Below are 53,260 nucleotides of genomic sequence, written 5' to 3' on the forward strand. Positions count from 1 at the left end.
CCCTCCCCTTGCCTGCGGCAAAGGGAGGGAGCAACCGCTTAGCCTCCCCAGCCCTCCGCTCCGCCTGCGGCGTAAGGACTGCAAAGGCAGGGAGCAAAGCAGCGTCGCTGCCGCTCGGTCAGCCGCGCAGCAGGAAGAACGGCAGCAATACCAATGCCGCGGCCGCCACCATGCCCAGCAGTACCGCGACCACAAAGCCTGGCCGCTGCCGCAGCATCGAAGCAAAGGTCTCGGCACTGCCATCACGCAATGCCGCCTGACGTTCATCGCGAACCCGCTGCCCGCGTTCAGCCTGATAGGTCGCCATCAAGGCCTTCGCGCGGGGTTGGTCGTCGTTGTCGCGCAGCCAGATGCCGCCACTGGAAATACCCCAGGGGCTGGCTTCGGTGCGGTACCAGGCGATGCCATTGCGGTCGAGCAGCTGCCCGACCTCGAAGCTTTCGTCGTCGCCGACATTACGTAGATTGAGCAGCAGTTTGGCCATGCCGCCATGATACCCGGCGACGATGCGCTACCCTGCACGCCCATTTCAACGGAGCGCGCCATGCGTCGCCTGTTCATTCCGCTGCTGCTGTCCCTGCTGGCCGCCGGCTGCACCCCGCCTGGCCCGCCGCCGGGCGGCACGATTGCCAAATTCGAACACATCGATACCCAGCCCGGCACCGGCGCCGAAGCCGTGCCAGGCAGCAAGGTCACAGTGCATTACAGCGGCTGGATCTACGACGAGCGCAGCGCCGACAAGCACGGCGAGAAGTTCGACAGCTCGGTGGATCGCGGCGAACCGTTCAGCTTCAACCTTGGCGACAAGCAGGTCATCCGCGGCTGGGACGAAGGTGTGGCTGGCATGAAGGTTGGCGGCAAGCGCACGCTGATGATTCCCGCCGAATACGGCTATGGCAATCGCGGCGTCGGCCCGATCCCGGCCGGCTCCTCGTTGGTCTTCGATGTAGAACTGCTCGATGTCAAAGCTCGCTGATAAAACCGTTGCCGTCATCGGCGGCGGCCCGGCCGGCCTGTTTGCCGCCGAGCGCCTGCGCGCAAGCGGGCTGAAGGTCAACCTGTACGAGGCCAAGGGCTCGCCCGGGCGCAAGTTCCTGATCGCCGGCAAAGGTGGGCTCAACCTCACCCATTCCGATCCGCGGCCGCTGTTCGACAGCCGCTACCGGGAGCGCCAGAGCGAGATCGCCAGCTGGCTGGACGGCTTTGATGCCGACGCCCTGCGTCGCTGGGCGGCCGGTCTGGGCGTGGAAACCTATGTCGGCAGTTCCGGCCGGGTATTCCCGGTGGACCGCAAGGCCGCACCGCTGCTGCGCGGCTGGGTACGCCGTTTGAAAGAACAAGGTGTGCGCTTCCACGTGCAGCATCGCTGGCTTGGCTGGAGCGAAGACGGCAGCCTGCGCATGGCCACCGCCGATGGCGAAATCAGCGTGCACGCCGATGCCACGGTGCTGGCCGTGGGCGGCGGCAGCTGGCCGGAACTGGGCTCCGATGGCAGCTGGATGCCGGTACTGCAGCAACGCGGCGTTGATACCGCGCCACTGCAGCCAGCCAACTGCGGCTTCGATATCGATTGGAGCGCGCACTTCCGCGACCGCCATGCCGGCGCGCCGCTGAAGCCGGTGATTGCGCATTGGACCAACCTGCAGGGACAAGCACAGTCGCTGCAAGGCGAATGCGTGGTCAGCCAGTACGGCATTGAAGGCAGCCTGATCTATGCGCTGGCCGCCGACCTGCGCGAGACCCTGAATCGCGACGGTGCGGTGACACTGGAGCTGGATCTGGTGCCCGGCCGCGATGAAGCGCGCCTGCTTGCCGACCTGGGCCGCGCCCGCAAGGGCCGCAGCTTCGGCGAGCACCTGCGCCGCGCCGCCGGTCTGGACGCAGCCAAGGCCGGTCTGCTGTTTGAAGTACTGGGCAAGGATGCCGGCAACGACCTTGCAGCGGTGGCACGTACGCTCAAGCGCCTGCCGCTGTCGCTGTTGCGCCCGCGCCCCATGGCCGAAACCATCAGCACCGCTGGCGGTGTTCGCTTGGAAGCGCTGGACGATGGCCTGATGCTCAAGGCGCAGCCGGGCGTGTTCTGCGCCGGCGAAATGCTGGACTGGGAAGCCCCCACCGGTGGCTACCTGCTGACCGCCTGCTATGCCAGCGGCCAGCGCGCCGCCGAAGGCGTGGAGCGCTGGATCCTGTAGTGCCGACCCATGGTCGTACGCCGCTCCATGTAGGAGCGGCGTAAGCCGCGACACTGGCAATCAATCAGATTGCGGACAAGCCGGCACTTCGTTGCTCCCGGCTTCGCGGCTTACGCCGCTCCTACAAAAACCTGATCAGCACATCTTGCTGGTGCGCAGCGCCGCGATACGCGCCGGCGGCGTGAACGAATCACTGCGTGCTTCGGCCCAGTATTCGCGGAACACGGTGTGCTCAGGCACCTTCTTCAACAGCTCGCCCGGTGCCAGGTAACGATACAGGCTGGCCAGCGAGCGGATCTCCACCGGCGATACACGACGCAGGATGTGCTCCGGCCCCAGTTCGGACGTATCGTGCAGGCCGGCTGCGCCAAGCAGGTCGCGCAGCGCGCGCATGGTGTTCTGGTGGTAATTGAACACGCGCTGGCCCTTGTCGACCGGCTCGAGATGGCGCCAGCGGCTCGGGTCCTGGGTGGCGATGCCGGTCGGGCATTTGTCGTTGTGGCAGCTCAGCGACTGGATGCAGCCCAGCGCGAACATATAGCCGCGCCCGGCATTGCACCAGTCAGCGCCCAGGGCGATGGTGCGGGCGATATCAAACGCCGTGGTCACCTTGCCGGCCGCGCCCAGGCGGATGCGGTCACGCAACCCAAGCCCAACCAGCGTGTTATGCACCAGGATCAGCGCTTCATTCATCGGCACGCCAACGTGATCGATGAACTCGGCGGGCGCGGCACCGGTGCCGCCTTCGGCGCCGTCGACCACGATGTAGTCCGGCATCATCCCGGTTTCCAGCATCGCCTTGGCGATGCCGAACCATTCCCACGGATGGCCGATGGCCAGCTTGAAGCCGACCGGCTTGCCGCCGGACAGCTCACGCAGGCGTGCAACGAACTGCAGCAGTTCAATCGGCGTGGAGAAGGCCGAATGCTTGGACGGCGAGACGCAATCCACGCCCATCGGCACGCCACGGGTTGCGGAGATTTCGGCGCTGACCTTGGCCGCCGGCAATACACCGCCGTGGCCGGGCTTGGCACCCTGCGAGAGCTTGATCTCGATCATCTTGACCTGATCGGAACTGGCGTTCTCGACGAAGCGCTCTTCACTGAAACGGCCGTTGTCATCGCGGCAACCGAAATAACCCGAGCCGATTTCCCAGACCAGATCGCCGCCGTTTTCGCGGTGATAAGGCGAAATCGAGCCTTCACCGGTGTCGTGGCAGAAACCACCCAGCTTTGCTCCCTTGTTCAGCGCGCGGATCGCATTGGCCGACAAGGAACCAAAGCTCATCGCCGAAATATTGAACACGCTGGCCGAATAGGGCTTTGCGCATTCGGCACCAATCACCACGCGGAAATCGTGGTGCGCAATGGTGGTGGGTGCCAGCGAATGATTGATCCATTCGTAGTCCACCGCGTAGGCACTGCGCAGCGTGCCGAACGGCACCACGTCCATCTCGTTGCGCGAACGCTGGTAGATCAGCTGGCGCTGCTGGCGCGAGAACGGCACGTCTTCCAGATCGCTCTGCACGAAATACTGGCGGATCTCCGGGCCGATCGATTCGAAGCCGTAACGGAAGTGCGCCAGTACCGGGTAGTTGCGCCGCAGCACGCTGCGCCGCTGCAGCACGTCCCAGGTGCCGAGCAAGGCCATCAGTCCAAACAGGCCCACCCCCCAATACCAAGCAGGCCAATGGGTAGCCAGCGCCAGCGATACTGGCAACAGGATCAGCGCCAGCACATAAACCAGATAACGATGCATTACCGTCCTCGACCTACACGGATGGCGGATTCTACAACCGGTCGTCCACTACTTGCCTCGGCCAGGCCGATTTCACGTCGTAGACCACCATGTCCGGCACACCCAAGGCACGGATCTGCGCGGCGTCGAAGGCACGGAACTGCTGATGCGCCACCGCCAGCACCACCGCATCGTAGATCCCCTGCTGCGGTGCCTTCACAAGTTCCACACCACCCATGTCATGCGCATTGCGCGGGTCGGCCCAGGGGTCATAGGCATCTACATGCGCGCCGGCGGCGGCCAGCATCTGCACCAGGTCCAGGCCACGGCTGTTGCGCAGGTCCGGGCAGTCCTCCTTGAAGGTCACGCCCAGCACCAGCACGTGCGCGTTCTGCAGTGGTTTGTTTTTATCCTCAAGCAGGCCACGCACGCGGGTGACCACATGCGCCACCACCCGGTTGTTGACCTGCCGTGCGGTGTGGATCAGATCCGGGTGGTAACCCACGCTTTCGGATTTGTGCAGCAGGTAGTACGGATCCACGCCAATGCAGTGGCCGCCCACCATGCCGGGCCGGAACGGCAGGAAATTCCACTTGGTACCCGCAGCTTCCAGCACATCCAAGGTATCGATGCCGAGTTTGTCGAAGATCAGCGCCAGCTCGTTGACCAAGGCGATGTTCACGTCGCGCTGGATGTTCTCCACCACCTTGGCAGCCTCGGCCACACGCAGCGATGACGCCGGCCAGGTACCGGCGGTAATGATGCGCCGATACAGGCCATCCACCAGCGCCGCCGCCTCGGGGGTGGAGCCGGAGGTGATCTTCTTGATATCCGGAAGGCGCCGCTGGCGGTCGCCCGGATTGATCCGCTCCGGGCTGTAGCCGCAGTAGAAATCCTGGTTGAAACGCAGCCCCGAACCCTGCTCCAGCAACGGCACGCAGACCTCTTCGGTAGTGCCCGGATAGACGGTGGATTCGTAGATCACCAGGTCACCGCGCTTGAGCACGCTGGCAATCAACGCCGTCGCGCTGCGCAGCGGTGCCAGATCCGGTTGCTCATAGGCATCGATCGGGGTCGGCACGGTCACGATGAAAACATTGCGCGCGGCCAGTTCGGCCGCAGCCGAGGTATAGCGCGCATGCACTGCCGCGCTCAGCTCGGCATCATCCAGTTCCAGCGTATGGTCGTGCCCGACCTGGAGTTCGGCGACGCGGGCGGTATCGATGTCATAACCCAGGGTATCGAGCGTCTTGCCGAACTCAACGGCCAATGGCAGGCCAACATAGCCCAGCCCGATGATGGCGATCTGCGGCGCAGCCGCGGCGGTGATCTCGGCGCTCATGCCATCCCTTGAGGTTGCAAACTGGTGCCCGGAGCCGGAATCGAACCGGCAAGGCCTTGCGGCCGGCGGATTTTAAGTCACACAGGCTACCCTAACTGATTGATTCAATTGGGACGCAAGTCGACTAAACAGGGTCATTTTCCCACATCGACTGCACAAAAGCTGCACAGGAAAATTACCGCGGCACCCTCGCCTCGCGGGCCGGCCGAGTGCCGCGGATCAGTGCCTGCAGAGTCGCGACGTCAACCCTATGGAACCCCTCTTCGGGAGCCAACCAAGAGTAGCCCGGAAGCTTTGATGAAGAGGGACTTCCCCAAGAGTCAGGACGACAAACCCACCTACGGGGGGGGGTCTTTGTCTCAGGTAGCTTTGGCAAACAGTGAATCCAGGAGCTCACCCGGTGAACGAATCACACAACTCGCCGAGAAAGAGCCTATGGTGATGGGATAGAAGCGCACCTAGTGCTTCGGGCCACCCCGATGAGCTATGAAGACGTAAAAACAGATCTCGATGATCTCGCTATTGAGATGGCCACCTCAAATCACGCTTGGACCAAAAGTAGACGGCTAGAAAAACTGAGAGCCTTAGCCATTCTAACGAGGCGCGCTCTGAAGGAAGCCACAGGCACATCCAACGAGCAGGAGCGCCGAAATAGCATTGAGGCAGTACTGGATAGAATCAAGAGTATGTTGGCCGCCACAGAGCAGCTTGAAGCCTTGCAGGAAAGCTACCGGAACTGAGCCTCGGATTGTCCGTAGCTCAGCTCAATTGGCAAAATTTTTCCCATAGAACGGGTACCGCTCTTGCCCAGCACCTGAAGGATCTGGGATGCAGCGAAGCTAACGCCGTGCGCCCACTTCGTCGCGCCACTTCGGGACACTCAACTCAGCCGGCGATTCAGCCATGCGCGCGCGAATCGCAACTCGCGATCGACGGTGGGACTTGAAACTCCGAGCACCGATGCAATCTCGTCCCGGCTCATCCCTCCAAAGTAAGTCAATTCAATAACACTGGCGGCGCGCGGTTCAATCTCCACCAATTGGTTTAGCGCTTGATGCAGCGCAAGCACGTCGTAACCTATCGCGCTTTCATCTACCACATTGTCCGCATGCGAAATTGTTACATTCTCTGCATAACCGCCGCGCTTTATGGCTGAGTTAAAGCGCAAACGATCCACCAAAACCGAGCGCATCTTCAGAGCTGCGACAGATATGAAGTGCACTCGATCGCTATAGCTGATTTCACTCCCCATTAGTCGCATCAACGACTCGTTCACCAGCGCAGAAGGCTCGAGTGTGCCGCCACTGTGGTTGGACAAGCGGTTACGCGCAATCAGCATGAGGTCCGAATAAATGGCCTCGAACAAAAGGTCGCGCGCATCTATGTCACCTTGCTGCCAACGATGCAAAAAATGCGTGATCGGGTTCAAACTAATCCCATGCTTTGTGCGCGGGCGCAGATATTACATGTGTTAGCCGCACCTTAGTAATACCTAGGGTGCCCACCCTCCGCTTGATCGCCCCACTTCTAGATGCAGAGCCGGGTGTCATCGACCTCGTGGCCACGTGGCTAGTGCACTTGGAGTACACCCCGAGGGCAGCTTTCATGGGTTCGTTTAGAGGCCAGCGGCGGGCCCACGAGGCAAAGGCCCAAAAGGCCCAAGCGGCCCGTGATTGGTCCGCCGCCATTGGGCGAACCATGAAGGGATAGTCGGGCCTTAGGCCGCAATCTTGTGCTCGTAGAACAAATGCTGGGTGTTGCCGAACGTTGCGGGCACCAACTTATTATCGTCCGCCTAAGCGCCCAGTCTAAGCCCCCATTGCGAAAGTGCTAACCACGCGTTTCAATGATGCCGCTCCACAGGCTCGCACCAACACCCCATATCGCACATCCATTAGGATAACGCCCGAATGCGAACCCTCAAGCTCACAATTTACCTTGGCATCGCCTTGACCAGCACTTCAGTCTTTGCAGAGACACCGCCTGACGTATCAGACCTCGTCGATGCCCGAGGTGCGGGAGGTGAGACGCAGCTTCTCTCCCGTGGTTACGAAGTGCGCGATTCAAACACGGTGGGCGATCAACGCTTCACCTTCTGGTGGAAAGCCAAGACGTTACAGTGCATCTCCGTTTCCACAGTGGATGGGCGATACGCTTCGATTCAGTCGGTCCCAGCGGCTAACTGTGGTGGGCAGTCGGAAAGCGATTCCCAATCGTCAGGGACGGCTACCCGTGATGGCCAATCGCTAGTACTTGTTTGTTACGGCGCAGGAACTCGGCCAACAGTTAAGAGCGATCCGACCTACTCGTGGGACAAGGATGATCACAAGTGGAAGTCTAGTGAGACCGTCCACAGCAGTACGGAAGGCTTCAACGGAGACGTACAGATCGAGCTGTACGGTGACCATGGCCGGATTCACTTGAGCCAGGGCTTGGTTCCCCCGATCAATTCGGGCGGTGACCATGGCTGGTGGGAGCTGGATAACCTCGTGGTCGGACCAGGCGTGATCACTGCCGGGTATCGCCTCAACGGCATGAATAAGCCAAGGATTCATGTGGACCGTCGCACCGGCCAGATCACCATCCAAGGCGCATCAAACTTTGCCGGTCAATGCGACATTGGGAATTTTGCGGGCGGCCAACGCCGATTCTGATGCCTGACTGCTTTTCGCAGCAACGAACTTAGGGGCCCCTCTTTTGGAGGGGCTTTTACATTGGCGAGTGTTGCGACGACTATCCCCGCCGTATGCGCTACGCGGCCGGTTCGCTGCAATTTCCCCGCATCTTCTTAATTTTTACTGGTATCCAATGACCGTTCAGGCAGCAATCTTGTGCTCGTAGAACGGATGCCGCTTGTCGTCGAAGATCGCGTTCAGCGCCTGCTGGATGCGGGACCCGGGTTGCGCCGACCTCACCTGGGCGCCCTGACCTCAGCCGCCGGCCGCTTGCTGATCAGGGCCTGCAGCACTGCCTTCTCCCGCGATCGACGGCGAGGCTTCACCGGCCGGCTGGGCAGGTCCTTGCCGCGAGCCACGATCCAGCGCTCAACCCACATCTTGCCCTGGCGGTAGGAGCCGGCCTTGAACCAGAAGGACCGGCCTTGCCAGTTGAGCGTACCAGCCACCCTCCCCGTCTCCAGCTTCAAGACCGCCACAGTCCCGTAGTTGAAGCACAGGTAGCAGGTGTCGGGGTTGTCGATCCAGTGGTATGGGGTTGGGAGCATGGCCCAGCATGGGGCCGGCCTGTCTCAGCGGCGGGGACGAGGAGTCCGCTAGGCAAGAGCTAAACAGTGCAGTCGACTTGTCACACTTTGAATGAGCTTCCGGCTCCAAATTCCGACTTGAACAGGTACCCATAGTAGTGCGCAACGAAACTACCAATAAGCAGGTGAACCCCTCCGCCAAGGATCGTGCATGCGATCAGGAGAGCCCCCACAGTAGTCAGCGCAGATCCTATTTCAGCTAAGGCTAATCGTCCAAAATATTTCCCGTCGCTATTGCTCGCGCCGCCTCCAAGAAGCCGGCCGAGCAGGCGGACAAGCGCCCACGTCATCAGGCAGCTGACAATAAATATCGCAACCTGGGCGGCACTGAGGAAGGTCAGGATAGCTTCGACGGGAGAGGCCGAACTCCCCCGCCAAAAGAACCGGGTAAAAAAGGCAACAAACGCCCAAACTAAGACGACAATTACGCTTCCCCACAGCACATCATCCGCAGGGGAATGGGCTGTTTTTTGATCGGTTTCCCTCGGCATGACCAAGCTTCCTTTCGGCTAACTACCTGCTAACTGGACCAAGTGCTTCTATTTCAGGCCGCGATCTTGTGCTCGTAGAACGGATGCCGCTTGTCGTCGAAGACGTCGTACAGCGCCTGTAGGTTGCCAGGGTCCGGGTTTAGCCAAGCATCGAGGTGCTCGGGCTTGATGTTGATGATCGTCCGGTCGTGGCCGGCGGCGGCCACCTCCGGCTCGGGTTCGTCAGTGATCGCCGCAAAGCTGAGCAAGTCGGGTTCCTTCCCCTTCGGGTCGGTCCAGTGCGACCACAAGCACGCCACCAGCATCAGCTCGCCGTTGCGCGGGGTGAACTGGACCACACGGTTCTTCCCGTCCTCGCCCTCCACGTTCTCGTAGAAGGTGTCAACCAATAGCAGTCCGTGGGTGTGCCCAAACTCGCCCTTCCAGAAGCCCTCCAGGTTGTCCCGGCGGGCGTTGTAGGTGCCCGGGTACCTCTCATCGTAGGTGGCAGGCTTGCCAGCCGGCCGGCACTGGTAGCGCATTGGCTTCACCACCAATTTGCCGCCCTCACTGACCAGCACCGGACAGTAGTAGCCCGGGAACATGCGGGAATCTCGGGCCTCTAGGTTCGCCCGCTTCAGATCGGCAATCCTTCGCTTGATCTGCTCGATCTTGTTGCCGGCGATCCGCTGCTCGTTCGCCGCGGTCTTCGTGGGCTTGGTGGCCAGCTTCTGCTCGGCGGTGGCCAGGCGCTCGCTCTGCTTGGTCAGCTTCGTCTCAAGCTGTGCGACTTCCTCGTTGTCCCATTCCCGAATCTCGGCGGCAATGGCGGCCACGCTCGAGTCCCCGGGCCGGAGGAACGATAGGTCCAGCGCCCTGGGCGTCTTCGGCCGGCGGGTCTTGTTGTTGTCACGCAGCCACAGCTGGGTGAAGACCTCCAGATCCACGACGGCCCCGAACTCACGGACGAACTTCTTGTAGTCGGCTTCGATCTGAGCTGAATAGCACATGCATCACCTCCGTTTGACCAGAGCATAACGCCCACCGGGCATAGGATTTGTCCATGAACGCCATCACCCGAGAAGAGCTGGACGACCAACTCCACGGCCTACGCGTCAGGGCGGCTCGAATCGCCCGGGACTACGCGCCCAAGGACCAAGTCGATGCCGTCGCCGGCGAGGCCGAGGTCATCGAACAGCTGGTCGACCCTAAGGACCTGACCTACTTCCACAACCGGGTCGAGGAGATCATCTGGGAGTGCGGCATGCTGGAACGAGGGCCGGAGCATGAGTGAGCAGCTATCGGACTACGAACTGGCGTTCAATGAGATCCGGCACGCCCTCCAGGAGCATGGCGAGTCCGAGAGCTTTTGGGAGGCCTGCGACGAAGTCGAAGAACGGCTGATCGACCAGTACCCGGAAGACGAGACGGCGATCATTGAGCTGGTGGCCACATGGCTCGTGAAGCTTGGCGTGCATTCAGAGGGCAGCCTGCAGGGGATGGTTTAGCCCTACAGGACCGCCCCAGCATCCACTGGGCCGCTGATGGGCGCCGCAGCCAGCGAAACCCGAATGCTGACACTGGACAGCAGAACGTCTGCCCAAGGTCGGGTAACCGGCTCACCCAGCACAGCCAACAGGCAGTCCCGCGAGATCACCTCCGGCGTCTCCGCATCCACCACGGACACCGGCGCGACATGGGACAACTGGGTAACGACCGGCCTGCCTTCGGCATCCAACACGGGCGCGCCCACCGCATCGATCGCGCGAGCCTTGGCCCGGAAGGCAACACCAGTGGCCACTCGCTCACAGCTGCAACTGGTGGCGACCAGAGCGCCGGTGTCCAGCTCAACTACAAGTTCGCCGGTCAACGCCGGCACGTCCGTTCTCTTGATGTAGGTCATACCGGCTGCTGCTCCGCTACTGGGCTCTTAGTTCCACCGCCACCACCGCCACCGCCGATGCCGCCACCACCCGTGTTCGGCGGCGCGCCAACGGCCGGAAAATTGATATCCATCGAGGTGATGGCAATGCGACCGTCGCCAGCGAGGGAGGTGATGTAATCATCCGTGACCCCTAGATCCACTGACCCACCGCGCAGCTGCGGGTCGTCATAGAACAGATAGACGGTCTTCTTCGTCGAGGGTGTACCTGCAACAGAGGCGCTGCTTGCACCATAGTTGACCGACGCCCCGCCCATCACCAAGGTGCCTGCACTGACACTCACAGTGGCGATGCTATCCGTAGCGCTGTAGGTCACCGAGGTGTCCACATTCCACACGCTTGCCCGGTTGGCCACCGCGTTCACGGGGAGCGCAAGGGCACCTTCGCGCAAGGTTGTCCCGACTGTGTGTTGGAACGTGGCCGGCCCAGACATGCGACCGGTGTGGTCGATATTGCGAATTTCCACGTCATAGGTAATGCCGCGGCGAACAGAACGCAGTTCGATGTTTCGGCCCGCAGGGATACGCTCAACAGCCCAGTCGGTTCCTTCCGCGCCCGCAATCCTGTAACGCAGTTCTTGCGCGATGATGGTCATACGGCCCTCAACTCCCTGTGCACCTCGGAGTAGCGGCCCATACCGATGCGCACAACGGGCGCCACGATTCCCGCATCGTCAGGGTCGTCAACGGTGGAATCACTGAGAACACCCAGCACTACCGGAACCGGCACTTCGGCATATGTCGTCCCAGTAATCTCGCTGATTATCCCCGTCGGCGGATCTGCCCAGAACGGAGCAACACGGGCGTCGTACCGCACGGCGCTGAACTCAGTGACTTGTCCACCGTCGGTGTAGCGCACACCAGTGACCAGCAGCTTCTCCGTGACGCTCTCTGCCTCGCCGATTACGCAGCCGTCACCAGGCAGGATGCCAGCCGGCAGCGCTTCCAGCCAGAAGGTATCCGCCTCTCCGCCCGAACCAACGATGCTGGCAATAACCGCGCTGCCATCCTGGCGCCGCAGCTGGGCGCTATAGCGTTTGCCGGCCTGTGTGGCCACCATCTGATCGAGCACTAACGTGGGGCGCCCTGAAGCCGCACCAATGCTAACCACCCTGCCCCAGCCCGCCCCCCATTCCACCAGGTCGTGGGCGACGTCGATCACATCGCCCCGAGTTGTGCCCAGGCCGGCCACGTCGCTGGTGAAGCCGTAGCTCTCAGAACGAAACTTGCCCTGCGCAAGGTGAAAGCGGCCAACGCGCCAGGCATGGATAGCGTCCTGCGCAAACCGAAGCTGCATGGTCTCGAACTCGGTTGGTTCGGGCAGGGCTGATGGATTGCCCCGCGCATCTACCCCGCGATAGCTGTAGCCATCATCGAGCACGATGATCTCATCGTCCTGGTAGTCGGCAGCCGGATTCTTGAACTGGACCCGCAGAGCCTGTGGCAAGCGTACAAAGGGGCGCGACATGGTGAAGCTGTCGATCTCCAGTGGCGTGAACGTCATGCTGGGTAATGTTTCACCCGAATCGAAGACGATGCTGTACTTGCCGTCCCGCCGGCCAAGCGAACCCAAGGAGCACGACAATAGATCTTCGATCAGCTCAGCTGCCGTGGTTGCCGCATCGACCACGCCGCGCGCCTCGAAGCTATTGATCGTGCAGAACTCAGCATAGTCGGCAAACGTGTCCAGATGGATTCGGGTTCCCGGTACGTGCTTGCTCAATGCCGGACATGCGGTCAGCAGCCAGTACCCCACCCAAGCAGGATTGAGGTTCACTGCTGGAGCTGCCCATGTATCGCTGGCACGGTCATACACGCGTACCTTCTGCCGAACAACCAGTGACAGGCTCTGCAGGGTGCCATTGAGCTGATCGGTCGCCTTGATGCGCATTGCCAGTTTGTTGGTGCCGGTTGTGCTGGGCAGGCCTGGCTTGATGGAACGCAGGGTGGACCAGGTAAAGTCAGTGATGTAAGTGTTTTTGGAACTTCCCTTCGGGGTTTCGACCCGCGACACCATCACCTCATACTGACCTGCAGGCACATCCCAGGCGATACCGCAGGCGAAGGCTTCAGCCTTCTCCATGCGAACCTCGAACCGCCCGTCGCCCATGGGGGTCAAGTACGAAAGCCGAGGACTAGCAGGCGTGATCCACGCTCCGGTGCTGCCGGCCAACCGGTACTGAAAGCGCCAACGCACTCTCATGTCGAACTTTCCACCCTTTGTGCTTACACCGTACAGTCCAGCCGGGGCGACAAGGTCCAGTGCCACGCGCGTGATGCCGGGCGCCGTGGTACGCGTCACAGCGTCGCCATCTGCCATTGAGGCACCGACAACAACTTCTGCCACATCGTTGGTATAGAGCGTCGGGGTGCGCGTGATCTCGTACTGCACTTCCTGGTACTGGCTGATCGGGTTGTCACCGATGCGGATATCGGCAACCTCGATGTCGCCATGACCCAGATCGAACAGACAGTACTGATAGCTGCTCTCGCCGACAGCCTCGCTGTAGGGGTATGCAGCATGGGGAGGAAAGAACCTGGACTCACCAATGACGAACGGGATGACGCCGCCGGGATTGATCTGGTTCGACGTGCCGGTGAGGGCGTTCCATCTCGCAGTGGTCGCATTATCGCCAGCAGGGGATGGCGGCTTCGTCAGGGCGGCAATGGCAAGTGAGCCAAGCATCATGACTCCCACGCCAAGCAACTGACTTCCAAAGTAGAGACCCACTTGAGGGGCAAAAAAGGTCAGCGCAACCATGGCCACGATCGCAACCAACTGTCGTGCGCTACCCCCATGCAGGCCACGGCGAGTGACATGAATCGCAGTGCCAGCCTTCGGACGGAGCCTGTGCCAGTACGCAGCGGGAACCTCATGCCCCCCCACTCGGACCAGCAACTCGCTGTCGGCAACCTCCCCGCCGCTACACGCCTGCACAAGCATTGCACGCAACGACTGTCCACCATCCACGTGGACCACGCCCACATCCTGCGAGAACTCATGGGGCCGCAGCATCAGGCTATGGGTCATTTCTCACCTTTGAAGCGATAGAAGCCCTCGATCCGGCTGGACCATAGGGGCGATGAAAGGAACTCGATACGACTGCGGGAACCTTCCTCGACATGGAGGAAGCGGCCGCGGCCGATGCAGACGCCCACGTGGTCGGGTGCCCCGCCGGTTTGAAAGACAACGACTGCCAGCGCCCCGGGCCTCGCCACCCTTTCCCAGTCCGATGCCCGCTCGGGTTTGACCACCGCCGGTAGCGGCACACCGTGCGCCGCCAGGACGCGTGCGGCGAACACACGGCAGAAGTGCCGGCCCTCATAGGGGACGCCAACGAATGGTTCAAGGTTCACTGGTACAGCCCCTGCGAGTTGGTCGGGCCATAGCTCTGTGCTGGCACACGCTGGTTAAGGAAGTCTTCCTCATGGCCGAGCTGCAGGGTTACCTGCATCACGTCGGCCTCGGCACTGAGTACCGAGAACTCACACGGCCCCAGGATCGGCTTGTCCGGCTCGCTGGCCGTGACCAGTTCAAGCGTCGCAACGGGAACGCCAGTGGCGTCTCGAAGAAGGCGCGTCACATCCCGCTCCACGTTGTCGATGCGCACCGAAACGTTCCCGCCCCGCTCGTCACTGTCATCCGGAAAGGCTGGCTCGAACGGATAGGGCTGGTACACACCATCTGCCTTTGCCAGCGGCTCGGTGTTGTTGACGATCCGAAAGGTGTCACCGGCAATGATTTTCAAGCAAGGCAAGAACACCTCTGCCGTGTCCTGGGCAAGGATGGCCCTCGCCTGCGCTGGCGTCAGCTCCCTGGCCATCAGCTCGCCACCGTGTCGACCAGGTTGCTGCTGACGCTGGTATTGGTGTTTCCGGAGTTGGTCAGCCCGCCCGCCGTCGTCACATTGTTCCCGCGTACCAGAAAGCGATCTGCATTGGTGAGCCGCAGGGTGTCAGTCAGGTTGTTCGAAATCACGCCCCGGACCGTGCCGCCTGCTGCCGCGGCGGTAACGTTGACGCCCGCATTGTTGGCCCCTGCGGAGGCGTTGACGCCGCGCAAGGTGTTTGCATCGATCGTCACCCACGATGAACCGTAGGTATAGATTCCAGAACCACGAACGTTTTGGACCACGTTGCCGATGAACTTGACGTGCTGGCAGTAGTCGGCGGTAAGAGCATGCGTGGCAGTGCGAGTGCCGGTTGCAGTGAGGTCCCTGACCGTGTTGTTCGCAACCAAGATCCGCTGAAAGTATGCCGAGCCGTCCGCCTGTCCAAGGAACCGCACAGCCCGGCAGTCGTTGTACGCGTAGCCACTGTTGCCGTGGTTGCTGAACAGGTTGCCCTCGATGATGTAGTCGCTCATCACCATCGCATCAAAGGCCCAGGCGATGATGCCCAGCGCGCCGCCAGTGAACCGGCAGCCACGCACCGTCACGTTGCTCCAGTTCTCCAGGCGGATGCCTGCATAGAACGGGGAGAACATCTGGCAGCCCTCCACAAGAATTGCCGTGTGGACCACACCGGCGGCGTGTGAGTGCGAACCAATGGCGGTGCCAGTGCCATCAAACACGCAGTTCACGACGCGGATGTTCAGGCAGGCGGTGTTGTCATAGGGACCTTCCCATGGGTAGCCGCCTGCATAGCTGTAGTCCAGCTGGATTGACTCGTTCCCCTGGAGGTTCTGGCCGTTGCCGCCGATGAACCGGCAGTTGTCCACCGTCACGTGCCGGCTTGAGTTGATCTCGATCTGGTGGAAAGTCGGGGTTTCCGTGAACTCACAGTCCCGGATCGTGACGTAGCTGGCGTGCGCAAACGCCAGGCTGGTCGAACTGACCGCAGCATAGTTGGGGAAGTTGGCATCGAACTTCAGGCCGGTGATGCTGACCTTCTGCGTGGAATACCATTCAACGGCCCCGGTCTGGCGGTTGCGCAACATATTGTCGATATCGGCACCGCGCAGCAACGTGGCGCCGTTGCCCAGGATCACGGTATCCGCGTGAAAGAACAACGCAGCCGTCTGCCGGTAGATCCGCCCCTGCGTCAGAACCAGCGTGCCGCCGGCGGCGCGGTCCAGCGCCTTCTGCATCGCCACGGTATCGTCGGTGATGCCATCGCCCTTGGCGCCAAACTGCTCCGGCGAAACCGTCCGACGATAGAAGGCCAAGAGCGTTTCCTGGACGGCGCCCGGATCGTCGAGGATCACCCCGACAACCGCGGCGCCCGTACCGACCGCAACGCCCCAAGCGTTGTGGATCATGATCCGCGAGTGGTCCGCCATCAGGATGCGGTCGCCAGCCATAGCGATGACCGACGCCGCCGACGCCGCCATGCTCAGGACGTGTACCGTTACTTCGCCTGCATGCTGTCGCAGCAAGTTGTAGATGCCCAGTCCCTCAAAATAGTCGCCGCCCGGCGAGTTGATGTTCACCGTGACGGCTCGCGGCCCGATGGAACGCAACGCAGCGGCAATGATCCGCGACGTTACTCCAGTGCCGTCAAACGACTGGCCAATCCTGCCGTAAATGGAAATGGAAGTTGCAGGATCGCTAGCGGCCGCTTGCATTTCAGGCTGCCAAGCTTCGATTGCATCTTCGCGAATATCGAACTGCATACCGGCCAAGCCAGCATCAGCGCGGATTTCAGGCAGCTTCCGGAGGCTCATCGATCTTTCCTTTCTGGGTCATCGGGTTGCGCAGCTCATTGGTGCCGGGCTGGTCGGATTCGGGGTAATCGAGGAGATCGCGCACTTCATTCTGGCTGTGCCACGGCGCGTGACCGCCAGCACCAAGTGCCTTGGCGAAGAAGTCCGCCTGATCTTTAAGCGTGCCGCGCATCAGAGCGCGCTCGTTGAACTTCGGCTGGTACTTCTCCAACTCGCCGTCCGACAGAAGCGAGCGGGCCGCGGCCTGCTCCCAGTTCGTGAAGTGCTCCAGCATCGTGTACTGCAGGAAGAAGATTCCAAGCTGCTCGATGCCTGAGCCCCAACTGGTGTCGTCCATCATCAGGAGCGGACGCGGCACGCCGAACAGCCTGGCCACTTCCTCCACCTGGGCATTGCGGTTTTCGATGTGCTGAGCTTCCTGCGCGGTGCTGCCGAAGACGTTGGCCTTTCCACCCTCTTCCAGAAGCATGAATCGTCGAGCACTGTTTTCGCCAGAGAAGCCAGTGTCCAGCGACTCACGCATACGGTCGTAAGCTTGCTCGCTCAGCGCGGTAGGCACCTCGATGGCACCACCAGCCATGTTGCCCGTCTCGAAGATGCGGCTTGCTGCTTTTTCAGCATCCAGCGCCAAACGAATCGCCCGGTCTGCCAATTTCATGCGGGAAAGGCTGGTGATTCCATCTACCGACAGATCACGCAGGTGGAACACGTCCTCCTGCTGCAGCTCGACTTCGCCGCGCTTCTTCGTGCTGTAGTGGTAGACCATCCTCCAGTCATCGCCCAGCTCTGCGCGCATGGCGCCGCTGTCCAGCGGAATCAGATGGATGGGCCTGCCGGCGGACCAGACGATGCGCGCGTAAGCATCACCGTGGCGTAGCTGCGACAGCATCATCTGCCGCTTGAACTCCAGCGGTGTCTGCCACCCGTTGGGTTTTATCTTCAGCAGCCGATGCGCCGGATGCTCCTTCGCAACACGCTTCTCGGCGCCTGCTTCAATCAGGTTGATCGGCAGCATGCCAACGGTGCCGCATATCAGCGACACGCAGCGAAGCACCGCCATGTTGCGCAACTGGTAACCGCCGGAGCCACCGGAACCACCGCCACGGATGAACTCCAGCAGCCGTGGATCATCCATCCCACTGAACTGCTGCCTGTCAGCGCTGGCTTGCGGTGACGGGCTCCCCGCCTCGCCTCCCCAGATCCGGTCCAGCGATTTGATTGAGTCCTCGTTGAACCTGGACATGGGTTTCCTTATAGAAATCGGATGCCGCGACGTTCGTACACGGACTCAGCCTTGCCACCAGCATTGGCCGCGCCAATCGCCATGCAGAGCGCAACGGCGGCGTCGATCTTGTTGATGGACCTGTTCTTGTCGAGCCACTGATTGCCCCACTTGTCGCCCTCGATCACAGCGCTCATCAATGCGGACACCAGCACCGGATTCCGCAGCAGCCGGATGCGGCCTTCCAGCAGCGCCTCTTCCAGCAGTCGCAGCGAGCCGGGCATCCACAGCCCTTCGCCCCCCTCCAACAGCGGCTTTCCCTTTCGGAGCCCGCCCTGAGGATGCTCTGCAAATGGCAGAACCATGCCGAGATCACTGACTTCCTGCTCGAATTTGCGGAATGCATACCGGTCGTACGCCACAAGCCCCACGTCGTAGTCGTGGGCGTACTCGGCTAGCGTCTGCGCCACATGTCGGAAGTTGATCGACTGCCCCGCAGGCGCGTGGATGTGGCCGGCCTTGGCCCAAACGTCATAAGGGAGCTTGTCGCGCAGTGTTCGCGCGGCGATGGTGCCTCCCGGCGTCCAGGCCTCGATCCACGCGTCATACGTCGGCTTGCGCACGATCTTCCGCTCGCCATCTACAACAACCTCAACCTCTACCGATCCCGTCTCCACCACCGAAGCCATCGCGGTAATGTCCCGGATCTGCGACAGATCCAAGCCGGTATAAATGCGCTTGCCGTGGTGCTGCTGGACGTCGAAGTCTTCCAGCGCCGGCTCCAGCGTCGCCCGCGCCATCCAGGCCGTCTCTGCATCCGTCCAAATGCAGAAGTGCAATCGCAGGATTCCGTTCAAGGAACCCGGAATCGCCTTGGCTTGGGCAACCACCTCGGCCAGGTACTCCTCGGTGATCGTTACACCCAGCAGTGGATTGGCCTTCCCCCAACAACTCGGGTCCTCCAGCGGGTCATCGCCATCATCCAATGCACAGACATAGCTGAAAGTCGTGTCGTCCAGCGGTTCGCCGATGAACGTTGGATCGTTGACCGCCTCGGTGTGACCGGCGGCAACCTTCACCGCATGCTCGTGTTCTTCCCAGGCCACGCTGTTCCGGTCGCTGCCGGAGTTGGTGATCATGAACAGCATCGGCTCGCGGCGGAACTTGAAGCCGCGCTCCAACATTTCGATGATCTTGCGATCCGGCAGCTCGTGCACCTCGTCTGCCAGCACGAAGTACGGACGCGGGCCGGAGCCGGTCTTGCCCGTATCGCGCGACACCGGACGGAAGAAGCTGCCACTGGCGTGGTGCGCGATGTTGTACTCGCGTCCCGGGCCGCCACTAAACTCCAGCCGCTTGGCTAGTGCCGGCGACTGCTTGACCATCTTCACCGCGTCCGCGAATAGGATGCCGGCCTGATCACGCTTTGCCGCCGCCGCGTAAATCTGCGCTCCCGCCTCGCCGTCGGCAGTCATGCCATACAGGCCAAGCCCGCCAGCCATTGGCGACTTGCCGTTTCCCTTTCCCATCTCGATGTAAGCGCGTCGGAACCGCCGGCGTCCATCAGGCTTCTTCCAGCCGAACAGCGAGCCGAGAATGAAGACTTGGGACGGGTGAAGCTGGAACGCCAGGCCTTCAAACTGCCCTTCGCTTAACTTGAGCACGCCCTCGAAATAGCCGAATGCTCGCTCTGCTGCAGCATGGTCAAAGTGCAATCCGCGCTTATGACCATCCTCCAGATCCTTCAGGTGCCGACGACACGCATTCCGCACATGCGGCCCAGCCACAATCTCGCCAGCCACCACTGCATGCGCATACGCGCTAGTGCGGTCGGCCGAAGAACTGCTCGTCCGGGTCTTCTTCTTCGTCGCCGCCATGATTCACTTTCGTCTCATCAACCGGCGTAGCGCCGAGCTTGGACAGTAGCGAGCCCAGCGCCTGCAACGCCGAGACCCCCATATCCTTGTCCGTCTCCATTCGTGCCGCCAAGATGCAGACCTGGCGCAGCAAGAGCCGGTGGCCGGCATGCAGCCAAGGCATGTTCTCGGCTTGCTCTCGCCATACCGCAACAGCAGCAGGCCTGCGAGAACGTGCGCCCTGGTCATTTGAAGCCCTCGATGGTTGCCCGGTCCGGGTGGCGATAGCTGATCCACTCAGGCATGGGCACGAACCGCCCGTTCTGCTTGAGCTGGATCTGCACGTCGTAGCGCGGCACGTTCTTGAACGTTGCGTCGAATTCATCCAGCAGCACGGTCATCCGCGCCTGCCAGTCATCCGGCATCTCATGCATCAGCACTCGTGGCAGCGGAAGCCAGGATGCATAGCTCAACCCGAACCAGCCCCATAGAGCGTCATAGCCTGGGCGACGAAACATGTTCACTCAAACCTCCATGCCCGCAAGGGCTGCACCTTTACTTGTGCCAACTCAGGGCGAACAATCGTTCTCCCCTCCACATGGGAATACAGACATGGCCGACCGCCTGCTCTTCGAGTACCAGGAAGGCTGCTACGTCAATCCGGACCAGGTTGTCGCAGTAACCAGGCTTGACGGCGGACAACATGGTCCGTGGGAATACCAGATCTACGTCACCGGCTCCGAGATGCCATTTCGGGCTGCCAATTCAGAAAAGGCCGTCGTCGAAGCCTCCCGGAACGACTTGCTAAAGTTCTTCGAGATCCGCTCGCCAAAGCGCTAACCCTCCTTCAAGGGTCCATTCCAATGTCGCCGTGCCAGTGCGCCAGCGCTGCGACGACCAGCCCGGCCAACAGGCCAATGCCCAGGTACATCACGGCGGTTCGGGCGGGATCACCGCCCCCAGACCGCGAAGCAGGCCTTCCAGCGTCTGCACTCGCATGCGCAACCGATGTGCCTCTTCCTGCGCCTCACGCCGCAGCTTGATCTCCTCATCCAGCTGCGTGCCCATCCGGGCCTGCGACTGCTCGAGACGATCAATGCGCTCTGTCAGCCCGCTTACCAGGGTGACGTTGGCGTCCGTCTCGGTCCGCTCTTTCTTGCGGCTGTTGATGACGCCCCAGATCTCCCTCACTGCCCAAAGCGCGAAGGCACCGCCGGCGGCCCACCACGGTGCAGTGGTCGGATCACCGTCCATCAGGACAAGGCCTGGCGCACGCCAGCCTCGATCACCGACTCGTCCCAGAACAGCCCGCCGTTCTCGTGCCGGGCAATCGCAGTCACCATTCGCTGCAGCGGAACCTGCTTGCTGAGGCTGACAATCTCGCGACTGCCCACCCCAACCTCCCGTGCCACCTGAGTGATGTACGCCTCGGTGTCGTTCTCCACCGGGGGAGCCCAACGGTTAATCATGTCCCGCACGGTCCGCAGGCCGTGCTTGTTCTGATACGTCAGCAGCGTCTTGGCCAGCGCGCGGAAACCCGCCTGGGGCGTTTCGAACACGCAGAAGCGTTTCTCGCTAACCAGTGCCGCAGCGCTACGGTCCTCACCGCGCCACACGGTTGCCGTGCGATCCAGATTGCCAGGATTGTTGTTGCGGACGCCGCGCGGCTCCTGCTTGCTGCTCATGGGTGAATCCCCTGTATGGCAAAGGTGCCCGTCACTGCAGCCCGGCTGGGCTCAGTCGTTGTTCCGGTGAGAGTGGACGGGCATAGAAGAACCGATCACCACCGCTGCCTGGTGCGCAGGCCAGTCATGGCGTTTCTGGTGCGCTTGCGCGCGGCACCGGCCCCAATCGCCTCACGGCGAGCGGAGGAGCTTACGGGACGGTGGTGATCGGGTTGAAAAGAAAAAGCCCGGCTTGTGCCGGGCTTTCGTCGCGTGATGGTAGGACTGTAGCCCCAAAAGTGCGCAGGCATCACCTGCGCACTTTTGCGAATCGCAGCGTACGGAAATCGGAAGAACTTCGTTCGACCTACGGGCCCGCGTTCGGTCCAGATGGCAAGAGCTTGAACGAACTCGCCGGTAGGGAAACATGCCATACCGAATGCATCGGCTTCAGCTCCGCATATTGATGACGGATCATGCCCCTCAAGTAGGCGAGCCGCATGTGCCCTTCTATCAGTTGATTCGGATGCATCGGCCCTCCCTTTGGATGCGTTAGTCCCGATGCGTTAGGAGCGACGATAATCGGTGATGGAGTGGTTCCTTCGCTGAGCATGTACTTTGCGAGCCAGGTGCTCTGCCGAATGCGGTTTCGAAATAGCTCGTCTCCCCAGTAATCAAGCTCTTTCATCCAGTTTCCAATGTGTCCGACCTGCATTACTTGATCATTGTTGAGCTCGACGAGCTCGAACTCGAAGAGCTCTGGGGACTTGTCCCTCCATCGGCTGTCGAACTCTCCCCAGTGCCGGTGAACCCAATTCTCTACAACGCACTTCGGAAAGTTCCCAAATCTGGATGGCCAGCGACCGTAGTAGTCCTCGAAAGACTCTGCTGAATCTCCGTAGCCCTTCACCGGGGGAACTTTCATTTGATCACCGCTCTTCTTTGAACAGACGAAAAATGTGCTGCGACCACCTTAACTCAATTGGTACCAGCAATCTTAGGTGGCCTGCGGGGCCTGGAGGTTCCGGCCGCCAGCAGCTAAAGGAACCGGCTTAAGTGTCATGGCGAGTTTGCGAGCCGCAGCTTCCTCCGCCTCGCTCAGCTGCGTGATTAGCCAATCAACAACCGCAACCCAAACCTGCCGGTACGCGGATTCACTGACTCCCATGGAGGCTGCGCGCTCCCGGTTGCTCAACCGCTCGCCCTTCATATAACCCATTGCTACTGCAGCGATCTGCGGAATGCGCTCTTCCAGCCTCTCCGGAAATAGCTGCTCGCGAGCCACGGCAGCACGCGCCTTCAACACGCCCAGATTGCGGCGGGTCTGCTCACCCTGGTCTCGCTCAAACTTCGCTATGCAGTCGGTGATTCCCCAGAGGGTCCGGGCATCGATAAAGCTGCGCGACCGGCGATTGCGCTCTTCCAGTGCCAACCGGGTTATCCCGTGAAACACGCGAACTATGTCCGCGCGGCTCGGATCAGGCCCATACAGCAGCTCAAGCAGGTCCCGACCAAGGCCAGCCGGCACCATGCCGAGCGCCCCAGCGATATCGATGTTGGTCAGGGCATCTACTCCACCACCTGTTCCCGCACCCGCATCCAGCCGGAAAGAGGAGGCGTGAAACCTCGCCAATAGCTCACGAACGTCTTTCATGCTGCTCTCCTCAGTTCAATTACGTGGGTCTGTTGTTCGATCAAGTCGTCGTCGCTGCCGTAGGTCTCGTGGAACACCCGGGAGCCATCCATCAGGCTCGGCCCGTAGATCTCGCGCGTCTGGGCGAGGGTCTTGCCCTCAATCGGGTGCCGGCGGTGATGCCAGACGCACAGGGCGTAACCGAACATGTGGCCTCGACGGCGGTTGCCGCTCTTGGCGTGGTTGTAGTCGCAGCCGTAGACCACCCGGCGCGCTGACAACAGGCCGGCGATCTGGAGCACCAGGCAGGCCATGCACGGCCCAACCTTCGCCAGCTCGATGCGCTCGGCCTCGGCTGCAGTCGGGGTGCCGGTGGAGTGCTGCATCGCCATCAGTCGAACCCCAGCTCCTGGGCAGCGCGCGCCATCGCGGCAGCTGCGCTCTCCCGGTTGGACACGTTGGGCGCGGCCGGCCTCTCGTGGACCAACGCTGGAACGGCGGCCGGCAACGCGCCGCCGGCGGAGACGTGCTGCAGCGCCTGGCTGTAGGCAGCGGCCACCATGCGGGACTGCTGATAGCCATCGGCTGCGTTAAACGCGTGCAGGTCCATCAGCGAGCGCACCAGCACAGACAGCGGGCTGCGGTCCTGCCCGGGGCGTAGTTCCTGCTCCACCTGCGCCAGCGACGGCAGGCCAAGGCACAGCGCGCGAAACTTCGCTGGGTTCGGCGGCCACTCCAGGCCCATGCGCATGCAGGCGGCCATGCCCTCGCCCAACTGCCGCGGCAGCAGACCTTTCAGCGCCAGCGCCCAGGTTTCGCCAGCCAAGGTCAGCGGGCCAGCTGCCGTGGCTGGCGCCAGGCCGTTATCCCGCTTCCACTTGCCCGGGAACATCGCTTCCATCCGCTCCCACAGGTTCCACAGCGCGTCCATGGCGCGCTTGCTGGGCTCACCCGACAACGGCGTACTCGGCGTCGATGAAATCCCCTGCCGGCTGACCTCGTCCCGCTCCGCCTGGGCGGCCAGCGTTGCCACCGCCATGGCGGCGCTCGTATTCGGCCCGTGCTTGGGCAACTCCTGCGGCAGAACCTTCTGCAGTTGATCCATGGGCGTTGGCTCCAGATTTCGGGATGACGGGCAGCGACAGGCCGGCGGCCATTGCGTCGCGGAGGGATTGATTCGGGTCGCCGCCGGATGCGGCCAGGGTTTTCAGCGTCGGTAGGATCTGCAGCCAGCTCTGCACCGACAGCGTCCTACCGGAAACCCGGCGATGGCGAACGAACTGGGCAAGCACCTGGTGATCGATCCAGTCGGGCAGCGACCCCAACGGCGAGATCTCGCGATCGATGTCAGCCTCGGTCAGCTCGTTTCCACACACGCGGTGTGTGTTCTGACGGTTCCCTTTAGTTTCTGACGGTTCCGTGTCCCGTTTTTGGGACTGTTTCGCGGAAAAACGGGACTGTTTGGAGGGAAAAACGGGACTCTTTCCGGCGCTTTTTGGGACTGTCCCGTTTTCGGAACTATTCCGCTTTTGGGACTGTTCCGTTTTCGGTACCGTTTCGACTCTTTGACCAGCAAGCAGCCGATAGACGATCACCTGCTTCGTGTCGCCCATGCGGCGGCCACTGTCCTCGATGAATCCCAGTTCGCGCAGGCGCACGAGGTTGGCGAGAACCGTCTTGCGGTCCTGGCCTGTCGCCTCGGCCAGATAGGCCACCGATGGGTATGCAAGCCAGGTGTCGCCGCTGGCGCAGTTCGCCGCCCCTTCGACTCGGCGAAGCACATAGCCGTGCTCGGCGGCCAGGGCGTGCAGCATCCGGTCATCGCCAGTCACCCCCATGATCTCGCTGGCCTCAGCCAAGCTCAGGTGGTGCGTGCTGTTGTTCGGATTGACCTTGTTGCGCAGCACCGCGCCGGACATGCCAATGCGAATGCCCAGCGCCTCTGCCCCACCCGGGTAGTCCTTCACGGTCTTGTGGGCTGCGTCGGTGATGTTCATTGCTGTGCTCCGTGAACGTGGTTTGCGACAAAGGCGCGGCGCACGATGGGCGCCATGAAAGGAATCGAACTCATCTCAATAGCCCCTCTCGACCGGAAAGCTGGGGCCGCCCTCCCTGCGGTAGGCTGCTGTTTCCACACGAACAGCCCGCAAGGAGGGCGACATGAAAATCGAACGACTCGATGCGATAGACGACAGCGGAAATGCCACGCAGATCGTGAGGACAACACCCCGAATGGACGCCAGCTCGCTGGATGGGCCAGCCAGCTTCGACGGACTGCCCACGTATCGAACGTTGGATGGCGAGCACCTGAACCCGTCGGACGGCGGGTTTGTGGGCATCCAGACAGAGCGCAGGTTCAAGCTCACTTAATCCTCACTCCAGTCGATAAGTGCAGCGGGAAGCACTCCGGGGTGCAGGCGGTGCATAGCCGCCATTCCCGCTTCGAAGATGACTCGTACCTGTCCGCCGGTGAGATTTCGCTCACTGGCCCACAGGGCGATATGGGCCGCCGCCTGATCGGCTGTTTCGTTCGGGATCGTCGAGGAATCGGCTTTCTGGAATGCGTCCATTGCTCAGGCCACCTCCACGGAAACGATGCGGTCGTCATCGGGATCTGCCGGAACGTGCTCGGCCTGGACCGCGGGCTGGACGCCCAACAGGCGCAGCACCTCGGGCAAAGCCGGCAGCGCGCGCTCTTCCTCCCAGCCTTCAACCTGCGCCAAAGGCAAACCCAGCACTGTGGCCAGCTGCTTGTCGTTGGTGAAGCCGAGCCGGGCTCGCAGCGCGCGCTTGCTTATGCGGCAATCAAGCTCAGCGGCCAATGCCCTTGGAGAACTGACAGAGCTGGCACCGTCCGTAGTGCCCCCAAAGACGTCAGTGCGTGTGACACGGGTGTACGGAGGGATACCTCGATACTTCCAGTTCTGGACACGCTGAGTGCCCTTTGGCATCTCAAATCCCAAGCTTCGGGCCACGTCGGCCGGGCCACCAAGCGCATCTATCAGCTCGGCATCCTTGTGCATGACTTTGTCGGTCGAGTTCATGCGCCAATTAAACACCTTGTTTAAACATCAGTCAACGCGGCGTTTAACAACGCGGCGTTTAGTCCCGCGACAATGGCCCATGACCGAAATGCACTCTTCCATGAAGCGCCTTTACGCTGCGGCTGCTCAGCTGGAGCCCGCGATCAGAGGGCAGTCGGCGCTTGCAAGGGCGCTAGGCCAATCCCCGCAGACCCTAAAGAACTGGGAGTCTCGATCGACTGGCGTTTCAGCAGCTGGCGCAAATAGGGCGCAGCAAGAGCTAGGGATTAGCTCGACTTGGATTCTGGAAGCGCACGCGCCAATGTTCATAGGCGCTCCGTCCACCGTCTCTACTCCTGCGACGCCAGACGCCTATGTTCGCGTTCAGCAACTGGAGGCCACGGCAGGCATGGGAGAAGGGGTGGAAAACCCGGATTTTCCGGAGGTTATTCGAGCAATAGATTTCGAGCCAGGCTACATCCGTAGCATTGTAGGATTCGTGCCTGTGCCTGGACGCTTGCGACTGATTTCGGGCAGCGGCGATTCGATGCTGCCGATCATCCAACCTGGCGACGCAGTTGTCGTAGATACCGGCATAACTTCGTTTGACGGCGACGGCATTTATCTGATCAACATGGGAAACGGCCAGCAGATAAAGCGCTTGATCGACAGAGGGATCATCCACGTTGCCAGCGAGAATAAAAGCTACGGCGATCCCTTTCCCATCCCGGAAGGAACAGTGATTGGCGGAAAGGTCTATCTCCGCAATCGGATCGAACGATTTAACTAGTCCGCGGCCCCCAACAAAAAAGCCCTGCCAATGCAGGGCTTTTTCGTGCCAGCCTTCATCAGCCGGCGGCGGCCTGCGGCCAGAAGCGGAAGTTCAACTCTGGAATTAAGCCGCACCGCGAAGCGGTGTCGGCTTGAATGAACTGTTAGGCGGCACATGACAACGATGCAACCGCCCGACGTAGTTGAAGCCAATAGTTGAAAGCTATGAAGCAGGAGACTGGATAGCCAACTAGCCAGAGTGGATTGATGAGTGAAAGTAGCAATGGACGGCGCAACCAACGCGCAACCTTTTGCTCTACCTCCGGAAAGTGCCAATCCGGAAGTGTCGTACCCATAAGCAGTAAGGCATAAGCCGTCTCGATTGCGAAGGCTCCGCAGGTTTCCCAAAACACAGCGCGATTGAACTCAGGCATGTCCTTGGGTTGAGCGGAAATCTCGCGTCCGAAGCGTTGGAAATCTTCTTCGTCCAGACCGATTTCGGTCCAGGCGTAAGATACCGCCTCCCAGATTTTCTCTCGGTTCACGTGAGACTCCTTTGCCGCCTAACTCCGAAATTAAGTCGACTCGCGAAGCGAGTTCGGCTTGAATGAACTGTTAGGCGCCACCCTACGATCCGAAGCCGCCAGGAAGCAACCGGACCTCTGCGGACATGCAGACGCCATTACCACCGGATAGTGGCCGTACACCCAAGATGGTGCCCTGCTGCGTGAGCTCCGCCTGGACTATGACGATAGGCTGCTCAGAGCCATCCTCCAGTAGCTGAACTGCGCAGCATGGAAGGCTCATTGGAGCTGGAGTGGAACCACCCTGCACATAGAAGACGGCAGAGCCGGCCGTAACATCAGCCTCGGTTGCTGGGCGGCCGACTATGCACGGTGTGGCATGCCAATCGGTTGCCGAAACGGGACCCCAAAGATCAGTCATAGCTGTAGTGGCGCCTAACTATCTAATAGACGGACCCGTGGGTCCGGTTATACGACTTATCCACAAAGCGCCGTATGGTGTGCTTTGCCCTTGATACAGCTCGATCTTAGGGCCGCTGGGTCCGGCTAACAACCCTGCGTATAACCGGACCCAGCGGTAGGCTCGGCGGCCGCACCAATGGCCGCTATGGGTCGCAGGACGCCCTACTCCCTACGGCCAGGAGCAGACGTTAAACTCCGGAATTAGGCCGCGCCGCGAAGCGGCATCGGCTTGAATGAATTGTTAGGGCGCATCCACGTGCCCAAGGACGGTACCGTCCTGAACATAGTAGATGGTCTGAATTCCCTGATACAGGTCTGAAACCTCAAAGGTCATTTGGTGCGCACAAAGACAAGCCGTAGCCATGCCAGAAGGTGATTTTGTCGGGAGCGACAGAGTTGCAGCATTGCGCCACTCACGAAGCTCTGGCTTGTCTGGAAGATACGCACAGTTGAGCTGGGCGGTGACGATGAGCGTAACGACATTGCCATTGCGGCTGGATTCCAGACGGGCGGCCTGCTCCAGTGGAGGGGCGTTGTCACACAGCTCCTTATCCGCGACAAGGGACACGGTGCCGGCGCTGGCCGTGATGGGCAGCCAAGCAATCTGGAGTAGTACAGACCAAACTGCGCGAATCTTCATATGCGCCCCAACTACAGAATAGACAGGCCCCATGCCGGGCATTACCCCTGATACAGCCCGATCTTAGGACGGCGGGGTCCGGCGAACAAGCCGACGTATGACCGGAGTTAGCGCTAGGCCCTGCGGCCGCATCAATGTCCGCTATGGGTCGCATGCCGTCCTGCGGCCAAGAGCAGGCTTTTGCACCAGACACGCAGGCCGAGCCGCGAAGCGGCTTCCCTTTGGTTCTCACAATTTCTTCTCGAGAACGATCCTGACAAATGGAATCCAGTGGTCACCATCCAGTTGCGTCCATTCGCCAGTCAACTGTGATCCATCAACGCTGAAGCATCCAACGAAACGCTGGCTTTTCCCTTCAATCGTGTAATTGCACTCGTTGATCCTGGATACGAAATCATTCGTGCTCCCGTCAGGATCGTAGCTTCGACTGAAGAACTCGCCGGTGGTGCCGTTGATCCCAATTATTTCGATCGACTGCACGCGCTGTGACCCCATCATGGCGTCCACCTCATGCATCAGGAACTGCCCGTTCGGCAGCCATGAATAGATATCAGTCGCCTGCGACCTGCCCCCTGCACTGCCATCGGGCTCGAGCGCAGTGATGGTGGTCTGCCACGCCCCATGCAGGACGTCGAGGCGGCGGTGATGATCGGAAGGGAAGTTGTGCTGAGCCATGAAATTCTCCTGTTGGTGTCAATTCGACGAACCAGAGTGGGAAATCTCGACATGCCGACGCTTTTTTTTTACAGGGAAGCACACTTGTTGCCGCCCCGAGCTACGGACACCTCCCGCAGCAGCCACTTCAACCGCTGATTCAGGGCGCACGCCCCGATGCACACTGACACTACCGATCCCTTACGGCCAAAACACGCCGGGTATGCGGATGTCCGCTTTGGGTCGCTACCAGCCAACCGGCGGAGCTCGGGAAAGGCATAAATTAAACATCTTGTTGACTTGTAGTTAAACACGCTGTTTAATTCCTCCATCGCCCCGCGACACACCCATTCCGGGCAGGGGCTGGAGATCAGGTTCATGGCAACCGCCCGTACCTTCCTCGCCGCTCTGTGCCTCGCACTGAGCGGTTGCGCCGCCACCGGCCAGCCCGAGCCCTCCCCGGCCGCTGAGGTCACCACCGATGGCGAAGTGACCATCCCGGCAGACCTGGTCATCAGCAGCCCCCGCATCTGCGCCGCCCTCGCCGTCTACGAGCTCTCCGAGCATGACGACTGGGGCCTGCGCGCCACCATCGCCGGCACAGCCTTGAACGGCTTTCGCGCCGCCGAACGCGTGCCCAACTGCGCCGCCGGCGTCGCCGTCGCGCTGACCAAAAACTTCTCGGAACGCCGCTGGCTGCTCGCGCTCGAAGCCGTCGATGCAGTCACCTCCGGCTCCTACTCCGTTCCCCTCGCATGCGCCCGGGCAACTGCGGTTGTCCCCCTGTCTGCCGCAGACGCCCGGGCGCACTGCGTCATCTATGACCTGGCTTTCGTCGGTGGTGCGCAATGAAGCACTCCACGCGCGAGTTCCTCGGAACCCTTCTCGTCACCCTGGCAGCTGCCGCCATCATCGGCGCGCTTCTCGCGCTGCTGTCCTACGGCAAATAGGAGAGGCACATGCAACGCATGATCAGCGAGCCGACACCGATCATCCCCTGCAGCAAAGGCCACGCCGCACGACACATGCTCGATCTCCGCCGGGAATCGGCAGGCGGCGGCCACAGCGTGGAATGCGCGTGCACCAGCACTGCCAAGCACCTCACCTTCGAAGAAGCCCATGCGGAGTGGTGCCTTGTGCACGGACAGCGCGCGCCGAAACGCAGACCAGCAGGGAAGCGATCGGTATTCCCGTCTGAGCTCGCCCAGCTGCAGCTGAGTCTGTGAAACGCCCATGACCGACCAAGCCCAGTGCGACGAACTGCTCGCGGCCCTCACCAAACGCCCGATGACAGCAATGGAGATCCTCCTGGAGCTCGGCATCGGCAGGCCCAGCGCGCGCATCTACGACCTGCGGCAGCAAGGCCACCCGATCCACTCCACAGAAGTCGTGGTCAACAACCGCAAGGGCAAGCCCTGCCGCGTTGCCAGCTACAGCGTCACCACCGACCAGATGCTCCTCATTCCACAGCTACCAGGCCGCGCGAAGTTCTCGCAGCGCCCAGGCAAGAAGGAAACCAACCGATGAACGATTCCACCCCGACCACCTGCACCTGCCCCAGCGGCGACGGCTCACTGCGCCATCCCTGCCCCACTCATCCAATTCAGCGCGCGCAGGCACAGCCCGCCGCAGCGCAGGAGGCGGTGGCGTACTGCCACCATCTGCCCGGCGACAACGAAGCAGTAGGTTTGTTTAATAAGCAGACCGAACACGCACGCATCCCGCTCTACGCCGCCCCCGTCGCCGCAGCGCCGGTTGGTGACGCATTTGATGGCGCGAGCTACAAGCGCATGTTCATTGATGCGTGCGAAGCGCTGGCCGAGGTATCAAGCGAACTGGACTGCGATCCGGAAGAGGGTGGCGCTGAGCCGATCCTCGCGGCAATCGCTAAGTTGAAGGCCAGCACCCCCGCAGCGCCGGGGATCGACCTGCGCAAGCTGAGTGAATCTTGGCTTGAACAGGCTGAGACGATGAAGGGAAGCTCGCCAAGCAAGGCCGCAGGGATGTGGGCATGCGCAAAAGAACTGCGTGACGCGCTCGACGCCAGCCCCGAGGGCGGCAGCGATGCACGGGCGCAGTTTGAAGTTTGGGCCGCTGGTGTCAATTTGTGCGTAGGCAGGTCTGACCCGGATAGAAGCGCCTATTGGAGTGACCGAACCACCGCAGCATGGAAAGCGTGGCAAGCCGCAATGCAGGCCGCCAGCGCCGAGGTGGGGTCGTGAGCGCGGTCAGTGTGCAGGAGGCCGTTGATCGCCTCGAACAGATCGCCAGTGCCGTGCGCGTTCCCTATCCGCACTGGCTCGGCGGTGGTGAGGCCGATCAAGGACCTTCCTACTGCCACGAATGCGCGATGAAGGCGGTGAATGCCGATCGCGGTGAATTCGTGGATGGCGGCTGGAGCCAGGACAACGACGGCTGCTGCCACTGCCATGACTGCAGGCGGCTGCTGGACTACACGTTGACCGATTACGGCGTAAGCGAGGAACTGGATCACTTCAGGAGCACTCGCTTACGCGGGGCCCTGGACGCCGAAACTGCATATCACCTTGCACGCCTGCTGGAGCATTACAGCGAGCATCCGGAGGTGAAGGCGATTCTGCCCAAGGTGCGCCGGGCGCTCGCACGCACTGAGCACCCCACCAGCCACGGCGCGGGGGTGTCGGATGAGTAGACCGCGCCCCTCGCGCGAGGACGTTTCAGTAGTCGATCTGCCGGGTGGCGAATCGAAGCCCTGCATTCAAGGCTTCTTCCAGGCTGACGAAGTTATTTCGAACAGGCCTCTTGAAAGGCGGGAGTTCGCTGATCTCCACCACATGGACGAAAGCCTCGCCGCCTTCCGCCTGCCAGGCCTCCACATAGATGTCCTTCCCGTAGTAGGAGGTAACAAGAGTGTCGCGCTTTATCTCAGGGGCCATTTCGAGTTCCTTTTCGGGGCGAATCAGCATTCTGCCATGAAGGTGATCTATGGATGACCAGCAGCGCGCCAGGGAGTTGGCCGGCGACCTCGCTTGGAAGCTGGCAACCCTGAAGCCGGGGTCGTGCGGTGTCGTTTCGCTGCGCAGAGAAGAGTGGGATTACGTGGTTGGCGCCCTGCGCGCCGCGCCAGAGGTGGGTCGCCTTCTCGCGCTCCTGGAACAGTGGGAGCAGCGGACCGCGAAGGCTTACCCAGTCGACGCCATGCTGATCAACAAGCACATCCGTGAGCTTGGCTCAGTCCTCCGTGTGGAGAACCTGCTCGATCAGCGCCGTGTCTCCGTCGTAGCAAACGGTTCGCAGGTTGTTCCGCCTCCCGCACTCTGGGCACATGAAGTGCATCCCGAAGCTGTCGATAGCGGGCTCGACATCGGCAAAGCCGGTGAACGTCTCGTGGCAGCGGATGCACTGGAGCATGCGTCCGGTGTACGCCAGAACTGTGACGGTTCGGCTACCGCGTCGGAGGGATTCGTGTTGGTGCCCGAGGTGATGGACATCGACATGGAGGTTGCCTTCTGCGAGGCATGGTTCAGCAAGCGTCGCTGCATTGACGATGCCGACATGCAAGACGCATGGGCCGCCGCCCTCGCCGCACGCCCGCAGGGGGCGAAGTGATGGCCAAAGATATGCCCATCGGCCTTTGCGCCGTCTGCAATGACGACTTGGACTTGAGCGATGCCGGCATCTGCAAGACCTGCGGCCAAGGATTCTGCTGGAGTAGCTGTGGTACCTGGCACGGTGGTCAGCATGCCTGCCACAACTGTGTGCCAGAGCTCACTGACGAAGCCGGCTGCCCTCACTGCGGCGAACCCTGGTGCGACGCGGACTGCGTTGGCGAAGACAGCCCGCAGGAGGCGAGCGATGCGTGAGCTAGAACCGCAGCGTGCCGTCGGAGCTAACGCCGGTCACCGCGAACAGCTGATCTTCAATGTAACTCGCCGCCTCCAGCGAGGAGTTGAAATGGATCGAGTCGTATCGATGAACCACAAAAACATCCTGAGCCAGATGCCTCGCAGAGATCGCCGCCTCGCCGGGGCCTTCCACCCCGTGCTCAACGTAGGCGTGAAGCTGCCAGCCATCGACGTACCTGATCATCCCGACTCCGTCGTCTCGAATTCGCTGGAAAGCGTCCCGCGTTCATCTTTCCGTGTCAACCGCACCGTATGCCCCAAGCGGGCAATGCGGATGAAGCGACCGCCTAAGCGTCCATTGCCCCAAAGCTACCTTGACCGTTCTTCGGTCGCCCTGATGCGTTCGTGCAATTCATTAAGCACGTCCATGCCGATTGCGGTAAGTACTGGCGGCGTTCCAGCAGCGTACCCCCACATCACAAGATCACCCAGCAACGGCGGAGTATCCGGCTTGTCCCCGTCAGCAACGGCGCTCAACGACGACATCAATGCTCTTTCAGCAGGTCGCAATTCCATTCACTCCTTTGCTAAATCTCCCGATCTGACCATCGCCGGTCTTCGGCATGGCCGCAATGAGACCAAGGATCTAGACCGCCGGACCTGCATCACAGAACCACGAAACAACCGAATCAAGAGCGCCCGGGTGGCGATGGAAGGAGAAGCCCATGAGCACGGCTGAGAGATTGCTGACGCTGTCCCAGGCGGCGGAGAGCTCGGGAGTGTCGACCAAGACGCTCAGACGGGCCATTGATGCCGGCGAGCTGGACGCCTCCCGACTCGGGACCAGCGCGAAATCTGATCGTATTCACCCCATCGACCTGAAAATCTGGTGGGCAAAGAGGAAGCTAAGTACATGCCAGTCACCAAGCGTGCCAACGGCCACTATCAAGTCACCGTCTGCTACGGCGGACGAACGTATCGCAAAACTTCTCGGCACTGGAGCCACGCGGACGCGAAAGCCTACGAGCGAAAGTGGCTCGCCTCCGTCAAAGACGTTGCGGCTGGTCGTGAGCCGGAGCGCTTGATTGCCGAGGCGCTGGAGAAGTGGCTGCTAGACCACGTGCCGCGCCTGCGGTCAGCAACGAAGACAAAGGCCCACTGTCGGGCGCTGCTCCCCTACATTGCAGGCAGGAAGCTGTCCGAGGTTTCCCAGGTGTGGGCGGAGATCAAGGCTGCCGAAATGGACAAGGCGCCAGCAACCGTCAACCACAAGGCCCGAATCCTGCGCCAGATCACGCGCATGGCGTGGCGCGAATGGGGTTGGGTGGAGCGCCCGGCCGCAATCACCCTGCTGCCAGAGAAGGCGCGAGAGACGTTCCTGACCGCTGCTCAGGTGGAAGCGCTGGCGCTGGCCTGCCCGAACCCGCTGGCCGGCGACTATGTGCGCCTGGCCGCATACACCGGCATTCGACGTGGCCACCTGCTCCGCCTGACCAAGCATGAAGTGCAGAACGGCTTTATCCGGCTCGATCGCAGCAGCAAGACGTCCACCCTGCAGATGGTGCCGCTGCACCCCAAGGTGCTGGAGATCGCAAAGAGACTGCCGCTGCCGATCACCGAAGATGGGGTGCGCAGTTCGTGGGAGGCTGCGCGCTCTGCCCTTGGCATGGAGTCGGTGCGCTGGCACGATCTGCGCCATTCGTGTGCATCATGGTTGGTGCAGGCCGGCGTTCCGCTGCACACTGTCGCCGAGATCCTGGGTCACACGTCGACTGCAATGACTCGGCGCTATGCGCACCTTGCGCCAGAACACCTGGCTGATGCGATGGCGAAATTGGCATGAGCTGCACAAAAACTGCACAGCCCGTTTCGCGGTAGTTACAGCACAAATGGCCGAAACCCTTGTGCTGCAATGGTGCCCGGAGCCGGAATCGAACCGGCAAGGCCTTGCGGCCGGCGGATTTTAAGTCCGATGCGTCTACCAGTTTCGCCATCCGGGCATCACGATAGCGTGCCTGATTGCGGCCCAATTGTGAACCGCGAAGATCGGCAGCGCCGTGCGGACGCTGCCGGAATGGCCTCAGCCGATAGCCCGTGAATAGCGCGCAGGCTGCTGCGCGGCCTTCAGATAGCGGTCAAAACACATTGCTATCAGGCGCAGCAAGGGCCGCCCCTGCGCGGTTGCCGCCACCACACCCTGTTCGTAACTGGCCAGGCCGTCATCCTGCAGGTGCCGCAGCGCGATCAGTTCATCGGCGAAATAGAGATCAAAATCCACACCATGGTGGCGTGCCAATGCGTGGCCATCGACCTTGCCGTGGCACATCAGCTGCTGGATGAGCTCGGCACGCAGCATGTCATCGCTGTCCAGCTCCAAACCACGCCATACCGGCACGCCACCTTCGGCGACCTTGGCCTCCCATTCCTTCAGGTCACGCGGGTTCTGGCTGTAGCTGCTGTCGATATGACTGATTGCACTGACCCCCAACCCCAGCAGATCACTGTCGGCATGGGTGGTATAGCCCATGAAATTGCGATGCAGGCTGCCGGCGCGTTGCGCGCGTGACAAATCCTCTTCCGGCAGCGCGAAATGGTCCATGCCGATGTACTGGTAGCCGGCAGCCGACAGCCGCTCCACCGCCAGCCCCAACAGCGCCAGCTTCTGTTCCGGATCCGGCAGATCACGGTCCTGGATCTGCCGCTGTGCCTTGAACATATGCGGCAGGTGCGCGTAACCATAGATCGCCAGACGATCCGGCCGCGCCTCGATCACCGTATCCAGCGTACGGCCGAAACCAGCCAGGGTCTGCAGCGGCAAACCATAGATCAGATCCACGTTGACCGAGCGCATGCCGTTGTCGCGGCAGGCCTGGATGATGGCCATCGTCTCGTCCACCGCCTGCACGCGATTGATCGCCTGTTGCACGGCCGGATCGAAATCCTGCACACCCAGGCTGGCACGGTTGAAGCCCAGCTCGGCGAGCGTCGCGATATCGTCCACGCTGACCGAACGCGGATCGAGTTCGATGGAGAAATCGCGCGCGCTGCCCTGACTGAAATTGAACAAGCGCTGCAGGCCCTCCATCAGCCGGCGCAACTGCGCGGACGCCAGGAAATTGGGAGTGCCTCCGCCCAGGTGCAACTGCACCACCTCGCGTTCACGCGCGAACAGCGGTGCCAGCCAGTCAGCTTCGATCAGCAGCTGATCAACATAGTGTTCGCCCCTGCTGCGGTCGCGGCTGATGACCCGGTTGCAGCCACAGTAGAAACACGGGCTGCTGCAATACGGCACATGCACATACAGTGACAACGGTCGGCCTACCGCGTTGCTGCGCGCCACCGCCGCGCAGAACTGTGCCTGCCCGTAGCCATCATGGAAGTGCGGCGCGGTGGGATAGGAGGTATAGCGCGGCCCGGGCCGATCATGCCGGCGCAGCAGGTCGGCATCGAAGGTCCAGCCCAGGGCGTTGGAGGTCGTCGGCAGCGGCATGTTCATGGCTACAGCTTGCCCGCAACGCCAGCGCCCCGCCTTGAGCTGGATCAATCCAGCCTCTTTCTGAATAGGCCGCCGGCGTGACCCCTATCAGGCGACTACAGAATCGGGAACGAGGGCGCGTGATAGCGCCGCCAGATCGAGCCGGCAACGCGCGCCGCCGCCTCATCGGCCAGCGCCTGCATCGCAGGGTTGCCCAGTTCCGCGGTGGTCTGGCTGAACAAGGCCAACCAACGCTCGAACATTGGCCACTCCAGCCCGGGAATGGCCAGGTGCTTGGGCATCGGCGCGCCGTTGAAGCGCGAGGTCCCGCGCAGCAGTGCTGACCAGAAGTCCACCAGCTGCTGCAGGTGCTGCTCCCAGTCGTGCACGCGCGCTTCGAATATCGGCCCCAGCACCGCGTCTTCGCGCACCCGCGCATAGAAGCGCCGCACCAGAAGCTCAACTTCCTGCTCGCTGCATACATCCGGCCCTGCCCGCACCACCCACCTCCTGTTGCTTGCCAAAACCACCGCTATCGCCCTGCCCTGCTTGATCAGGATCAACGACGACGGTCCGCACAGCCCCTAGCCTTGCACACCGGGCTGCCAGCTGCGCCATGAAACCGACGCAGCCATCCACCCAATTCTATTCCTTCGCCATGAGGCCCCCGGGAATCCACGATGACTGCCCTCACCGAACACGACAGCCGCCGCGCACTGCCCATGATCCAACTGCTGGGCGCCGTGGCCTGGCCCAGCTTTTTTACCGCGGCGGTGATGTCGGCGGTGTTTTTCGCCTTTATCGATCCGCTGCAGCTGCAGCAGATCAGCTTTCCGCACTACGTGATCAGTCGTGAGCTGGGCTATTCGCTGGGCTTTTTCATGTTCTGGGCCGGCACGCTGTGCGCCTGCGGAGTGACCGCGCTGCTGCTGCGCCCGGCGCGCGAGCCGGAGGAGTCCTTCGAATGAGGCCGGTGCGCAGCATCGGCGAAGCCAGCGCCAAGTCGTCCCGCAGCCGCGACAGCATCCGCCAGCTCACCACCACGGCGATGCTGGCCGCGTTCTACGGCCTGCCGTGGCTGCACTGGAACGATACCCCCTGGCTGCTGCTGGATATCGATGCGCGCCAGTTCCAGATCGCCGGTTTGCAGATGCAGCCGGAACAATCACTGCCGCTGCTATGGCTGGCCCTGGCGGCACTGGCCTTGCTGTGCCTGGCCACCAGCCTGTACGGCCGCCTGTGGTGCACCTATGCCTGCCCGCAAACGGTATTGACCCGTTTGTTCCGCAAGTTGACCGGCCTGACCGCCTTCAAGGGCCGGATGGCGGCGCTGGGGCCGCCGCTGCGGCAGGGACTGTGGGCGGGGATCGCGCTGTGGACCGGGATCAGCTTTGTCGGCTACTTCACCCCCATCGCGGATCTGGTGCAGGGTTTGCTCAGCTTCTCGCTCAGCGGCTGGGAGTGGTTCTGGATCAGTTTCTACGGCCTGGCGACCTGGGCAAACGTGGTCTACCTGCATGAACAGGTATGCAGCTATTTATGCCCTTACAGCCGCATACAGCCGCTGATTACCGACACACGCACCCCGGCAATCCAATACAACGCTCCACGCGGCGAGCCACGTGGCCCGCGCGGCCTGGACAACGCCAGCGTATTGCACCGCTCACGCGGCCTGCTGGACGCCACCACCGCTGCCGACTATGTGTTCCGTGCCGCACATCCGGCAATCGCCGGCGCCATGCCCAACTTCAGCCCCGTACACCTGGGTGACTGCACTGATTGCGGCGCCTGCGTTGCCGCCTGTCCTATCGGGTTGGATATCCGCAACGGCCGCTCACGCAGCTGCATCGGATGTGGCAACTGCATGGATGCCTGCGACGATGCCATGGCCGCCAGCCACTACCCATTGGATCTGATCCATCGCGCCCGCCCGATAACCGATGGCGATGCCGCCACATCTGGACTACGCATCAAGCCGCTGGCGTTTGCCGGCATCGCGCTGCTGTGCATCGTGCTGGCGGCATTCACCGCTGCCAGTGTTGTAGGAGCTGCGTAAGCGGCGAGGCTGAGGTTGCTGGGCCCCTTTTGGTATCCATGCAATCTGATGATTAGTCAGCTTCGCGGCTGACGCCGCTCCTACAAAAAGCCCGGCGCTGACGATCTGCTTGCTTCGCGGCTTACGCCGCTCCCACAAAAGCCTTGTGCTGGAGCCGGTACACTCGCCGCGCATGCATACCCTTGAAGATCTTAAAAACGGCTCGCTCGCCGGCGCCCAGACCGTCCGCCTAGTCAACCAGGGCCTGACCGAGTTCCCGCAGGCACTGTTTGCCCTGGCCGAAACCCTGCAGGTACTGGATCTCTCCGGCAACCAGCTCACCTGCCTGCCCGCTGACCTGCAGCGGCTGCACAAGCTGCGCATCCTGTTCTGCTCGAATAATCCGTTCACGCAGTTGCCGGCTGCACTTGGCGGCTGCGAGCAACTGGAAATGATCGGTTTCAAGGCCTGCGCGATTACGCATGTACCCGAGCATAGCCTGCCGCCGCGGCTGCGCTGGCTGATCCTCACCGACAACCAGCTCAGTGAATTGCCCGCAGCACTTGGCCAGCGCCCGCACCTGCAGAAGCTGATGCTCTCGTGCAACCAGCTTGCCGCCCTACCCGATCTGAGCGATTGCAAGGCACTGGAGCTGCTGCGCCTTGCAGACAATCACTTCAGCGAAATTCCAGCAACCGTGCTTGCCTTGCCGAACCTGGCGTGGCCGGCCTTGGCCGGCAATCCACTGACTGCCGATGCCGAGCAAGCCGCGCTGGCTGATGCGCATCACCACGCCATCAACTACGACGACCTGGAGATCGGTGCGCTGCTGGGCGAAGGGGCGAGCGGACACATCCATCGCGCCACCCGTAAACGCAGCGGCGAGGCGATTGCGGTCAAGGTTTTCAAAGCGGCATTTACCAGCGATGGCACGCCACAGTCAGAACTGGCCGCCGGTCTCGCCGCCGCCGGGCACCCGAACCTGCTGGCACCGCTGGCCGTGGTTGAAGGCCATCCGCAAGGTCACCTGGCAGTGGCGATGCCGCTGCAGCCAGCGGTCTACGTCAACCTGGCCGGTCCACCCAGCCTTGCCAGTTGCACGCGCGATGTCTATGCAAGCGATACACGCTTCACGCCCGCCATCGCCGAACGCCTGCTTGCCTGCATCCGCGCCGCACTCACCCACCTGCATGCGCACGGCGTACTGCATGGCGACCTGTACGCGCACAACATCCTGTGGAACCCGGCCAACGGCGAGGCCATATTGAGCGACTTCGGCGCCGCGATGTTGAGCAGCGGATTGCCGCCCGCACAGCGCGCGCAGTTGCAGGCCATCGAATGGCGGGCATTTGCACACCTTGAGGGTGAGATCAGCGCGCGCACCGGCAACTGACAGCAGGCTTTGCCTGCTCACAGCCGCCCAGCATCCTGAACCACGCACGCCGCATCAGGCTTTGCCACCCGCAAGCGCGTGGCAGAAGGAGCATTCCAGCCCTAAACCGCCGGTTCCCCTCGACCTGTGAGAAATCGCAGAAAACAAAAAAGCCCTGATTTCTCAGGGCTTTAGTGCTTACCTCATGGAGGCCTGGGTCGGAATCGAACCGGCGTACGCGGATTTGCAATCCGCTGCATAACCACTCTGCTACCAGGCCAAACAACTTGCATCGTCGAAGCGATACACCACCTCGACATGAAAAGACCCCGCTGCGGGGGCCCTTTCAGATTTGGAGCGGGAAACGAGACTCGAACTCGCGACCTCAACCTTGGCAAGGTTGCGCTCTACCAACTGAGCTATTCCCGCGTGGTGTGCCGGGCATATTACAGACTTCACTGGTGTTGCGCCAGCGCTTTTAACAATTTCTTTCACATTGTGGGGGTGGGTGGAGGGTGTTGGATGTGGAGGCTGCAGCTGAGCTGAAGGGGCTGGGGTGGATTGGGCGCTTGTACGGGTAAGGCCTCTGCCGAGCATGGCTCGGCACTACATTTGTGCTGCCTGCCCTTCCGCGGCGCGGAGGGGACTTGGATGGGCCGCCTTTTTGCTGACCGCTGCAACTGACGTACCATCGCGCCTCCCTCGCATCACCTGCCCCAGCCTGTCCTGATGACCCAGCAATCGCATCGCGTGCAAGGCCTCAACAATGATGAAGTGGCCGCTGACTGGCCCGCCATCGGCATGCCCGAGCTGGTCTGGCTGCAGGCGCATTACCCGCAGCTACCGGCCGACAGCCAATTGCTCTGGCACAGCCCGCGGCCGATGTCGGCCGCTGCCATCGTGCAGAGCGCGCACGGCAAACTGTTCATCAAGCGCCATCACCGGCTGGTGCGCAGCGCCGTCTGCCTGGAAGAAGAACACCGGTTCATCCAGCACTTGGCCAACCACGGCGTGCCGGTAGTCAGCCTGTTGCATGACAACGATGGCCATACCGCCATAGAACACGGCGACTGGACCTATGAACTGCACACCATCGGCGAAGGCCTGGACCTGTACCGCGATGCCCCGTCATGGACCTTGCTGACCGATGTTGAACGCGCGCGCGCGGCTGGCCGCATGCTGGCCACCCTGCACCGCGCCTCGGCCAGCTACCAGGCGCCGCAACGCAGCACCCAACTGCTGGTCGCACGTGATGAGCTGATTCGCGCCGCCGACCCGATCGCCGCACTCAAGACCGATCTGCCCAACCGCCCCGGCCTGGCCCGCTACCTGGCCCGCATCCCCTGGGAACAGCAACTGCAGCGCAACGTCCTGTCCTGGCACAAGGGCCTGGCCCAGCGCCTGCAGGCCGAACCGCAGCTGTGGGCACACAATGACTGGCATGTTTCCAACCTGCTGTGGGGCAACGGCGCGAATGCGGAGGAAGTCAGCACGGTGCTGGATTTCGGACTGGCCTCGCCCACCAGCGCCTTGTTCGACCTCGCCACCGCCATCGAACGCAATGCAATTGCATGGCTGCAACTGGAGCGCGGCAACGATGCGGTGCGCATCGATATCGCACTGGCGCTGCTCGATGGTTACCGCCAGATCCTGCCGCTGTCGGCCGAGCGCGTGCACCTGCTGGCCGACCTGTTGCCGATGGTGCATTTCGACTTTGCGCTGTCCGAAGTGGAGTACTTCGAAGGCATCACCGACTCGACCGCCAACGCCGATGTCGCCTGGCAACCGTTCATGCTCGGCCACCCGCAATGGTTCGGCAGTACCCCTGGCCAAGCCTTGTTGCATGCCCTGCACGACGCAGCCTGAAGCAAGCCGGCTCGCAAATCATTCGCATTTGTAGTGAAATGCCCCCATGAAGCGGGGGTGCCTGGGTTTGCCAGGCTGAGAGAGTCCCTTGGAACCTGATCCGGTTTGCACCGGCGTAGGGAGCTTTGAGCAGCAGTCGTAGCGCCGTCACCGGCGCTGCGCATGCGCGCCTTCGCTTCGTCTCCCTTGGTGTCTGAAGACGAATCGAATGAACCGCTGCCTGCGCCCCACGTTGTTGTCCCTCGCCCTGAGCACCGCCCTGCCGCTGTATGCCAGCGACACCGGCCTCGATGCGGCCGCCGAACACTCCCCGACCGAACTTGCCGCCGTGCGCGTGCAGGCCCACCAGCCGGAAGCGGACAACGCCCGCGTCAACAGCTTTGGCAGTGGCGACTGGAAGAACACCCCGGCCTCGATGAACGTACTGGATCGTGACCTGCTCGACCACCAGCAGATCCGCTCGCTGTCCGAACTGGCCAGCAATGACGCCTCGCTCGGTGATGCCTACGCGCCGGTGGGCTATTACCAGAACGTCGCCATCCGCGGCTTCGCACTGGATACCGCCACCGGCTACCGCTTCAACGGCATGTCGATTGCCGGCGAACAGCGCCTGGCACTGGAAAACCTGCAGTCGGTGGAAATCCTCAAAGGTGAGGCCGGCCTCGCCGCCGGCGTGATGGCACCGGGCGGCATCATCAATTACGTCGGCAAGCGGACAGCGGAAGTGCGCACCCTCACCCTCGGCAGCGATGCCGAAGGTTCGCGCTATGCGGCCATCGACGTCGGCCACTGGCTGACGCCACGCTTCGGCCTGCGCTTCAACGCTGCCTGGGATGACAGCACGTCCTATATCGAACATGCCGATGGCCGCCGCAACTTCTACGCGCTGGCAACCGACTGGCTGATCGGCGAACGCGGCAAGCTTGAAGTGGACGCCAACTACCAGACCAGCATGCAGCGCTCGGCATCCGGCTACCAGCTGTTGGGGGGCAGTACGCTACCGACCGGCGTGGACCGCGAGCACATGCTCGGCTACCAGCCCTGGCAGCAGCCGGTTGGTATCGCCAGTACCAACATCACCGCATTGCACACCTACGATTTCAATGCCAACTGGCAATCGCGCGTTGCGCTCAGCCACAGCCGCACGGTCATCGACGACAACGTCGCCTTCGCCTACGGCTGCTACTACGCCACGCAATGCGCCGACGGCAGCGTCCCCGGCAACTACTTCGCGCCCAATGGCGACTACGACATCTACGATTACCGCAGCCCGGACGACACCCGCCGCAACCAGGAACTGCGTGCCGAGCTGCGCGGCAGCTTCGACACAGGCCCTCTCGGCCATCAGCTGACAGTGGGCGCTGACCAGTTCCGCCGCACCGTGGACAAACGCCGCAACGTCAACGAGTACGTCGGCACGGTCAACATCCACGACAACCGCCTGCCGGTATTCGACCCCTCGCCGCTGCAGCCCGGCGCCTCCGCACGCCGCCTGGACAGCCGCCAGACTGCGGTTTTCGCACTGGATCGCATCCAGCTCAACCAGGATTGGCAATGGTTGGCCGGTGGCCGCTACGTGCGCCTGGACGAACGCGCCTACGACAAGCGCGGCAACCCGCAGCGCCGCAGCCGCCTGTCGCGCTTCCTGCCGCAGACCGCTGTGATGTGGAAAGCCAGCGACAGCATCAATGCCTACGCCAGCTATGTCGAAGGCATCTCCCTGGGCCAGGAGGCACCGTTCTGGACCTCGAATGCCGACACCTTCCTGCCGGCGGTGCAATCGCGCCAGCTTGAAGTCGGCATCAAGTACGCCAGCAGCGAACAGCTGAGCCTGGGCGCGGCAGTGTTCCGCACCACCCAGCCCTATCAGTACGCTAAACCAGACAGCAGCGATGTCGGCTACACCTTCGTTGAAGAAGGCAAGCAGGCCCACATTGGCCTGGAACTGACCGCCAACGGCCAGCTCAGTGATGCATTGCAGATCATCGCCAGCGCCAGCGTGCTGCAGGCGCGTGCGCGCGATACCGGCACGCCAAGCTACGAAGGCCACCAGCTGGTCAACGTGCCCAAGCTGCGCGGCAGCGTGCACCTGAGCTATGCCCTGCCCTTCGTCGAGAACCTGGACCTGACCGGCGGCTGGCGCTATGCCTCGGCCAATACCGCGCGCGCCGATGGCGCGGTGCGTGCGCCCAGCTATAGCGTGTTCGATGCCGGCCTGCGCTTCCAGCACCAGCTGCAGGGCCACGCAGTGAGCTGGAACCTGTCGGTGGACAATGTATTCAACCGCTTCTACTGGCGCGATACCGGCAGCAGCCTGGGTGATTACTACCTGTTCCCCGGCGCACCACGGCAGGCACGCGTATCGGTGAGCTTCGCGCTGTGAGCAGCGCCATGCTCGAATGGTCGGCCGCGCTGTGCAGCATCCTCGGTGTCTGGCTGATGGCGCAACGGCGCATGGTCGCCTGGCCGGTCGGCCTGTTGTCGGTGGCGCTGTACGCACTGGTGTTCGCCGAAGCCAAGCTGTATTCGGACACACTGCTGCAGCTCGCCTTCGCCGTCTTCCTGGTTTACGGCTGGATCAACTGGCGCCGGCACGCCGCCGATGAAGGCAGCGTGCGCATCGTGCCCCTGTCACGCAGCAAGATGCTGCGTGACCTCGCCATCGGCCTGCTAGGCGGCATCGCCCTTGGCGCCGGCATGCACAGCTTCACCGATGCATCGCTGCCCTGGCTGGACGCGATGCTGACCGGCCTGAGCCTGGTCGCGCAGTGGTGGCAGGCACGCCGCCACACCGCCACCTGGTGGCTTTGGATCGTGGTCGACGTGGTGTACGTGGGTGCGTACATGTTCAAGTCACTGCATGTGACTGCCGCCCTGTATGTATTCTTCCTCGGCCTGGCCGTGGTCGGGCTGCGCGCATGGAGTGCAGCGGCGGCCAACACGTCTGCTGCAGAACCCGCGGCGCACGGCGCGCGCTGAGCGGCGCCATGCAATGCCACTGCTGCCGGCATCGGCAGCAGCTGGCTGAACACAAAAACACGGACAACAAAAAGGCCCCGTCAGGGGCCTTTGTTTACCTGCAGATATCACATGGAATCTGCAGGTCATTATCTGGAGCGGGAAACGAGACTCGAACTCGCGACCTCAACCTTGGCAAGGTTGCGCTCTACCAACTGAGCTATTCCCGCGGATTGAATGTGACAGCCGCCAAGCGGACGACCAGCATTCGAAGATGTGCTGCAAGACTGGAGCGGGAAACGAGACTCGAACTCGCGACCTCAACCTTGGCAAGGTTGCGCTCTACCAACTGAGCTATTCCCGCAGGCTTGCTACATCTATTTACTCATCAACCCACAAAAAACATGGACTGACGCTTGAAACTGGAGCGGGAAACGAGACTCGAACTCGCGACCTCAACCTTGGCAAGGTTGCGCTCTACCAACTGAGCTATTCCCGCTTGGGAGGCGAAATTCTACATGCATTGGCAGCAGTGTCAACAGCCTGTTCACTTTTTAACTGCGCCATTGCGTCCGGCTTTTTCATCTTCACGCAGGCTCGGCCAGGCCGCCCGCAGATACTGCAGTGCCGACACCAGGGTCAGCAGCGCGGCGATGGCCAGCATCCAGTCTCCAATATGGAAAACCGGCTCGCCCATCCAGATATCGGTGAACGGGGTATTCGGCGATACCGAGTACAGCAGGCATAGCAGCGCCACCATCTGCGCGGTGGTCTTGACCTTGCCGATCATGGCCACCCGCACCTTGGCACGCTGGCCGATTTCAGCCATCCACTCACGCAACGCCGACACAGCGATTTCACGGCCGACGATCACCGCCGCCCAGAACGCCATCCACGGCGTCGGATGCCCCTGCACGATCAGGAACAAGGCCACCGCCACCATCAACTTGTCCGCCACCGGGTCCAGGAACGCGCCGAACGCCGAATGCTGTTCGTACCGCCGCGCCACCCAGCCATCCAGCCAATCGGTGATCGCCGCCAGGCCAAAAATCGCCGCCGAGGCGAAGTTCGTCCACGCGTAGGGCAGGTAGAACACCAGCACCAGCACCGGGATCATCATGATCCGCAGCAAGGTCAGCCAGGTGGGGATAGTCAATTTCATTGCAACATTACTCCGCCGTCGGATCGGGCACCGACAGACCGTGAAGGTTAGCGTAGATACGCGCGGCGAGGGCGGCATTGATGCCTTCCACGCGGGCGATTTCCGCCTCACCGGCTGCCTTGAGACCGGCAATTCCGCCAAAATGCTTGAGCAGGCTCGCGCGTCGACGCGGGCCGATGCCCGGAATGTCTTCCAGCTTGCTGGTCATGCGCGCCTTCTGCCGGCGCCCGCGATGGCCGGTGATGGCAAAGCGATGGGCTTCATCGCGCACCTGCTGAATGAACTGCAGGGCCGGCGAGGCCGCACCAGGGCGCAGCTCGCGACCATCGGGCAGTACCAGCGCTTCGTGCCCGGCGCGGCGCTCCACGCCCTTGGCAACGCCAACCAGCATCACCCCTTCCACGCCCAGGTCCGCCAATGCCGCCTGTGCCTGCGCCAACTGTCCGGCACCGCCGTCGATCAGCAGCACGTCCGGCAGCACCCCGCCCTCCTCTACCGCACGGCGGAAACGCCGATCGATGGCCTGGCGCATGGCGGCGTAATCGTCGCCCGGCTCGATGCCGCTGATGTTGTAGCGCCGGTACTGCGCGCGTACCGGGCCGGCCGCATCGAACACCACGCACGAGGCCACTGTGGCTTCGCCCATGGTGTGGCTGATATCAAAGCACTCCACGCGCTTGACCGGCTCGGCCAGCCCCAGCAGCTCGCGCACTGCTTCGCTGCGTGCGTGCTGCGCGCCAACGCTGTCCATCTCGGCAACCAGGGTGATCTGCGCGTTGCGGCTGGCCAGTTCCACATAACCCGCGCGTTCGCCGCGCACGTTCCATTTCAAGGCCACCTTGCGCTCGGCCGATGCGCTCAGCGCCGCCTCGATCATCTCCGCATCCGGAATCTGCCGATCCAGCAGTACTTCAGCCGGCGGCTCATGCTCGACGTAGTACTGCGAGACAAATGCAGCCAGCACTTCCTCGGCGCTGTCCTCGCCATTGGTGCGCGGGAAGAACGCGCGCGTACCCAGATTGCGGCCGTCGCGGAACGCCAACAGCATCACGCAGGCGCTGGCGCCCTGCGTCGCGCAGGCCAACACATCCAGATCGGCAGCGCGTCCATCCACATATTGGCGATTCTGCATGCTGCGCAGTGAGGCCACCAAGTCGCGCAAGCGCGCGGCGCGCTCGAACTCCAGCGCGTCGCTGGCCTGCTGCATGGCCTGCATCAATTCATCGGCAAGCTGGTCGCTCTTGCCTTCCAGGAACATCGCCGCGCGCCGCACCGATTCGTCGTACTCGGCCTGCGCCACCAGCTCCACGCAGGGCGCGCTGCAGCGGCCGATCTGGTACTGCAGGCATGGCCGCGAGCGGTTGCGGAACACGCTGTCCTCGCAGCTGCGCAGCTTGAACAGCTTGTGCATCAGGTTCAGCGTTTCGCGCACCGCGCCAACGCCGGGATAGGGCCCGTAGTACCGCCCAGGCACCGCACGCGGGCCACGATGCAGGGCGATGCGCGGCCATTGCTCGCGGGTCAACAGCACCTGCGGATAGGTTTTGTCGTCACGCAGGGAGACGTTGTAGCGCGGGTTCAGCGACTTGATCAGCTGGTTTTCCAGCAGCAGCGCTTCGGCCTCGGTACGGGTGACGGTGGCGTCCATCCGCGCCACCTGCGACAGCATCATCATGATGCGCCGGCTCTTCGGCGAGCCATTGAAATAGCTGCCGACGCGCTTGCGCAGCGCACCGGCCTTGCCTACATACAGCAAGGTGTCGTCAGCGGCGTACATCCGGTACACACCCGGCGCAGTACTCAGCGCCGCGGCAAAAGCCTTGCCATCGAATTCATTGGAGACTGCGTCGGTCATCCGTCTATCGGCACTTCACTCAATTCGCCGCTGAGCGGATCAAACCGCAGCACGGCGTGGGCATCGGCCTCGGCGATCCAGATGGCACCTGCGGCCACTGCCAATGCCGCCGGGCCATGCAGACGGCGCGGCAGATTGACCGTGGACAGATCGCCACCGCCCAGCCGCAAGGTACGCAGCGAGCCATTGCCCGCATCGGCGATCCACAGCAGCGGCGAGTCCGGGCCCATCGCCAGCGCCAAGGGATATTGCAGGCGCGCGCGCAGGCGCGGCCCATCGACATTGCCCGATTCCCACGGGCCCTGCCCGACCAGGGTCTGCACAAGATCACCGCGCAGCTGCACCGAGCGGATGGCCGAGCCCAGCGAATCACAGACGTACAGGGTCTGCTGGACGGCAACCAGGCTGCTGGGCTGGGCAAATGCTGCCAGGTGGCCGCTGCCATCGCGCACTTCCACCGCGCCGGCACCGGCCCGCCAGCGCAGCTCGCGGCTGCCCAGGTCGTAGCTCCAGATGTGGTTGTCGCCAGCCATGGCGATGTGGATCTGGTTGTCAGCCACCGCCACCGCGGCCGGATGATTGAGCGGGCTGTCCCAGGGCTGGGCCAGCACACCGGCGCGCGGGTCGCCCGCACGGCCATTGCCGCACAAGGTATCCACCTGCCCGCTGATCAGGTTGATGCTGCGCAGGGCATGGTTGCCGGTATCGGCCACGTACAGGATCTCGCGCACCAGCGCCAAACCCTGCGGACGATTGAACGCCGCCTCGCCTAGCCCGCCATTGATCAGGTCGGCGCTGCCCAGACCGAACTGGCGCAGCACGCGCCCGGCATGGGTGCATTCAAGGATTCGGTGATGGCCGGTGTCGGCCACGTAGAGACGATCGGCGGTTGCCACCAGCCCGGCCGGGAACAACAACGGCAGGCGCGGCTCGGCATTGATTTCGCGGTTGCCATCGTCGTCCAGCGGCCGTGACACGCCTTCGCACAAGGTGTTCAAGGCGCGCTCGAGGTCGCCGGTCGCGCCTACCAGCCGCTCAGTCTCCTGCCCGAAAGCATCGATCAGCAACAAGGTCGGCCAGGACTGCACCTCAAAACGACGCCACGCATCCCACTGTGCATCCAGCACGATGGGCGCGCTGACACCCTGCCTGCGCAACAACTTCAAGGCATGCTGCGGCTCGCGCTCGAACTCGAATCGCGGCACCTGTACCACCAGCAGCTGCACCCGGCCCGGGTTGCGCGCCTGCCAGCGCTTGACCTCGGCCAGGCGCTGCATGCACCACACCGATGCACCGTTGACGAAGGCCAGTACCAGCGGGCGGCCACGCATATCCTGCAGGCTCACCGGCGCTGCATTGAGCCAGATGGCGGAAGTGGGCAGTTCCAATACGCGGTTTTCGTTCATGCAGGGATTATGCCGGAGTCCTCGCGCCGCGACAGGCGACGCACCGTGACCTGGGCCGCAGCATCGATCAGTGCCCAACTGTGTTCGAAATCTTTCATATCACCGTAATAGGGATCCGGGATCACGTCGCTGCCGTTGATTCCGGCCCACGGCAGCCATAGCACCGCCCGCGCGGCCAAGCCCGCAGGCGCCAATGCCTGGGCGTCGCGCAGATTGTCGCCATCGGCGCACAGGATCAGGTCGTATTCCTCGAAATCGGCGGCCAGCAGTTGGCGGGCACGCTGGCCGGAAATATCCACGCCATGGCCGCGCGCGCAGGCAACGGCTCGAGGGTCGGGGCTGCGCCCGGCGTGCCAATGACCGGAGGTGCCCGCCGAGTCGACCTGCACCCAGCTATCCAGCCCGGCCTCACCGATCCGTGCACGCAAGGCACCCTCGCCCATCGGCGAGCGGCAGATATTGCCCAGGCAGACCACCAACAACTTCAAGGCGCTGCCCGCATCTGCGCTTCGGCGCGCAGCAGATCTTCCGGGGTATCGATACCCGGCGGGAATGCCGCGGGCGACAGCGCCACGGCTATCCGGTAGCCCGCCTCCAGCACCCGCAACTGCTCCAGTGACTCGATCTGCTCAAGATTACCGGGCGGCATGGCTGCAAACGTCTGCAGGAAGCCGGCGCGGTAGCCATAGATGCCGATATGCCGCAGCCACTGCGCCGGCGGCAGGCTGTCGCGGCTGCGGGCGAAGCCATCGCGGTGCCACGGAATCGGCGCGCGACTGAAGTACAACGCATCGCCCTGGGCGTTGCGTACCAGCTTGACCACATTCGGATCAAACAAGGTGGGTGCGTCCTCCACCAGCGTCGCCAAGGTGGACATCGGTGCGCCGCTGTCGGCAAGGGCTGTCGCCACCGCACGGATACCAGCGGCCGGAGCGAATGGCTCATCCCCCTGCAGGTTGACCACGATGACATCGTCCGCCCAACCCGCCTGGCGCGCGCATTCGGCGAGGCGATCGGTACCGGAGGCGTGTGCCGGATCGGTCATCGCCACGTGAATGCCGGACAAGCCAGCCACCGCCTGCGCGATGCGCGCATCGTCGGTGGCAACCCAGACCTCACGGGCACCGGCCGCCAAGGCGCGACGCGCCACATGCAGCACCATCGGCTCGCCGGCGATCAGCGCCAGCGGCTTGCCGGGCAGGCGGGTGGAGGCATAACGGGCCGGAATGGCCACCACAAACTCAGCAACAACGCTCATCTCAACTCCTCCCAACAAGCAGCATGCCCGCACTATCAGGCGCGGGCCAACTTACCCAGACGATCCAGCAAGGCGATCCAGAACGCTGCCGGCAACTCGGCCTGCAGCGGCACCGCGTAGTGCCACGCGGTGGCGAACGCCTGGCATTTGACGGCATCCTTTTCGGTCATCAACAACGGCAACTCGCTGCCAAACGACAGGTCCTGCGGCGTGTAGCGATGATGATCGGCGAAAGCATGCGGCACCACGCCGATATCGCGGCTGCGCAGCATCTGGAAGAAGCGCTGCGGGTTGGCGATGCCAGCCACTGCATGCACACGCAGCCCGGCAAAGGCCTTCAAGGGCTTGTCACGGCCACCCTTCAGCGGCCGCGCCACCTCGATCGACAAACGCATGGCCCATTCGCCAAAGCCGCACTCGGCCGCCTGGTCCGGCGCATCACTGGCCTGGCCCAGGTTGACCACACGGAAGTCGCAATGTGCCGCCCGCGACACCGGCTCACGCAGCGGCCCGGCCGGCAACAGCCGGCCATTGCCATAGCGACGCACCGCATCGACCACTTCGATCTCGATATCACGCGCCAGCCGGTAATGCTGCAGGCCGTCGTCGCAGACCACCACGTCACAGCCGGCTTCCAGCAGCGCCTTCGCCGCAGCCACCCGATCCTTGTCCACCCGCACCGGCACGCCGGTCTTCCAGGCAATCAGTACCGGCTCGTCGCCGCCCAGGGCGACGTCCATATCGGCGGTAACCCAACGCGCCGTATCGGCTTCATCGCGGCCATAGCCACGGCTGGCCACACCCGGCTTCCAGCCGGCTTCGCGCAGGCGGTTTACCAGCGCGATGGTCAACGGCGTCTTACCGGTACCACCGGCGGTGATGTTGCCGACCACGATGACCGGCACCGGCACCTGCCGGGCGCGCAGCCAGCCGCGCCGGTACAGGGTGCGGCGCAGGCCGGTGAGCGCACCGTAAACCGGCGCCAGCAAGCGTGCCGGCAATGGCACCGGCGCATCGCCATACCAGTAGGCCGGCGTTTGCGGTCCTTGCTTGGCCATCATTCCTGCCTATCGCGGAACTGCATGCTATGCAGGTGTTCGTACAAGCCACCCAATGCCAGCAACTCGGCATGGGTACCCCGCTCAACGATGCGCCCCTGGTCCATCACCAACACCTGATCGGCGTGTTCGATGGTGGACAGACGATGGGCGATGACCAGCGTGGTGCGGTCGGGCATCAGCTTCTGCAGGGCGTCCTGCACCAGCCGCTCGGATTCGTTGTCCAGCGCGGCGGTGGCTTCGTCCAGGATCAGGATGGGCGCGTCCTTGAGCATGGCGCGGGCAATCGCCAGCCGCTGGCGCTGGCCGCCTGACAGACGACTGCCCTTGGCTCCCACCGGCGCATCCACGCCCTGCGGCAGCTGCTCGACGAACTCGCTGGCATTGGCGCCATCGATGGCCTGCTGCAACTCCGCCTCGCTGCGCTCCTGCAACTCACCGTAAGCCACGTTCTGCGCGATGCTGCCATTGAACAAGGTGACCTGCTGGCCGACCAGGGCGATCTGCCGACGAAGGTCGGCCAGCCTGTAGTCCTGCAGCGGATGACCATCAAGCAGAATCTCACCAGCCTCGATTTCGTAGAAGCGCGGAATCAGCTTGATCAGGGTTGATTTACCGCTGCCGGAACGCCCGACAATGGCGGTAACCGTGCCCGGCCGGGCAATGAAACTGATGTCCTGCAGCGCTGGCTTGTCCTGCCCCGCGTAGCGCGCGGTGACGTGACGGAACTCGAGCAGGCCGTTTGCACGCTGCAGCGGCAGCGTACCGATGTCCCTTTCATCTTCGGCATCGAGAACACTGAACAGACGCTGCGCCGAGGCGATGCCACGCTGGGTCATGTTCTGCACGTTGGTGAGCTGCTTCAACGCGGGAATGATCGCCAGCATCGCCATCAGCAGGCCGACGAAGTCGCCCACGGTAAGCCGGCCTGCAGCCGCTTCGTGACCGGCAATCAGCAGCAGCGCTGCCAGCCCCACCGCACCGATCAACTGCACCATGCTGGAAGAAATACTACGCGTCGCCTCGACCTTCATCGCCAAGCGCAGATTGGTATTTGCCAGTGCGGTGTAGCGATCCAGCTCAACCGGCTGTGCGCCGTAGATCTTGACTTCCTGCTGGCTGGACAGCGCTTGGTCGGCCGCCTGCAGCAGATCGGCCCCACTCTCCTGGATGCGATGGCTGATACGGCGGTAGCGCTTGGCCACCTTGTTCATCACCCATGCCAGCGGCGGTGCCAGCACAAAGATCGCCAGCGTCACCTGCCAGCTGTAATACAGCATCACCGCCAGCGAACCCAATGCCTGCAGCGATTGCTGCAAGACCACCTTCATCGCATCGATCGCGGCCTGCGCGACCTGGTCGCTGTCCGAGCCCAGCCGTACCAGCATCGAAGGCACCGGCTCGGAATCAAAACGCTGACCTGGCAACCGCAGATACTTGCCCAGTACGCGCACACGGAAATCACGCGCGATGCTGCGCGCAGCCTTGCCCATGCCGATGTCGGTCAGGTAGCCGGCCACACCGCGCAGCAGGAACAAGCCAATAACAGCCAAGGGCATCCATTGATTGATGTCCTTCGGGTTCACCAGGCTGTTGGTGATCGGGCTCATCAAGATCAGGAAACCACTGCCTGCGCCTGCCTCGATCAGCATGCCCAGGCCAGCCATCAACAGCAGCGGCCGATAAGGCTTGGCGAAACCAAGCAAGCGCTTGTAGACCTGCCAGGCCGACGCGTTGTCACTCATTGCTTGGCTTCCGGCGCAGTGGCAATCGCAATCCGGCGGAACCCAAGCTGACCCAGCGCGTCCTGCGCGGTCACCACGGCCTGATACGGCGTACGTGCATCGGCGCGCAGCAGCACCGTCTGCTCGCGATCAGCACCGGCAAGCTGCGCGATGATCTGTTTCAGCGACTCGATGTCGGTGCGCAGCA

General features: G+C 62.4%; 63 protein-coding genes, 6 tRNA genes and 1 riboswitch (1 of these 70 cut by a window edge). Of the genes, 23 read left to right on the top strand and 46 right to left on the bottom strand.

Annotated elements, in window-relative coordinates; translation table 11 throughout:
• Window positions 1–118 precede the first annotated feature (118 nt).
• A complete protein-coding gene (locus ABB27_RS02375; protein WP_057626634.1) occupies window positions 119–484 on the bottom strand; it encodes a DUF6164 family protein in 366 nt (121 codons plus the stop codon).
• Window positions 485–544: 60 nt separating this feature from the next.
• On the opposite strand from ABB27_RS02375, the gene ABB27_RS02380 reads away from it, so the two are divergent.
• The gene (locus ABB27_RS02380; protein ID WP_057626635.1) at window positions 545–976 is read left to right on the top strand and encodes an FKBP-type peptidyl-prolyl cis-trans isomerase; all 432 of its coding nucleotides are present in this window, start codon (window positions 545–547) and stop codon (window positions 974–976) included.
• The gene (locus ABB27_RS02385) at window positions 960–2,192 is read left to right on the top strand and encodes a TIGR03862 family flavoprotein (protein WP_057626636.1); all 1,233 of its coding nucleotides are present in this window, start codon (window positions 960–962) and stop codon (window positions 2,190–2,192) included. The genes ABB27_RS02380 and ABB27_RS02385 overlap by 17 nt, the downstream gene beginning before the upstream one ends.
• Window positions 2,193–2,327: 135 nt before the next feature.
• Here ABB27_RS02385 and ABB27_RS02390 read toward each other — a convergent pair whose 3' ends face one another.
• Window positions 2,328–3,950, bottom strand: coding sequence for an FMN-binding glutamate synthase family protein (locus ABB27_RS02390; protein ID WP_057626637.1), 1,623 nt, complete (start codon window positions 3,948–3,950; stop codon window positions 2,328–2,330).
• 31 nt (window positions 3,951–3,981) lie between these two features.
• Window positions 3,982–5,271: a nucleotide sugar dehydrogenase gene (locus tag ABB27_RS02395; RefSeq protein ID WP_057626638.1), complete on the bottom strand. Its 1,290-nt coding sequence runs from the start codon at window positions 5,269–5,271 to the stop codon at window positions 3,982–3,984.
• A 479-nt stretch (window positions 5,272–5,750) separates the two neighbouring features.
• Between ABB27_RS02395 and ABB27_RS19565 the strand changes: the two genes are divergently transcribed.
• On the top strand, window positions 5,751–6,011 hold the full coding sequence (locus tag ABB27_RS19565; RefSeq protein WP_152984401.1) for a hypothetical protein: 261 nt from the start codon (window positions 5,751–5,753) through the stop codon (window positions 6,009–6,011).
• A 140-nt stretch (window positions 6,012–6,151) separates the two neighbouring features.
• Here ABB27_RS19565 and ABB27_RS02400 read toward each other — a convergent pair whose 3' ends face one another.
• Window positions 6,152–6,700: an ECF-type sigma factor gene (locus ABB27_RS02400; protein ID WP_161809598.1), complete on the bottom strand. Its 549-nt coding sequence runs from the start codon at window positions 6,698–6,700 to the stop codon at window positions 6,152–6,154.
• Between the two features lie 481 nt (window positions 6,701–7,181).
• On the opposite strand from ABB27_RS02400, the gene ABB27_RS02405 reads away from it, so the two are divergent.
• Window positions 7,182–7,925 carry a hypothetical protein gene (locus tag ABB27_RS02405; RefSeq protein ID WP_057626640.1) on the top strand — a complete coding sequence of 248 codons (744 nt, stop codon included), beginning with the start codon at window positions 7,182–7,184 and terminating at the stop codon, window positions 7,923–7,925.
• A 257-nt stretch (window positions 7,926–8,182) separates the two neighbouring features.
• On the opposite strand, the gene ABB27_RS02410 is transcribed toward ABB27_RS02405, so the two are convergent.
• From ABB27_RS02410 to ABB27_RS02420, 3 genes are all read right to left on the bottom strand, one after another.
• Window positions 8,183–8,494 (bottom strand): hypothetical protein, encoded by a 312-nt coding sequence (locus tag ABB27_RS02410; RefSeq protein WP_057626641.1) that lies wholly within the window; start codon window positions 8,492–8,494, stop codon window positions 8,183–8,185.
• A gap of 80 nt (window positions 8,495–8,574) precedes the next feature.
• Complete coding sequence (locus ABB27_RS02415; RefSeq protein WP_057626642.1) at window positions 8,575–9,024, bottom strand: hypothetical protein; 450 nt, start codon at window positions 9,022–9,024, stop codon at window positions 8,575–8,577.
• A 53-nt stretch (window positions 9,025–9,077) separates the two neighbouring features.
• Window positions 9,078–10,013 (bottom strand): SOS response-associated peptidase family protein, encoded by a 936-nt coding sequence (locus tag ABB27_RS02420; RefSeq protein ID WP_057626643.1) that lies wholly within the window; start codon window positions 10,011–10,013, stop codon window positions 9,078–9,080.
• A gap of 53 nt (window positions 10,014–10,066) precedes the next feature.
• Here ABB27_RS02420 and ABB27_RS02425 point away from each other — a divergent pair, with 53 nt between their 5' ends.
• Both ABB27_RS02425 and ABB27_RS02430 read left to right on the top strand, forming a co-directional pair.
• A complete protein-coding gene (locus ABB27_RS02425) occupies window positions 10,067–10,297 on the top strand; it encodes a hypothetical protein (RefSeq protein WP_057626644.1) in 231 nt (76 codons plus the stop codon).
• Window positions 10,290–10,511 (top strand): hypothetical protein, encoded by a 222-nt coding sequence (locus tag ABB27_RS02430; RefSeq protein WP_057626645.1) that lies wholly within the window; start codon window positions 10,290–10,292, stop codon window positions 10,509–10,511. The genes ABB27_RS02425 and ABB27_RS02430 overlap by 8 nt, the downstream gene beginning before the upstream one ends.
• Before the next feature lie 2 nt (window positions 10,512–10,513).
• Here the strand turns inward: ABB27_RS02430 and ABB27_RS02435 are convergent, their stop codons facing one another.
• The 10 genes from ABB27_RS02435 to ABB27_RS02480 all read right to left on the bottom strand — a co-directional run bounded on the left by ABB27_RS02435 (window position 10,514) and on the right by ABB27_RS02480 (window position 20,122).
• Entirely contained in the window at window positions 10,514–10,906 is a 393-nt protein-coding gene (locus ABB27_RS02435; RefSeq protein ID WP_057626646.1) for a hypothetical protein, read from the bottom strand.
• Window positions 10,903–11,541 carry a hypothetical protein gene (locus ABB27_RS02440; RefSeq protein WP_057626647.1) on the bottom strand — a complete coding sequence of 213 codons (639 nt, stop codon included), beginning with the start codon at window positions 11,539–11,541 and terminating at the stop codon, window positions 10,903–10,905. The genes ABB27_RS02435 and ABB27_RS02440 overlap by 4 nt, the downstream gene beginning before the upstream one ends.
• The gene (gene gpJ / locus ABB27_RS02445) at window positions 11,538–13,976 is read right to left on the bottom strand and encodes a TipJ family phage tail tip protein (protein ID WP_057626648.1); all 2,439 of its coding nucleotides are present in this window, start codon (window positions 13,974–13,976) and stop codon (window positions 11,538–11,540) included. Before gpJ ends, ABB27_RS02440 begins: the two co-directional genes overlap by 4 nt.
• Window positions 13,973–14,302 (bottom strand): NlpC/P60 family protein, encoded by a 330-nt coding sequence (locus ABB27_RS02450; RefSeq protein ID WP_152984402.1) that lies wholly within the window; start codon window positions 14,300–14,302, stop codon window positions 13,973–13,975. Before ABB27_RS02450 ends, gpJ begins: the two co-directional genes overlap by 4 nt.
• Window positions 14,299–14,769: a DUF1833 family protein gene (locus tag ABB27_RS02455; protein ID WP_057626650.1), complete on the bottom strand. Its 471-nt coding sequence runs from the start codon at window positions 14,767–14,769 to the stop codon at window positions 14,299–14,301. Before ABB27_RS02455 ends, ABB27_RS02450 begins: the two co-directional genes overlap by 4 nt.
• On the bottom strand, window positions 14,769–16,610 hold the full coding sequence (locus tag ABB27_RS02460) for a head maturation protease, ClpP-related (RefSeq protein ID WP_057626651.1): 1,842 nt from the start codon (window positions 16,608–16,610) through the stop codon (window positions 14,769–14,771). The genes ABB27_RS02455 and ABB27_RS02460 overlap by 1 nt, the downstream gene beginning before the upstream one ends.
• On the bottom strand, window positions 16,588–17,853 hold the full coding sequence (locus tag ABB27_RS02465; protein ID WP_057626652.1) for a phage portal protein: 1,266 nt from the start codon (window positions 17,851–17,853) through the stop codon (window positions 16,588–16,590). Before ABB27_RS02465 ends, ABB27_RS02460 begins: the two co-directional genes overlap by 23 nt.
• Window positions 17,854–17,861: 8 nt before the next feature.
• Complete coding sequence (locus ABB27_RS02470; RefSeq protein ID WP_083491103.1) at window positions 17,862–19,709, bottom strand: terminase large subunit; 1,848 nt, start codon at window positions 19,707–19,709, stop codon at window positions 17,862–17,864.
• Entirely contained in the window at window positions 19,654–19,872 is a 219-nt protein-coding gene (locus tag ABB27_RS02475; protein WP_057626653.1) for a hypothetical protein, read from the bottom strand. The genes ABB27_RS02470 and ABB27_RS02475 overlap by 56 nt, the downstream gene beginning before the upstream one ends.
• 61 nt (window positions 19,873–19,933) lie before the next feature.
• Window positions 19,934–20,122, bottom strand: a complete 189-nt coding sequence (locus ABB27_RS02480; RefSeq protein ID WP_211263660.1) for a hypothetical protein — start codon at window positions 20,120–20,122, stop codon at window positions 19,934–19,936.
• A gap of 178 nt (window positions 20,123–20,300) precedes the next feature.
• On the opposite strand from ABB27_RS02480, the gene ABB27_RS02485 reads away from it, so the two are divergent.
• Complete coding sequence (locus ABB27_RS02485; protein ID WP_057626655.1) at window positions 20,301–20,528, top strand: hypothetical protein; 228 nt, start codon at window positions 20,301–20,303, stop codon at window positions 20,526–20,528.
• 90 nt (window positions 20,529–20,618) lie between these two features.
• On the opposite strand, the gene ABB27_RS02490 is transcribed toward ABB27_RS02485, so the two are convergent.
• From ABB27_RS02490 to ABB27_RS20260, 7 genes are all read right to left on the bottom strand, one after another.
• Entirely contained in the window at window positions 20,619–20,942 is a 324-nt protein-coding gene (locus tag ABB27_RS02490) for a hypothetical protein (protein WP_057626656.1), read from the bottom strand.
• Complete coding sequence (locus ABB27_RS02495; protein WP_057626657.1) at window positions 20,942–21,373, bottom strand: structural protein P5; 432 nt, start codon at window positions 21,371–21,373, stop codon at window positions 20,942–20,944. The genes ABB27_RS02490 and ABB27_RS02495 overlap by 1 nt, the downstream gene beginning before the upstream one ends.
• A 346-nt stretch (window positions 21,374–21,719) precedes the next feature.
• Entirely contained in the window at window positions 21,720–22,277 is a 558-nt protein-coding gene (locus ABB27_RS02500; protein ID WP_057626658.1) for a hypothetical protein, read from the bottom strand.
• Between the two features lie 72 nt (window positions 22,278–22,349).
• Complete coding sequence (locus ABB27_RS02505) at window positions 22,350–23,006, bottom strand: hypothetical protein (protein WP_057626659.1); 657 nt, start codon at window positions 23,004–23,006, stop codon at window positions 22,350–22,352.
• Window positions 23,003–23,377: a Ref family recombination enhancement nuclease gene (locus ABB27_RS02510; protein WP_244479107.1), complete on the bottom strand. Its 375-nt coding sequence runs from the start codon at window positions 23,375–23,377 to the stop codon at window positions 23,003–23,005. The genes ABB27_RS02505 and ABB27_RS02510 overlap by 4 nt, the downstream gene beginning before the upstream one ends.
• Window positions 23,377–24,024: a hypothetical protein gene (locus tag ABB27_RS02515; protein ID WP_244479108.1), complete on the bottom strand. Its 648-nt coding sequence runs from the start codon at window positions 24,022–24,024 to the stop codon at window positions 23,377–23,379. Before ABB27_RS02515 ends, ABB27_RS02510 begins: the two co-directional genes overlap by 1 nt.
• A complete protein-coding gene (locus tag ABB27_RS20260) occupies window positions 23,933–24,982 on the bottom strand; it encodes a phage regulatory CII family protein (RefSeq protein WP_057626660.1) in 1,050 nt (349 codons plus the stop codon). The genes ABB27_RS02515 and ABB27_RS20260 overlap by 92 nt, the downstream gene beginning before the upstream one ends.
• Window positions 24,983–25,145: 163 nt before the next feature.
• Between ABB27_RS20260 and ABB27_RS02525 the strand changes: the two genes are divergently transcribed.
• On the top strand, window positions 25,146–25,355 hold the full coding sequence (locus ABB27_RS02525; RefSeq protein ID WP_057626661.1) for a hypothetical protein: 210 nt from the start codon (window positions 25,146–25,148) through the stop codon (window positions 25,353–25,355).
• On the opposite strand, the gene ABB27_RS02530 is transcribed toward ABB27_RS02525, so the two are convergent.
• Window positions 25,352–25,555, bottom strand: a complete 204-nt coding sequence (locus ABB27_RS02530) for a hypothetical protein (RefSeq protein ID WP_057626662.1) — start codon at window positions 25,553–25,555, stop codon at window positions 25,352–25,354. The genes ABB27_RS02525 and ABB27_RS02530 overlap by 4 nt on opposite strands.
• A gap of 3 nt (window positions 25,556–25,558) precedes the next feature.
• Entirely contained in the window at window positions 25,559–26,029 is a 471-nt protein-coding gene (locus ABB27_RS20015; protein WP_083491104.1) for a helix-turn-helix domain-containing protein, read from the bottom strand.
• 79 nt (window positions 26,030–26,108) lie between these two features.
• Between ABB27_RS20015 and ABB27_RS02540 the strand changes: the two genes are divergently transcribed.
• The gene (locus tag ABB27_RS02540) at window positions 26,109–26,798 is read left to right on the top strand and encodes a LexA family transcriptional regulator (RefSeq protein WP_244479109.1); all 690 of its coding nucleotides are present in this window, start codon (window positions 26,109–26,111) and stop codon (window positions 26,796–26,798) included.
• 145 nt (window positions 26,799–26,943) lie between these two features.
• On the opposite strand, the gene ABB27_RS19570 is transcribed toward ABB27_RS02540, so the two are convergent.
• From ABB27_RS19570 to ABB27_RS02550, 3 genes are all read right to left on the bottom strand, one after another.
• On the bottom strand, window positions 26,944–27,324 hold the full coding sequence (locus ABB27_RS19570) for a hypothetical protein (protein ID WP_152984403.1): 381 nt from the start codon (window positions 27,322–27,324) through the stop codon (window positions 26,944–26,946).
• A 682-nt stretch (window positions 27,325–28,006) separates the two neighbouring features.
• Window positions 28,007–28,405 (bottom strand): hypothetical protein, encoded by a 399-nt coding sequence (locus tag ABB27_RS02545; protein WP_152984404.1) that lies wholly within the window; start codon window positions 28,403–28,405, stop codon window positions 28,007–28,009.
• A 228-nt stretch (window positions 28,406–28,633) separates the two neighbouring features.
• On the bottom strand, window positions 28,634–29,080 hold the full coding sequence (locus tag ABB27_RS02550; protein WP_057626666.1) for a DUF1579 family protein: 447 nt from the start codon (window positions 29,078–29,080) through the stop codon (window positions 28,634–28,636).
• A gap of 357 nt (window positions 29,081–29,437) precedes the next feature.
• Here ABB27_RS02550 and ABB27_RS02555 point away from each other — a divergent pair, with 357 nt between their 5' ends.
• The 5 genes from ABB27_RS02555 to ABB27_RS02570 all read left to right on the top strand — a co-directional run bounded on the left by ABB27_RS02555 (window position 29,438) and on the right by ABB27_RS02570 (window position 31,730).
• On the top strand, window positions 29,438–29,911 hold the full coding sequence (locus tag ABB27_RS02555) for a hypothetical protein (protein WP_244479110.1): 474 nt from the start codon (window positions 29,438–29,440) through the stop codon (window positions 29,909–29,911).
• Window positions 29,912–30,018: 107 nt separating this feature from the next.
• The gene (locus tag ABB27_RS19200) at window positions 30,019–30,285 is read left to right on the top strand and encodes a hypothetical protein (protein ID WP_083491105.1); all 267 of its coding nucleotides are present in this window, start codon (window positions 30,019–30,021) and stop codon (window positions 30,283–30,285) included.
• Between the two features lie 7 nt (window positions 30,286–30,292).
• Window positions 30,293–30,586 carry a helix-turn-helix domain-containing protein gene (locus tag ABB27_RS02560; RefSeq protein WP_057626667.1) on the top strand — a complete coding sequence of 98 codons (294 nt, stop codon included), beginning with the start codon at window positions 30,293–30,295 and terminating at the stop codon, window positions 30,584–30,586.
• Entirely contained in the window at window positions 30,583–31,281 is a 699-nt protein-coding gene (locus ABB27_RS02565) for a phiTE_015 family protein (protein WP_057626668.1), read from the top strand. Before ABB27_RS02560 ends, ABB27_RS02565 begins: the two co-directional genes overlap by 4 nt.
• On the top strand, window positions 31,278–31,730 hold the full coding sequence (locus tag ABB27_RS02570) for a hypothetical protein (protein WP_057626669.1): 453 nt from the start codon (window positions 31,278–31,280) through the stop codon (window positions 31,728–31,730). Before ABB27_RS02565 ends, ABB27_RS02570 begins: the two co-directional genes overlap by 4 nt.
• 25 nt (window positions 31,731–31,755) lie before the next feature.
• Here the strand turns inward: ABB27_RS02570 and ABB27_RS02575 are convergent, their stop codons facing one another.
• On the bottom strand, window positions 31,756–32,004 hold the full coding sequence (locus tag ABB27_RS02575) for a hypothetical protein (RefSeq protein ID WP_057626670.1): 249 nt from the start codon (window positions 32,002–32,004) through the stop codon (window positions 31,756–31,758).
• Between the two features lie 19 nt (window positions 32,005–32,023).
• Between ABB27_RS02575 and ABB27_RS02580 the strand changes: the two genes are divergently transcribed.
• The 3 genes from ABB27_RS02580 (at window position 32,024) to ABB27_RS02590 (ending at window position 34,726) form a co-directional block, all read left to right on the top strand.
• Entirely contained in the window at window positions 32,024–32,647 is a 624-nt protein-coding gene (locus ABB27_RS02580) for a hypothetical protein (protein ID WP_057626671.1), read from the top strand.
• A 246-nt stretch (window positions 32,648–32,893) separates the two neighbouring features.
• A complete protein-coding gene (locus ABB27_RS19575; protein WP_152984405.1) occupies window positions 32,894–33,622 on the top strand; it encodes a hypothetical protein in 729 nt (242 codons plus the stop codon).
• A gap of 174 nt (window positions 33,623–33,796) precedes the next feature.
• Entirely contained in the window at window positions 33,797–34,726 is a 930-nt protein-coding gene (locus ABB27_RS02590; protein WP_057626673.1) for a tyrosine-type recombinase/integrase, read from the top strand.
• Window positions 34,727–34,796: 70 nt separating this feature from the next.
• Here ABB27_RS02590 and ABB27_RS02595 read toward each other — a convergent pair.
• From ABB27_RS02595 to ABB27_RS02605, 3 genes are all read right to left on the bottom strand, one after another.
• Window positions 34,797–34,883 (bottom strand) — tRNA-Leu (locus ABB27_RS02595).
• Window positions 34,884–34,963: 80 nt separating this feature from the next.
• On the bottom strand, window positions 34,964–36,373 hold the full coding sequence (gene hemN, locus ABB27_RS02600; protein ID WP_057626674.1) for an oxygen-independent coproporphyrinogen III oxidase: 1,410 nt from the start codon (window positions 36,371–36,373) through the stop codon (window positions 34,964–34,966).
• A gap of 101 nt (window positions 36,374–36,474) precedes the next feature.
• Window positions 36,475–36,858 carry a group III truncated hemoglobin gene (locus tag ABB27_RS02605; protein ID WP_244479111.1) on the bottom strand — a complete coding sequence of 128 codons (384 nt, stop codon included), beginning with the start codon at window positions 36,856–36,858 and terminating at the stop codon, window positions 36,475–36,477.
• A gap of 180 nt (window positions 36,859–37,038) precedes the next feature.
• On the opposite strand from ABB27_RS02605, the gene ABB27_RS02610 reads away from it, so the two are divergent.
• The 3 genes from ABB27_RS02610 to ABB27_RS02620 all read left to right on the top strand — a co-directional run bounded on the left by ABB27_RS02610 (window position 37,039) and on the right by ABB27_RS02620 (window position 39,786).
• Entirely contained in the window at window positions 37,039–37,326 is a 288-nt protein-coding gene (locus tag ABB27_RS02610) for a hypothetical protein (RefSeq protein WP_057626675.1), read from the top strand.
• Window positions 37,323–38,414, top strand: coding sequence for a 4Fe-4S dicluster domain-containing protein (locus ABB27_RS02615; protein ID WP_083491106.1), 1,092 nt, complete (start codon window positions 37,323–37,325; stop codon window positions 38,412–38,414). Before ABB27_RS02610 ends, ABB27_RS02615 begins: the two co-directional genes overlap by 4 nt.
• Window positions 38,415–38,586: 172 nt before the next feature.
• Window positions 38,587–39,786 carry a leucine-rich repeat-containing protein kinase family protein gene (locus tag ABB27_RS02620; protein WP_057626733.1) on the top strand — a complete coding sequence of 400 codons (1,200 nt, stop codon included), beginning with the start codon at window positions 38,587–38,589 and terminating at the stop codon, window positions 39,784–39,786.
• A gap of 185 nt (window positions 39,787–39,971) precedes the next feature.
• Here ABB27_RS02620 and ABB27_RS02625 read toward each other — a convergent pair.
• Both ABB27_RS02625 and ABB27_RS02630 read right to left on the bottom strand, forming a co-directional pair.
• A tRNA-Cys gene (locus ABB27_RS02625) sits at window positions 39,972–40,045 on the bottom strand.
• Between the two features lie 73 nt (window positions 40,046–40,118).
• Window positions 40,119–40,194: transfer RNA gene (locus ABB27_RS02630), tRNA-Gly, on the bottom strand.
• Between the two features lie 300 nt (window positions 40,195–40,494).
• Between ABB27_RS02630 and ABB27_RS02635 the strand changes: the two genes are divergently transcribed.
• From ABB27_RS02635 to pnuC, 3 genes are all read left to right on the top strand, one after another.
• On the top strand, window positions 40,495–41,631 hold the full coding sequence (locus ABB27_RS02635) for a phosphotransferase enzyme family protein (RefSeq protein ID WP_057626677.1): 1,137 nt from the start codon (window positions 40,495–40,497) through the stop codon (window positions 41,629–41,631).
• A gap of 43 nt (window positions 41,632–41,674) precedes the next feature.
• Window positions 41,675–41,770: riboswitch (TPP riboswitch) on the top strand.
• 69 nt (window positions 41,771–41,839) lie between these two features.
• The gene (locus ABB27_RS02640; protein WP_057626678.1) at window positions 41,840–44,014 is read left to right on the top strand and encodes a TonB-dependent receptor; all 2,175 of its coding nucleotides are present in this window, start codon (window positions 41,840–41,842) and stop codon (window positions 44,012–44,014) included.
• Window positions 44,015–44,022: 8 nt separating this feature from the next.
• Entirely contained in the window at window positions 44,023–44,610 is a 588-nt protein-coding gene (pnuC, locus tag ABB27_RS02645) for a nicotinamide riboside transporter PnuC (protein ID WP_057626734.1), read from the top strand.
• Between the two features lie 133 nt (window positions 44,611–44,743).
• Here pnuC and ABB27_RS02650 read toward each other — a convergent pair.
• From ABB27_RS02650 to ABB27_RS02700, 11 genes are all read right to left on the bottom strand, one after another.
• Window positions 44,744–44,819 (bottom strand) — tRNA-Gly (locus ABB27_RS02650).
• Window positions 44,820–44,877: 58 nt separating this feature from the next.
• Window positions 44,878–44,953, bottom strand: a tRNA-Gly gene (locus tag ABB27_RS02655).
• Window positions 44,954–45,012: 59 nt separating this feature from the next.
• A tRNA-Gly gene (locus ABB27_RS02660) sits at window positions 45,013–45,088 on the bottom strand.
• A 48-nt stretch (window positions 45,089–45,136) separates the two neighbouring features.
• Window positions 45,137–45,751, bottom strand: coding sequence for a CDP-diacylglycerol--glycerol-3-phosphate 3-phosphatidyltransferase (gene pgsA, locus ABB27_RS02665; protein WP_057626679.1), 615 nt, complete (start codon window positions 45,749–45,751; stop codon window positions 45,137–45,139).
• 7 nt (window positions 45,752–45,758) lie between these two features.
• Window positions 45,759–47,606 (bottom strand): excinuclease ABC subunit UvrC, encoded by a 1,848-nt coding sequence (gene uvrC / locus ABB27_RS02670; RefSeq protein ID WP_057626680.1) that lies wholly within the window; start codon window positions 47,604–47,606, stop codon window positions 45,759–45,761.
• Window positions 47,603–49,012, bottom strand: coding sequence for a hypothetical protein (locus tag ABB27_RS02675; RefSeq protein ID WP_057626681.1), 1,410 nt, complete (start codon window positions 49,010–49,012; stop codon window positions 47,603–47,605). The genes uvrC and ABB27_RS02675 overlap by 4 nt, the downstream gene beginning before the upstream one ends.
• Entirely contained in the window at window positions 49,009–49,500 is a 492-nt protein-coding gene (locus ABB27_RS02680; RefSeq protein ID WP_057626682.1) for a low molecular weight protein-tyrosine-phosphatase, read from the bottom strand. Before ABB27_RS02680 ends, ABB27_RS02675 begins: the two co-directional genes overlap by 4 nt.
• Window positions 49,497–50,270: a 3-deoxy-manno-octulosonate cytidylyltransferase gene (gene kdsB / locus ABB27_RS02685; RefSeq protein ID WP_057626683.1), complete on the bottom strand. Its 774-nt coding sequence runs from the start codon at window positions 50,268–50,270 to the stop codon at window positions 49,497–49,499. The genes ABB27_RS02680 and kdsB overlap by 4 nt, the downstream gene beginning before the upstream one ends.
• A 35-nt stretch (window positions 50,271–50,305) precedes the next feature.
• Window positions 50,306–51,328, bottom strand: a complete 1,023-nt coding sequence (gene lpxK, locus ABB27_RS02690) for a tetraacyldisaccharide 4'-kinase (RefSeq protein WP_057626735.1) — start codon at window positions 51,326–51,328, stop codon at window positions 50,306–50,308.
• On the bottom strand, window positions 51,328–53,073 hold the full coding sequence (gene msbA, locus ABB27_RS02695) for a lipid A export permease/ATP-binding protein MsbA (protein ID WP_057626684.1): 1,746 nt from the start codon (window positions 53,071–53,073) through the stop codon (window positions 51,328–51,330). Before msbA ends, lpxK begins: the two co-directional genes overlap by 1 nt.
• Window positions 53,070–53,260 carry the end of an ExbD/TolR family protein gene (locus ABB27_RS02700; protein WP_057626685.1) on the bottom strand. The gene runs 232 nt beyond the window's last position, so only the last 191 of its 423 coding nucleotides appear in the window; its start codon lies beyond the right edge, outside the window; the stop codon is at window positions 53,070–53,072. Before ABB27_RS02700 ends, msbA begins: the two co-directional genes overlap by 4 nt.

Origin of the sequence: Stenotrophomonas terrae, from assembly GCF_001431465.1 — a bacterium.
Classification (GTDB): domain Bacteria; phylum Pseudomonadota; class Gammaproteobacteria; order Xanthomonadales; family Xanthomonadaceae; genus Stenotrophomonas; species Stenotrophomonas terrae.

Bases quoted from the DNA above. Each gene is read 5' to 3' on its own strand.
- ABB27_RS02560 (WP_057626667.1), top strand. From the start codon at position 30,293: ATGACCGACCAAGCCCAGTGCGACGAACTGCTCGCGGCCCTCACCAAA.
- ABB27_RS02620 (WP_057626733.1), top strand. From the start codon at position 38,587: ATGCATACCCTTGAAGATCTTAAAAACGGCTCGCTCGCCGGCGCCCAG.
- ABB27_RS02465 (WP_057626652.1), bottom strand. From the start codon at position 17,853: ATGTCCAGGTTCAACGAGGACTCAATCAAATCGCTGGACCGGATCTGG.
- ABB27_RS02480 (WP_211263660.1), bottom strand. From the start codon at position 20,122: ATGCATGAGATGCCGGATGACTGGCAGGCGCGGATGACCGTGCTGCTG.
- ABB27_RS02580 (WP_057626671.1), top strand. From the start codon at position 32,024: ATGGATGACCAGCAGCGCGCCAGGGAGTTGGCCGGCGACCTCGCTTGG.
- ABB27_RS20260 (WP_057626660.1), bottom strand. From the start codon at position 24,982: ATGAACATCACCGACGCAGCCCACAAGACCGTGAAGGACTACCCGGGT.
- ABB27_RS19200 (WP_083491105.1), top strand. From the start codon at position 30,019: ATGCAACGCATGATCAGCGAGCCGACACCGATCATCCCCTGCAGCAAA.
- ABB27_RS02635 (WP_057626677.1), top strand. From the start codon at position 40,495: ATGACCCAGCAATCGCATCGCGTGCAAGGCCTCAACAATGATGAAGTG.
- ABB27_RS02575 (WP_057626670.1), bottom strand. From the start codon at position 32,004: ATGCTGATTCGCCCCGAAAAGGAACTCGAAATGGCCCCTGAGATAAAG.
- ABB27_RS02495 (WP_057626657.1), bottom strand. From the start codon at position 21,373: ATGAGCAGCAAGCAGGAGCCGCGCGGCGTCCGCAACAACAATCCTGGC.
- pgsA (WP_057626679.1), bottom strand. From the start codon at position 45,751: ATGAAATTGACTATCCCCACCTGGCTGACCTTGCTGCGGATCATGATG.
- gpJ (WP_057626648.1), bottom strand. From the start codon at position 13,976: ATGACCCATAGCCTGATGCTGCGGCCCCATGAGTTCTCGCAGGATGTG.
- ABB27_RS02505 (WP_057626659.1), bottom strand. From the start codon at position 23,006: ATGAAAGACGTTCGTGAGCTATTGGCGAGGTTTCACGCCTCCTCTTTC.
- ABB27_RS02530 (WP_057626662.1), bottom strand. From the start codon at position 25,555: ATGGACGCATTCCAGAAAGCCGATTCCTCGACGATCCCGAACGAAACA.
- msbA (WP_057626684.1), bottom strand. From the start codon at position 53,073: ATGAGTGACAACGCGTCGGCCTGGCAGGTCTACAAGCGCTTGCTTGGT.
- ABB27_RS02510 (WP_244479107.1), bottom strand. From the start codon at position 23,377: ATGGCGATGCAGCACTCCACCGGCACCCCGACTGCAGCCGAGGCCGAG.
- uvrC (WP_057626680.1), bottom strand. From the start codon at position 47,606: ATGACCGACGCAGTCTCCAATGAATTCGATGGCAAGGCTTTTGCCGCG.
- ABB27_RS02415 (WP_057626642.1), bottom strand. From the start codon at position 9,024: ATGCCGAGGGAAACCGATCAAAAAACAGCCCATTCCCCTGCGGATGAT.
- kdsB (WP_057626683.1), bottom strand. From the start codon at position 50,270: ATGAGCGTTGTTGCTGAGTTTGTGGTGGCCATTCCGGCCCGTTATGCC.
- ABB27_RS02435 (WP_057626646.1), bottom strand. From the start codon at position 10,906: ATGACCTACATCAAGAGAACGGACGTGCCGGCGTTGACCGGCGAACTT.
- ABB27_RS02500 (WP_057626658.1), bottom strand. From the start codon at position 22,277: ATGAAAGTTCCCCCGGTGAAGGGCTACGGAGATTCAGCAGAGTCTTTC.
- ABB27_RS02610 (WP_057626675.1), top strand. From the start codon at position 37,039: ATGACTGCCCTCACCGAACACGACAGCCGCCGCGCACTGCCCATGATC.
- ABB27_RS02540 (WP_244479109.1), top strand. From the start codon at position 26,109: ATGACCGAAATGCACTCTTCCATGAAGCGCCTTTACGCTGCGGCTGCT.
- ABB27_RS02590 (WP_057626673.1), top strand. From the start codon at position 33,797: ATGCCAGTCACCAAGCGTGCCAACGGCCACTATCAAGTCACCGTCTGC.
- ABB27_RS02490 (WP_057626656.1), bottom strand. From the start codon at position 20,942: ATGGACGGTGATCCGACCACTGCACCGTGGTGGGCCGCCGGCGGTGCC.
- ABB27_RS19565 (WP_152984401.1), top strand. From the start codon at position 5,751: ATGAGCTATGAAGACGTAAAAACAGATCTCGATGATCTCGCTATTGAG.
- hemN (WP_057626674.1), bottom strand. From the start codon at position 36,373: ATGCCGCTGCCGACGACCTCCAACGCCCTGGGCTGGACCTTCGATGCC.
- ABB27_RS02420 (WP_057626643.1), bottom strand. From the start codon at position 10,013: ATGTGCTATTCAGCTCAGATCGAAGCCGACTACAAGAAGTTCGTCCGT.
- ABB27_RS02640 (WP_057626678.1), top strand. From the start codon at position 41,840: ATGAACCGCTGCCTGCGCCCCACGTTGTTGTCCCTCGCCCTGAGCACC.
- ABB27_RS02545 (WP_152984404.1), bottom strand. From the start codon at position 28,405: ATGAAGATTCGCGCAGTTTGGTCTGTACTACTCCAGATTGCTTGGCTG.
- ABB27_RS02395 (WP_057626638.1), bottom strand. From the start codon at position 5,271: ATGAGCGCCGAGATCACCGCCGCGGCTGCGCCGCAGATCGCCATCATC.
- ABB27_RS02565 (WP_057626668.1), top strand. From the start codon at position 30,583: ATGAACGATTCCACCCCGACCACCTGCACCTGCCCCAGCGGCGACGGC.
- ABB27_RS02375 (WP_057626634.1), bottom strand. From the start codon at position 484: ATGGCCAAACTGCTGCTCAATCTACGTAATGTCGGCGACGACGAAAGC.
- ABB27_RS02430 (WP_057626645.1), top strand. From the start codon at position 10,290: ATGAGTGAGCAGCTATCGGACTACGAACTGGCGTTCAATGAGATCCGG.
- ABB27_RS02385 (WP_057626636.1), top strand. From the start codon at position 960: ATGTCAAAGCTCGCTGATAAAACCGTTGCCGTCATCGGCGGCGGCCCG.
- ABB27_RS02390 (WP_057626637.1), bottom strand. From the start codon at position 3,950: ATGCATCGTTATCTGGTTTATGTGCTGGCGCTGATCCTGTTGCCAGTA.
- ABB27_RS02525 (WP_057626661.1), top strand. From the start codon at position 25,146: ATGAAAATCGAACGACTCGATGCGATAGACGACAGCGGAAATGCCACG.
- ABB27_RS02410 (WP_057626641.1), bottom strand. From the start codon at position 8,494: ATGCTCCCAACCCCATACCACTGGATCGACAACCCCGACACCTGCTAC.
- ABB27_RS02475 (WP_057626653.1), bottom strand. From the start codon at position 19,872: ATGCCTTGGCTGCATGCCGGCCACCGGCTCTTGCTGCGCCAGGTCTGC.
- ABB27_RS19575 (WP_152984405.1), top strand. From the start codon at position 32,894: ATGCGTGAGCTAGAACCGCAGCGTGCCGTCGGAGCTAACGCCGGTCAC.
- ABB27_RS02555 (WP_244479110.1), top strand. From the start codon at position 29,438: ATGGCAACCGCCCGTACCTTCCTCGCCGCTCTGTGCCTCGCACTGAGC.
- ABB27_RS02550 (WP_057626666.1), bottom strand. From the start codon at position 29,080: ATGGCTCAGCACAACTTCCCTTCCGATCATCACCGCCGCCTCGACGTC.
- ABB27_RS02460 (WP_057626651.1), bottom strand. From the start codon at position 16,610: ATGAGCCTCCGGAAGCTGCCTGAAATCCGCGCTGATGCTGGCTTGGCC.
- ABB27_RS02675 (WP_057626681.1), bottom strand. From the start codon at position 49,012: ATGAACGAAAACCGCGTATTGGAACTGCCCACTTCCGCCATCTGGCTC.
- ABB27_RS02440 (WP_057626647.1), bottom strand. From the start codon at position 11,541: ATGACCATCATCGCGCAAGAACTGCGTTACAGGATTGCGGGCGCGGAA.
- pnuC (WP_057626734.1), top strand. From the start codon at position 44,023: ATGCTCGAATGGTCGGCCGCGCTGTGCAGCATCCTCGGTGTCTGGCTG.
- lpxK (WP_057626735.1), bottom strand. From the start codon at position 51,328: ATGGCCAAGCAAGGACCGCAAACGCCGGCCTACTGGTATGGCGATGCG.
- ABB27_RS02470 (WP_083491103.1), bottom strand. From the start codon at position 19,709: ATGGCGGCGACGAAGAAGAAGACCCGGACGAGCAGTTCTTCGGCCGAC.
- ABB27_RS02485 (WP_057626655.1), top strand. From the start codon at position 20,301: ATGGCCGACCGCCTGCTCTTCGAGTACCAGGAAGGCTGCTACGTCAAT.
- ABB27_RS02455 (WP_057626650.1), bottom strand. From the start codon at position 14,769: ATGGCCAGGGAGCTGACGCCAGCGCAGGCGAGGGCCATCCTTGCCCAG.
- ABB27_RS02425 (WP_057626644.1), top strand. From the start codon at position 10,067: ATGAACGCCATCACCCGAGAAGAGCTGGACGACCAACTCCACGGCCTA.
- ABB27_RS02405 (WP_057626640.1), top strand. From the start codon at position 7,182: ATGCGAACCCTCAAGCTCACAATTTACCTTGGCATCGCCTTGACCAGC.
- ABB27_RS02380 (WP_057626635.1), top strand. From the start codon at position 545: ATGCGTCGCCTGTTCATTCCGCTGCTGCTGTCCCTGCTGGCCGCCGGC.
- ABB27_RS20015 (WP_083491104.1), bottom strand. From the start codon at position 26,029: ATGAACTCGACCGACAAAGTCATGCACAAGGATGCCGAGCTGATAGAT.
- ABB27_RS02615 (WP_083491106.1), top strand. From the start codon at position 37,323: ATGAGGCCGGTGCGCAGCATCGGCGAAGCCAGCGCCAAGTCGTCCCGC.
- ABB27_RS02515 (WP_244479108.1), bottom strand. From the start codon at position 24,024: ATGGCGGTGGCAACGCTGGCCGCCCAGGCGGAGCGGGACGAGGTCAGC.